At 64.2% G+C, this 57,671-nt stretch carries 48 protein-coding genes and 1 tRNA gene (1 of these 49 running past the window's edge); 24 read left to right on the top strand and 25 right to left on the bottom strand.

The window, feature by feature from the left end; translation table 11 throughout:
- The 4 genes from dnaX to EBQ26_RS05875 form a co-directional block, all read right to left on the bottom strand.
- Positions 1–1,104, bottom strand: partial view of a DNA polymerase III subunit gamma/tau gene (dnaX, locus tag EBQ26_RS05890; protein ID WP_122238093.1) — the 5' portion only. 969 nt of this gene lie to the left of the window's left edge; 1,104 of the gene's 2,073 nt are visible here — the first part of the coding sequence; the start codon lies at positions 1,102–1,104; its stop codon lies beyond the left edge, outside the window.
- A gap of 79 nt (positions 1,105–1,183) precedes the next feature.
- Entirely contained in the window at positions 1,184–5,425 is a 4,242-nt protein-coding gene (locus tag EBQ26_RS05885; RefSeq protein WP_122238092.1) for a non-ribosomal peptide synthetase, read from the bottom strand.
- 236 nt (positions 5,426–5,661) lie between these two features.
- Entirely contained in the window at positions 5,662–5,913 is a 252-nt protein-coding gene (locus EBQ26_RS05880) for a phosphopantetheine-binding protein (protein ID WP_122238200.1), read from the bottom strand.
- 101 nt (positions 5,914–6,014) lie between these two features.
- Positions 6,015–7,103, bottom strand: coding sequence for an alpha/beta hydrolase (locus EBQ26_RS05875; RefSeq protein WP_122238091.1), 1,089 nt, complete (start codon positions 7,101–7,103; stop codon positions 6,015–6,017).
- A gap of 283 nt (positions 7,104–7,386) precedes the next feature.
- Here EBQ26_RS05875 and EBQ26_RS05870 point away from each other — a divergent pair, with 283 nt between their 5' ends.
- From EBQ26_RS05870 to EBQ26_RS05835, 9 genes are all read left to right on the top strand, one after another.
- Complete coding sequence (locus EBQ26_RS05870) at positions 7,387–9,720, top strand: TonB-dependent siderophore receptor (protein ID WP_275265345.1); 2,334 nt, start codon at positions 7,387–7,389, stop codon at positions 9,718–9,720.
- Positions 9,721–9,939: 219 nt separating this feature from the next.
- Entirely contained in the window at positions 9,940–10,917 is a 978-nt protein-coding gene (locus EBQ26_RS05865; RefSeq protein WP_122238090.1) for a siderophore ABC transporter substrate-binding protein, read from the top strand.
- Positions 10,918–11,122: 205 nt separating this feature from the next.
- Positions 11,123–12,151: an ABC transporter permease gene (locus EBQ26_RS05860; RefSeq protein ID WP_238944171.1), complete on the top strand. Its 1,029-nt coding sequence runs from the start codon at positions 11,123–11,125 to the stop codon at positions 12,149–12,151.
- A 112-nt stretch (positions 12,152–12,263) separates the two neighbouring features.
- Positions 12,264–13,265, top strand: a complete 1,002-nt coding sequence (locus EBQ26_RS05855; RefSeq protein WP_122238197.1) for an iron chelate uptake ABC transporter family permease subunit — start codon at positions 12,264–12,266, stop codon at positions 13,263–13,265.
- 105 nt (positions 13,266–13,370) lie between these two features.
- Positions 13,371–14,063 (top strand): hypothetical protein, encoded by a 693-nt coding sequence (locus EBQ26_RS12610; RefSeq protein ID WP_147474006.1) that lies wholly within the window; start codon positions 13,371–13,373, stop codon positions 14,061–14,063.
- 84 nt (positions 14,064–14,147) lie between these two features.
- Positions 14,148–15,686, top strand: a complete 1,539-nt coding sequence (locus tag EBQ26_RS05850; RefSeq protein ID WP_122238089.1) for a hypothetical protein — start codon at positions 14,148–14,150, stop codon at positions 15,684–15,686.
- Positions 15,687–15,782: 96 nt separating this feature from the next.
- Positions 15,783–16,541: an iron ABC transporter ATP-binding protein gene (locus EBQ26_RS05845; protein WP_122238088.1), complete on the top strand. Its 759-nt coding sequence runs from the start codon at positions 15,783–15,785 to the stop codon at positions 16,539–16,541.
- A 499-nt stretch (positions 16,542–17,040) separates the two neighbouring features.
- Positions 17,041–19,323: a catecholate siderophore receptor Fiu gene (locus tag EBQ26_RS05840; protein ID WP_122238087.1), complete on the top strand. Its 2,283-nt coding sequence runs from the start codon at positions 17,041–17,043 to the stop codon at positions 19,321–19,323.
- Positions 19,324–19,449: 126 nt separating this feature from the next.
- Complete coding sequence (locus EBQ26_RS05835; RefSeq protein WP_122238086.1) at positions 19,450–20,127, top strand: Fe2+-dependent dioxygenase; 678 nt, start codon at positions 19,450–19,452, stop codon at positions 20,125–20,127.
- 18 nt (positions 20,128–20,145) lie between these two features.
- Here EBQ26_RS05835 and hemL read toward each other — a convergent pair whose 3' ends face one another.
- The gene (hemL, locus tag EBQ26_RS05830) at positions 20,146–21,441 is read right to left on the bottom strand and encodes a glutamate-1-semialdehyde 2,1-aminomutase (RefSeq protein ID WP_122238085.1); all 1,296 of its coding nucleotides are present in this window, start codon (positions 21,439–21,441) and stop codon (positions 20,146–20,148) included.
- A gap of 154 nt (positions 21,442–21,595) precedes the next feature.
- Between hemL and EBQ26_RS05825 the strand changes: the two genes are divergently transcribed.
- A complete protein-coding gene (locus EBQ26_RS05825) occupies positions 21,596–22,024 on the top strand; it encodes a DUF4395 family protein (RefSeq protein WP_122238084.1) in 429 nt (142 codons plus the stop codon).
- Between the two features lie 131 nt (positions 22,025–22,155).
- Entirely contained in the window at positions 22,156–22,491 is a 336-nt protein-coding gene (grxD, locus tag EBQ26_RS05820) for a Grx4 family monothiol glutaredoxin (RefSeq protein WP_122238083.1), read from the top strand.
- 232 nt (positions 22,492–22,723) lie between these two features.
- Here grxD and EBQ26_RS05815 read toward each other — a convergent pair whose 3' ends face one another.
- Positions 22,724–23,818: an NAD(P)-dependent alcohol dehydrogenase gene (locus EBQ26_RS05815; protein ID WP_122238082.1), complete on the bottom strand. Its 1,095-nt coding sequence runs from the start codon at positions 23,816–23,818 to the stop codon at positions 22,724–22,726.
- Positions 23,819–24,041: 223 nt separating this feature from the next.
- On the opposite strand from EBQ26_RS05815, the gene clpX reads away from it, so the two are divergent.
- Together clpX and EBQ26_RS05805 are read left to right on the top strand one after the other, a co-directional pair.
- The gene (gene clpX, locus EBQ26_RS05810; RefSeq protein WP_122238081.1) at positions 24,042–25,313 is read left to right on the top strand and encodes an ATP-dependent Clp protease ATP-binding subunit ClpX; all 1,272 of its coding nucleotides are present in this window, start codon (positions 24,042–24,044) and stop codon (positions 25,311–25,313) included.
- A 64-nt stretch (positions 25,314–25,377) separates the two neighbouring features.
- Positions 25,378–25,451 (top strand) — tRNA-Cys (locus tag EBQ26_RS05805).
- Positions 25,452–25,598: 147 nt separating this feature from the next.
- On the opposite strand, the gene EBQ26_RS05800 is transcribed toward EBQ26_RS05805, so the two are convergent.
- From EBQ26_RS05800 to EBQ26_RS05760, 10 genes are all read right to left on the bottom strand, one after another.
- Entirely contained in the window at positions 25,599–26,501 is a 903-nt protein-coding gene (locus tag EBQ26_RS05800) for a methyltransferase domain-containing protein (RefSeq protein WP_122238196.1), read from the bottom strand.
- A 143-nt stretch (positions 26,502–26,644) separates the two neighbouring features.
- Positions 26,645–27,490, bottom strand: coding sequence for an S-formylglutathione hydrolase (fghA, locus tag EBQ26_RS05795; protein ID WP_122238080.1), 846 nt, complete (start codon positions 27,488–27,490; stop codon positions 26,645–26,647).
- Positions 27,491–27,557: 67 nt separating this feature from the next.
- Positions 27,558–28,049: a hypothetical protein gene (locus tag EBQ26_RS05790; RefSeq protein WP_095551169.1), complete on the bottom strand. Its 492-nt coding sequence runs from the start codon at positions 28,047–28,049 to the stop codon at positions 27,558–27,560.
- A gap of 205 nt (positions 28,050–28,254) precedes the next feature.
- Positions 28,255–28,464 carry a type II toxin-antitoxin system VapB family antitoxin gene (locus EBQ26_RS05785; RefSeq protein WP_238944170.1) on the bottom strand — a complete coding sequence of 70 codons (210 nt, stop codon included), beginning with the start codon at positions 28,462–28,464 and terminating at the stop codon, positions 28,255–28,257.
- Positions 28,465–28,630: 166 nt separating this feature from the next.
- Positions 28,631–28,756: a hypothetical protein gene (locus EBQ26_RS13145; RefSeq protein ID WP_275265344.1), complete on the bottom strand. Its 126-nt coding sequence runs from the start codon at positions 28,754–28,756 to the stop codon at positions 28,631–28,633.
- A gap of 16 nt (positions 28,757–28,772) precedes the next feature.
- Positions 28,773–30,053, bottom strand: a complete 1,281-nt coding sequence (locus EBQ26_RS05780; protein ID WP_122238079.1) for a cysteine desulfurase-like protein — start codon at positions 30,051–30,053, stop codon at positions 28,773–28,775.
- A gap of 142 nt (positions 30,054–30,195) precedes the next feature.
- Positions 30,196–30,675, bottom strand: coding sequence for a GNAT family N-acetyltransferase (locus tag EBQ26_RS05775; RefSeq protein ID WP_122238078.1), 480 nt, complete (start codon positions 30,673–30,675; stop codon positions 30,196–30,198).
- Between the two features lie 72 nt (positions 30,676–30,747).
- Positions 30,748–31,893: an S-(hydroxymethyl)glutathione dehydrogenase/class III alcohol dehydrogenase gene (locus EBQ26_RS05770; protein ID WP_122238077.1), complete on the bottom strand. Its 1,146-nt coding sequence runs from the start codon at positions 31,891–31,893 to the stop codon at positions 30,748–30,750.
- Positions 31,894–31,954: 61 nt separating this feature from the next.
- Complete coding sequence (locus EBQ26_RS05765) at positions 31,955–32,506, bottom strand: methyltransferase family protein (RefSeq protein WP_238944169.1); 552 nt, start codon at positions 32,504–32,506, stop codon at positions 31,955–31,957.
- 108 nt (positions 32,507–32,614) lie between these two features.
- Positions 32,615–32,953 (bottom strand): DUF1840 domain-containing protein, encoded by a 339-nt coding sequence (locus EBQ26_RS05760; RefSeq protein ID WP_122238076.1) that lies wholly within the window; start codon positions 32,951–32,953, stop codon positions 32,615–32,617.
- Positions 32,954–33,122: 169 nt separating this feature from the next.
- Between EBQ26_RS05760 and EBQ26_RS05755 the strand changes: the two genes are divergently transcribed.
- Positions 33,123–35,303 (top strand): PhoX family phosphatase, encoded by a 2,181-nt coding sequence (locus tag EBQ26_RS05755; RefSeq protein WP_313790372.1) that lies wholly within the window; start codon positions 33,123–33,125, stop codon positions 35,301–35,303.
- A gap of 103 nt (positions 35,304–35,406) precedes the next feature.
- Here EBQ26_RS05755 and zapE read toward each other — a convergent pair whose 3' ends face one another.
- Both zapE and EBQ26_RS05745 read right to left on the bottom strand, forming a co-directional pair.
- Positions 35,407–36,504 (bottom strand): cell division protein ZapE, encoded by a 1,098-nt coding sequence (gene zapE, locus EBQ26_RS05750; RefSeq protein ID WP_122238074.1) that lies wholly within the window; start codon positions 36,502–36,504, stop codon positions 35,407–35,409.
- A 48-nt stretch (positions 36,505–36,552) separates the two neighbouring features.
- A complete protein-coding gene (locus tag EBQ26_RS05745; protein WP_122238073.1) occupies positions 36,553–38,010 on the bottom strand; it encodes a M16 family metallopeptidase in 1,458 nt (485 codons plus the stop codon).
- 1,069 nt (positions 38,011–39,079) lie between these two features.
- On the opposite strand from EBQ26_RS05745, the gene ftsY reads away from it, so the two are divergent.
- Together ftsY and pyrC are read left to right on the top strand one after the other, a co-directional pair.
- Complete coding sequence (gene ftsY, locus EBQ26_RS05735; RefSeq protein WP_122238071.1) at positions 39,080–40,270, top strand: signal recognition particle-docking protein FtsY; 1,191 nt, start codon at positions 39,080–39,082, stop codon at positions 40,268–40,270.
- 233 nt (positions 40,271–40,503) lie between these two features.
- Positions 40,504–41,556, top strand: a complete 1,053-nt coding sequence (pyrC, locus tag EBQ26_RS05730; RefSeq protein WP_122238070.1) for a dihydroorotase — start codon at positions 40,504–40,506, stop codon at positions 41,554–41,556.
- A gap of 302 nt (positions 41,557–41,858) precedes the next feature.
- On the opposite strand, the gene EBQ26_RS05725 is transcribed toward pyrC, so the two are convergent.
- Positions 41,859–42,737, bottom strand: coding sequence for a TlpA disulfide reductase family protein (locus EBQ26_RS05725; protein ID WP_122238193.1), 879 nt, complete (start codon positions 42,735–42,737; stop codon positions 41,859–41,861).
- Between the two features lie 192 nt (positions 42,738–42,929).
- Positions 42,930–43,253 carry a hypothetical protein gene (locus EBQ26_RS12880; protein ID WP_122238069.1) on the bottom strand — a complete coding sequence of 108 codons (324 nt, stop codon included), beginning with the start codon at positions 43,251–43,253 and terminating at the stop codon, positions 42,930–42,932.
- Positions 43,254–43,523: 270 nt separating this feature from the next.
- Here EBQ26_RS12880 and EBQ26_RS05715 point away from each other — a divergent pair, with 270 nt between their 5' ends.
- Entirely contained in the window at positions 43,524–44,813 is a 1,290-nt protein-coding gene (locus tag EBQ26_RS05715; RefSeq protein WP_122238068.1) for an MFS transporter, read from the top strand.
- Positions 44,814–44,851: 38 nt separating this feature from the next.
- Here EBQ26_RS05715 and EBQ26_RS05710 read toward each other — a convergent pair whose 3' ends face one another.
- Positions 44,852–46,552 carry an AMP-binding protein gene (locus tag EBQ26_RS05710; RefSeq protein ID WP_122238192.1) on the bottom strand — a complete coding sequence of 567 codons (1,701 nt, stop codon included), beginning with the start codon at positions 46,550–46,552 and terminating at the stop codon, positions 44,852–44,854.
- Positions 46,553–46,921: 369 nt separating this feature from the next.
- Here EBQ26_RS05710 and EBQ26_RS05705 point away from each other — a divergent pair, with 369 nt between their 5' ends.
- From EBQ26_RS05705 to EBQ26_RS05690, 5 genes are all read left to right on the top strand, one after another.
- Positions 46,922–47,548: a YqgE/AlgH family protein gene (locus tag EBQ26_RS05705; protein WP_313790371.1), complete on the top strand. Its 627-nt coding sequence runs from the start codon at positions 46,922–46,924 to the stop codon at positions 47,546–47,548.
- Positions 47,549–47,639: 91 nt separating this feature from the next.
- Positions 47,640–47,969 (top strand): hypothetical protein, encoded by a 330-nt coding sequence (locus tag EBQ26_RS12875; protein WP_238944167.1) that lies wholly within the window; start codon positions 47,640–47,642, stop codon positions 47,967–47,969.
- 26 nt (positions 47,970–47,995) lie between these two features.
- Positions 47,996–48,457, top strand: coding sequence for a Holliday junction resolvase RuvX (gene ruvX, locus EBQ26_RS05700; RefSeq protein WP_390614172.1), 462 nt, complete (start codon positions 47,996–47,998; stop codon positions 48,455–48,457).
- A gap of 19 nt (positions 48,458–48,476) precedes the next feature.
- Positions 48,477–49,040, top strand: a complete 564-nt coding sequence (gene pyrR, locus EBQ26_RS05695) for a bifunctional pyr operon transcriptional regulator/uracil phosphoribosyltransferase PyrR (RefSeq protein ID WP_122238065.1) — start codon at positions 48,477–48,479, stop codon at positions 49,038–49,040.
- A 71-nt stretch (positions 49,041–49,111) separates the two neighbouring features.
- Entirely contained in the window at positions 49,112–50,077 is a 966-nt protein-coding gene (locus EBQ26_RS05690) for an aspartate carbamoyltransferase catalytic subunit (protein ID WP_122238064.1), read from the top strand.
- Positions 50,078–50,188: 111 nt separating this feature from the next.
- Here EBQ26_RS05690 and EBQ26_RS05685 read toward each other — a convergent pair whose 3' ends face one another.
- Entirely contained in the window at positions 50,189–52,858 is a 2,670-nt protein-coding gene (locus tag EBQ26_RS05685) for a UvrD-helicase domain-containing protein (RefSeq protein WP_122238191.1), read from the bottom strand.
- 131 nt (positions 52,859–52,989) lie between these two features.
- Positions 52,990–53,715, bottom strand: a complete 726-nt coding sequence (locus EBQ26_RS05680) for a hypothetical protein (RefSeq protein ID WP_122238063.1) — start codon at positions 53,713–53,715, stop codon at positions 52,990–52,992.
- A gap of 101 nt (positions 53,716–53,816) precedes the next feature.
- Here EBQ26_RS05680 and EBQ26_RS05675 point away from each other — a divergent pair, with 101 nt between their 5' ends.
- Positions 53,817–54,074 carry a hypothetical protein gene (locus EBQ26_RS05675; protein WP_238944166.1) on the top strand — a complete coding sequence of 86 codons (258 nt, stop codon included), beginning with the start codon at positions 53,817–53,819 and terminating at the stop codon, positions 54,072–54,074.
- A 9-nt stretch (positions 54,075–54,083) separates the two neighbouring features.
- On the opposite strand, the gene EBQ26_RS05670 is transcribed toward EBQ26_RS05675, so the two are convergent.
- Both EBQ26_RS05670 and EBQ26_RS05665 read right to left on the bottom strand, forming a co-directional pair.
- A complete protein-coding gene (locus tag EBQ26_RS05670) occupies positions 54,084–56,483 on the bottom strand; it encodes a TonB-dependent hemoglobin/transferrin/lactoferrin family receptor (protein ID WP_147473462.1) in 2,400 nt (799 codons plus the stop codon).
- A gap of 220 nt (positions 56,484–56,703) precedes the next feature.
- Positions 56,704–57,198: an Lcl C-terminal domain-containing protein gene (locus tag EBQ26_RS05665; RefSeq protein ID WP_122238061.1), complete on the bottom strand. Its 495-nt coding sequence runs from the start codon at positions 57,196–57,198 to the stop codon at positions 56,704–56,706.
- A 77-nt stretch (positions 57,199–57,275) separates the two neighbouring features.
- On the opposite strand from EBQ26_RS05665, the gene EBQ26_RS12870 reads away from it, so the two are divergent.
- On the top strand, positions 57,276–57,671 hold a 396-nt coding region (locus tag EBQ26_RS12870), incomplete at its 3' end, for a hypothetical protein (protein ID WP_238944165.1).

Raw genomic sequence — 57,671 nt, 5'->3', positions numbered from 1 at the left:
CGGCAGCTTGAACGCCAGCAGGCGCAGCAACACCATCACCAAACCGGCGTACTCGTCGGGCGCCAGCCCCAGTTCTTCGCGGCCTTTGAGGCAAAAGGTGTAGAGCAACTGGGTTTCATCGGCGGGCATTTGCGCCGCCAGCGCCTGGATGCGGGCGGCGTCGGCTTCGTCCAGCGCCTCGCCGCTGTGCTGGGGCAGGCTTTGATAGAGGGCCATTTTCTGCAACGCCAACGCCATATCTTCCAGCAGCGAAGCGGCGGGGATGCCTTGCTGGCGCAGCATGTCCACCAGCGCCACCACGGCTTGCCCATCGCCTGCGGCCAGCGCGGCGATGGCATCGAACACGTAGCGCTTGTCGACCACGCCCAGCATTTGCCGCACGGTGGCTTCACTCAATGCGCCGTTGCCGTAGGCGATGGCTTGATCGGTCAGCGACAGCGCATCGCGCATGGAGCCGCGCGCCGCGCGCGCCAGCAGTTGCAGCGCGGGGCGGTCTTGCGCCACGCCTTCCTGGCCCAGCACGCGCTCGAGGTGTTCGACGATGGTTTGCGGCGCCATCGGACGCAGGTTGAACTGCAAGCAGCGCGAGAGCACCGTCACCGGCACTTTTTGCGGATCGGTGGTGGCGAGCACGAACTTGAGGTATTCGGGCGGCTCCTCCAGCGTCTTGAGCATGGCGTTGAACGCCGTGTTCGAGAGCATGTGCACTTCGTCGATCATGAAGACCTTGAAGCGCCCCTGCACGGGCTTGTAAACCGCCTGCTCCATCAGGCTTTGCACTTCCTCGACGCCACGGTTGGAGGCGGCATCGAGCTCGGTGTAATCGACGAAGCGGCCCGCATCAATATCCTGGCAGGCCTGGCACTGGCCGCAAGGGTGGGCGGTGATGTCGCCCTGCCCATCGGCGCCCTGGCAGTTGAGCGATTTGGCCAGGATGCGCGAGACGGTGGTTTTGCCCACGCCGCGCGTGCCTGTGAACAAATAGGCGTGATGCAGGCGCTTTTGCGCCAGCGCGTTGGACAGCGCCTTGACGACGTGCTCCTGCCCCACCATTTCATCGAAATTGTGCGGGCGGTATTTGCGGGCAAGCACCAGATAAGACATAGGGCGCGGATTCTAGAGCGTGTTGCACACCCCATGCGCCCGCCCGCTGGCCAGCCCAGCCCAAGCAAGGCAAGGCGGGTCAGTCAAACACCAACTGCGGCGCAATCGCCTGCGTCGCCTGCGCGCCGGTGAGCTGGGCGTGCAGAAACGGCACCTCCAGCGCCACCAGCTCGCCCGCGTACGGCGCCCACAGCGACGATTGCAAATGGGGCTTGGCAGCGTGATCCAGCCCGGCGCGCACGTGGGTGAGGCGGCCTGCATAGCGGCGGTGGTGGTGCTGGCGGATGAGGCGGTTGGTGTCGGTGACGACGCGCACCACGCCCTCCAGCGCCGCATCGGGCAGATGGCCCAACGCGGTGTCGCCCTGGCGCAAGAAGGCGATGAGTTTGGCCTGCGTATCCAGCTCGGGATGGGCATCGGGGTCGTAGCCCGCGATGGCCAACAGCGCGCGCAGGGCCTGAATGGGGGTGGGTTCGGGCTCGGCGCGCCAGACCTCAGCGGGGTAGGCGTCGAGCAAGGCCACCAGCCCCGGGGTCGGGCCGGATGAGGCGTCGGCGCTGGCCTGTTCCTGCATTTGCACCGCCATCGCCTGGGCGATGATGCCGCCCACCGACCAGCCCAGCAGATGCACGCGGCCGCCGGGCTGGATGTCGCGCACGCGCTGCACGTATTGGCGCGCCAGGGCGTCGATGCTTTCGGGCAGGGGCTGGGCAGGGTCAAGCGCGGGCGATTGCAGGCCATAGACGGCGCGCGCTCGCGTGCCTGGCGGCATGAAGGCGGCCGGCTGCGAGAGTGCGCGCGCCAAATGGCGGTAGCCCCAGCAGATGCCGCCTGCGGGGTGGATGACGAACAGCGGCGCGTCGTCCTGGTTCGCGTTGTCCTGGTGCACGCCGTCCTGCTGCTCGTCCTGCGCAGCCTGGCCGCCGGGCGCGGGCCGCGCCAGCGCAATCAGCGGGGCCAGGCCGCTGTCGAAGGCGACTTTTTCATCGTCGATGAGCGCGGCCAGCGCGCCCACGCTGGGGTGGGCGAACAGCGCGCCCAGGCCGGGGCTGCGCTGCCATTCTTCCTGCACGGCCAGCAGCAGTTGCACGGCGGAGAGCGAGTCGCCGCCCAGGCTGAAGAAATCGCTGTCGGCGTCGATGCCTTCGGCGGCCAGGCCCAGTTGCTGCGCGTAGAGCCGGGCCAGGCGGCGCTCGGTCGGGGTATGCAGGGCGCGCCCGGCGCTGGCTTCAAAGCGCGGCGCGGGCAAGGCTTTGCGGTCGAGCTTGCCGTTGGCGGTGGTGGGCCAGTCGTGCAGCGCGACGATGGCCGCGGGCACCATGTAATCGGGCACGTGCGCGGCGATGTGGCGCTTGAGGGCGGCGGCGTCAAAGGCTTCGCCCTCCCCCGCCTGCGCCTCTGCGGGCTGGACGTAGGCGACGAGTTTTTTCTCCCCCGCGCGGTCTTCGCGCACCAGCACGCTGCCGCGCGCAATCAGGCCGCTGGCGTGCATGGCCGCCTCGATTTCGCCCAGCTCGATGCGCAGGCCGCGCAATTTGATTTGGTGGTCGCTGCGGCCGATGTATTCCAGCGCGCCGTCGCTGCGCCAGCGCGCCAGGTCGCCGCTTTTGTAGATGCGCTGGCCCGGGCGGTGCGGGTCGGGCAGGAAGGCGGCGCGGGTGAGGTCCTCGCGGCCCAGGTAACCGCGCGCCAGTTGTACGCCGCCCAGGTACAAATCGCCCGCCACGCCGGGGGGCAAGGGGCGCATGTGGGCGTCGAGCACGTACAGGCTCGTGTTCCACACGGGATGGCCGATGGGCACGGGGCGGGAATGGTCGGCGGCGTGGGCGTCCCAATAACTCACATCCACCGCCGCTTCGGTGGGGCCGTAGAGGTTGTGCAGCGCGCTGTGCAAGGTGGCGTGCAGGCGCTCGCGCAGCTCGGCGGGCAGTTCTTCGCCGCTGGTGAAGATGCGCCGCATCTGGATGCCGCGCGCTTGCGGCTCGGCCAGAAACGCCGCCAGCATGGAGGGCACGAAGTGGCAGGTGCCGATGCGCTGCTGGCGGATGAGGCGCGCCAGCCAGGCCGGGTCGCGGTGCGCCTCGGGCGGGGCGATGACCAGCGTGCCGCCGCACAGCAGGGGCAGGAAAAACTCCCAGACGGAGACATCAAACGTCGCGGGCGTCTTTTGCAGAAAGCGGTCGCTGGCGTCGAAGCCGTAGTGCTGGCGCATCCATTGCAGCCGGTTGACGATGGCCTGGTGCTCGATCATCACGCCCTTGGGCTCGCCGGTGGAGCCGGAGGTGTAAATCACATAAGCCAGGTGCTGCGGCTGGGCGGCAGGCAAGCCATGCGCCCAATCGGGTTGGGCGGGCCAATCCTCGGCCAGCAGGCACGGCAGGCCATCGGACAAATGGGCAAGCAGGCGCGGGGCATCGGCTTGCCGCACCAGCGCGCAAACGGGGCGCGCCAGTTGCACGATGCGCGCCAGCCGTTCGCTCGGGTGTTGCAAATCCAGCGGCAGATACGCGCCGCCCGCACGCAGCACGGCCACCAGGGCGATGAGCAGTTCCAGCGAGCGCGGCAGCGCCACGGCCACCAGAGCATCGGCCCCCACGCCCTGGGCGACCAGCGCCTGGGCCAGGGCGCGGGTGCGTGCATCCAGCTCGGCGTAGCTCAGGCTTTGGCCTTCGTACTCCAGCGCCGTGGCCTGGGGGCTGCGCTGCATTTGCGCTTCGATCAAGGCCGCCAGCGTGGTGGCGGGCACGGGGTGGTCGGTGGCGTTGACTTCAAACAGGTAGCGCTGCGCCTCGGCCTCGGTCGCCAACGGGATGTGGGCGGGCTGGGCCTGGGCCGGGTCGAGCGCAAAGGCCGCGGCCAGAAAGGCGCGCAGGCGCTCCAGATGGGCGTGCACGGCGGCGGCATCGTAGAGCTGGGGGTTGGCCTCCAGCTCCAGCTCCAGCGCCTCGGTGGCGTTGCCGCGAAAGCCGATGGTGAGATCGTCGATGGGGCCGGTGCCCAGAATCTCCAGCCGCGCCTGCACGCCCGGCAGGCGCGGGGGTTGGTAAAAGGGCTGGACGTTGATCAGCGCGCCATACAGCCGCCGGTTGCCGCCCAGCAGGCCCAGATCGCGGCGCAATTGCTCGCTGCGGTAACGGCCGTGGCGGCGCGCACGGGTTTGCGCCTGCGCCATGCCGTGCAGCCAGTCGGCCAGGCTGCCTGCGCCTGTGTCCGCGCTTATCCCCCATGCCCCGCCTGCAGCGGCAGATTGGGGAGGGCATGCGGCGGGGGCGGACTTGTCGCCCCCTGCCCCGCCTGCGGGGGAGACTTGGGGTGGGACAGCATCCGCGCGCACGCGCAGCGGCAGCACGTTCATCACCATCGCGGGCACGCGCGCGCTGGCGCTGCCCAGGCGGCCCATGTAGGGGATGCCGACCACGGTTTGCTCGGCCGCGGCCATGCGCAGGCAGTACAGCGCTGTCAGGGCGGTGAGCACGTCAGGCCAGGGGATGTCGGCGCGGCGGGCAAAGTCCAGCAGCGCCTCGCGCCAGGCGGCGGGCAGAGGTTGGCGCAGGTGGATGCAGGTGGGCGCGGCATGGGCCTTGGCACTTTGGTTGGCCGCCAGGCCTGCCACTTCAGGCGCGTCGGCAAACTGCGCGCGCCAGTAGGCGGCGTCCTTCTCGCGCTTGTCGCCGCTGCGGTAGGCCTGGGCCTCGGCCATGACGGCGGCGTAATCGCCGAAAGGCTGGGGCTGGGGCGTGACGCTGGCGGCCGGCTCAGCCTGGTCGGCGCGCAACGCGGCATAGAGCGCGCTGACGCGCCCTTCCCACAAGGCCATGCCGTAGCCATCGCACAGCAGGTGGTGGGCGCGCTGGTACCAGGCGTGGCGCTGCGGCCCCAGCACAAACAGGCATTGGCGCGCCAGCCGCTCACGCGTGGGGTCAAGCGCGCGCGCCATATCGGCTTGCATGGCGGCGCGGGCGGCCTGCTCGGCTTGTGCGGAGCTGGCATGGTGGCGCAGGTCGATGACTTCCAGCAGTGGCGCGTGGGCCGCATCCAGCCATTGCTGCACGCCCTGGCCATCGCTGCGCTGGGCAAACCGCAGGCGCAGCGCCTGCGCTTCTTGCGCGGCTTGGTTGGCCGCCTGAGTGAAGGCGCGCACATCCAGCTCTCCATCGAGCCACAGCGCATGGCCGGTGTTGAAGCTGGGGTTGTCCGGCGCGAGCTGCTGCGCGTACCACAGGCCCGATTGAGCTTCGCTCAAGGGCCAGGACAAGGGCCGAGAAGAAAGGGCAGCGGCGTGGGGGGCAGCAGGCGCGGAAGGGGGCGTGGTGAAAGGCATGGGCAATATCGGCAAACACGCACCCTGCCGCAACGGCGCTTGCAGCAGGGCTGTATTTCAAATCAATAGTAAAATCTATTTGATACTAAACTTGCCTAAACAAGGCAGTTTTTTTATTTATTGATTTGCAATTTAGGGACGAAAGGGCTGTATCAAAGGCTTCAGGGCCGCTTCAAAGTCCCCGGCGCAAGCGGAGCAACTCCTAGAGCGGGGGTGCGCAAAGTGCATCACACGCTCTAGCCCTGCATCTGGGCCAGGCGGCGCTGCACCACATCCCACCAGCCGCCTAGTGTGGTGTGCTCGGCGATTTCGGAGAAATCCAGGCCGATGCCGGTTTCGTTCCAGGCCAGCAGCAGGTTGAGCACGCGCATGGAGTCCAGCCCCAAATCCATGAGGTTGTCGTCCAGGGCGATGTCTTCGGGTTGTTCATGCACCATGCGGGCGATGTCGGCGCGCATGCGCTCCAGGGTGAGGCGTTCTTGGGTCATGGCAGTGGCAAAGCGGTTGAATAAAAAGAAGAAAACGGCGCTGCGCATCGGGGTGCCGTGCCAGTGCAGATGCGTGCGAACAGCATCCAAAAGGGGGGCGCTCAGCCGCCGCGCTGCACGCCGCCTCGGGCGGCGGGCGAGTGCGTCTCGCGCAGGCCGTAATCGGCATCCTTCCACGCCTTGGGCCGGGCGGTGTTGGCCACGGCTTGCATGAGGGCGGGCATCATGGTGTCGCCGTGCGTGAGGTCGGGCCAGAGCGCGAATTGCGCCTGCAACTGGGGCCATTGCAAAGCGGCCAGTTGCTGGGCCATCTCTCGCGCGCGGGTGATTTGCAGGCGCACGGTGTGGCGCTGACCCGTGGGCGGCGCAGAGCTGGGGCGGGCCTGGCCGGTTGGCTCCTCCAGCGAGCCAGCGGACAGATGCACGCGCGCGTGCAGTGGGCCGCCTGCACGGTAATCGGCAGCGCGCGCTTGCACAAAGGCCGCCTGCTCTTGCAAAAGGTAGGCATCGTTCCACCAGATCGAGGGGCTGGCGGCGTAGTAATCGTTAAACAGATGCGGCCGTGTGTACAACGCATGCAGCGCCAGCAAGCCGCTGAGCGAGTGGCCAAACAGGCCCAGGCGCTGGGGGTTCAGGCGCAGGCGCGGCCCCCAATCGGCCAGCAGGGTGTGCTCCAGAAAATCCAGCAAAACCTCGGCGCCGCCTTCAGCGGGCTGCGCCCCGGGGGCGCCGGGGGTGTAGTCGCGCTTGCGCTGCTCGGGGTTGAACAGGGCCTCGCTGGCGTGGCCGATGCCGATGATGATGCACGGATCGCCGCGCACATAAACGGGGCGGGTTTGCTGCAAGCGCGCCCATTGCGCAGCGAGCGGAAAAATGGCGTTGGCATCCAGCACCAGCAGGGCCGGGTAGCCTGACTCCACCGGCGCTTGCTCGGGCGTGGACTCGGGCATTTGCAGCCAAATGCGCCAAACGCGCCCAGAGCGCGGATCGCGCCAATCCAGCCAGCCCGAATGCGGCAGTGCCGCAGGATGCAGGCGCAGGCCGGCCAGCTCCAGCGAAGGGGAAGATGCGGTGGTGGTGGACATGGTGGAGCAACCCGTCAGGCCCCAGGCCAGGCCGGTCGCCCAAGCGGCGCGCAACCAGGTGCGGCGCGCCAGCACGGGCCAGGCGGGGGAGGCGGAAGATGGCATGAGAGAGATCAACAATCAAATCGGCAAAGCGCACGCAATCGCGGCGCGGGGCACAGGCGGCGGGTTGAAGCGGCGGATTTCCAGGGCGCATGCACGGCCTGGATGCACACCGCTGCGTCCACCGCCGCTTGCGCGGACAGCAGCGATTATTCATCGAAAATTATTCTTATTCATATAATTGATTTTTCTGAAAACCTCTGCCCAGCGCGGCACCCGCTCGCTGGGCAGAGGTTTTGTTTGCTCGCTCTCCAAGGGGAAAAAAATGGCGCATAGGAATTTCAACATGGCATGTGCAGGGCATTTTGTCGGGCCTTGGCACGCGGTGGCCGTCGCGGCGGCGGCCCTGATGGCTGGCCCGGCGGCCTGGGCGCAAACAGCGCAAACGACGCAAACCGCGCCCACAACGGCAGCGGCCGCCACGCCACCCGCCGATGCACCAGAGCTGGCGCAAGTGCAGGTGCTGGGCACGGCCGAGCAGGCCTGGAAGCAGTCCCCCGGCGTCTCCCTGATTACCGCGCAGGACTTGAGCGCGCCGCCCAGCAACGATTTGGCCGATGTGCTGCGCAAGCAGCCGGGCGTGAACCTCACCGGCAACTCCACCAGCGGCCAGCGCGGCAACAACCGCCAGATCGATTTGCGCGGCATGGGGCCGGAGAACACGCTGATCCTGATCGATGGCAAGCCCGTCAACAGCCGCCAGGCCGTGCGCTACGGCTGGCGCGGTGAGCGCGACACGCGCGGCGACATGAACTGGGTGCCGCCCGAAGCCATTGAGCGCATCGAAGTGCTGCGCGGCCCGGCCGCAGCGCGCTACGGCAGCGGCGCGGCGGGCGGGGTGGTCAACATCATCACCAAGGGCGTGCCCGAGCGCCTGGGCGGCAGCGCCAGCGCGTACTACAGCCTGCCGCAAGACTCGGTCGATGGCGCTGCGCGCCGCGCCAGCTTCAGCCTGGCCGGGCCGATTTCCGACAAACTGGGCTGGCGCCTGACCGCCAGCGCCGCCAAAACGGGCGCTGACGCCTGGGACATCAACAAAGGCCATGCCTCCACCCGCACCGGCCCGTTTGCGGGCACCTTCCCCGCCGGGCGCGAAGGCGTGCGCAACCGCGACGTGGCCGCGCGCCTGACGCTCACGCCCGCCGCCGGGCACAGCCTTGATCTGGATGCGGCCTTCAGCCGTCAGGGCAACATCTACACGGGCGACACGCAAAACACCAACAACTTCACCGTCGATCGCAACGGCAAGCTGGTGGCGACCTCGCAGCGCGTATTCGACGCGCTGGGCCACGAAACCAACCGCATGTACCGCCAAAGCCTGGCGCTGACGCACAAGGGCCGCTACGACTTCGGCAGCTCCAACGCCTGGGTGCAGTACGAAAACACCCGCAACAGCCGCCTGGACGAAGGCCTGGCCGGCGGCACCGAAGGGCTGTTTGCCAACAGCGACTTCCGCACCGCCGAGCTCAAAACCCTCACCGTGCATGGCGAGGCCCACATCGCCGGGCAATGGGGCAGCCTGGAGCATGTGCTCACCGTCGGCGCCGAGTGGCAAGGCCAGAAGTTCGATGATCCCAACTCCGTCTCCCAGGCTGCGCGCGAAGGCGGGCGCGTGCCCGGCGTGGCCGCCACGGGGCGCAGCAGCGATATCTCCGCGCGCATCGCCTCGGTGTTCGTGGAAGACCACATCGAGCTGGCCCGCGCCACCACCCTCACACCCGGCCTGCGCATCGACCACCACAGCAAGGCGGGCGCCAACATCAGCCCCTCGCTCAACCTCTCGCACCTGCTGGGCGAAGGCTTGACGCTCAAGGCTGGCGTGGCGCGCGCCTACAAAGCGCCCAACCTCTACCAGCTCAACCCCAACTACCTGCTCTACAGCCGTGGCATCGGCTGCTGGGGCGCGGGCGGCTCCTGCTACCTGCAAGGCAACCCCGATTTGCAGGCTGAAACCAGCATCAACAAGGAATTGGGCCTGGAATGGGCCAGCGACCGCCTGCTGGCCGGGCTGACGGTCTTTCACAACGATTACCGCGACAAGATCGAAGCGGGCCAGACCATCACCGGCCAGGCCACGGGCGGCACGGGCAACCACGCCAATGCCGACATCTTCCGCTGGAGCAATGTGCCCAAGGCCGTCGTCTCCGGGCTGGAGGGCACGCTGAACGTGAAGTTCACCCCCGCGCTGCGCTGGAGCAACAACCTCACCACCATGTTCCAGAGCAAGAACAAGCTCAGCGGCGAGCCGCTCTCCGTCATTCCCAAATACACCCTCAACACCCGGCTGGACTGGCAAGCCACGCAGGCGCTGGATGTCTTTGGCGCCGTCACCTTCTACGGCCGCCAAAAGCCCAAGCGCTACGACTACCAGGGCAAGCCGCTGACGGGGGAGGAAACGCAAACCCTCGCCCCCTACGCGCTGGTGAACGTCGGCGCGCACTACGCCCTCACGCGCGACGTGCGCATCGGCTTTGGCATCAACAACCTGCTGGACAAGCGCCTCTACCGCAAAGGCAACGCCGTGGGCGTGAACAACCCGCGCACCATCTACGGCGCAGGCGCAGCCACCTACAACGAGCCAGGGCGCGCGTACTACCTGTCGCTGTCGGCGCAGTTCTGATCCCCAAAGCCTGCCCTCCCCCCCTCTCCTGCATGCGGGAGAGGGCCGGGGTGAGGGTGAAGATGCGCCAGCCGCACGCCAAACACCAGCGCCCAACCATCCACCAATCAAAGTAAAAACACAACAAATACCATCAAGCCGAAACAAGGCAGTTTTATTTCCTGATTGGTATAGAAAATCTACCTTTTCCCTCCTCCCCCTTTTCGCCCCATCCACCCCATGCCCTCCACCCCCTTGCGCCTGCTGGCCGCGCTGACATGCAGCCTGGCCCTTACCCTGCCCGCCTGGGCCGCCAACCCTGCCCAGCCTGAAGCCGCCCAAGCCGCCGCCCCAAGCAGCGACACCATCACCTTCCGCCACGCCAAAGGCGAAGCCACCCTGCCGCGCCAGCCCCAGCGCGCCGTCGTGTTCGACCTGGCCACGCTGGACATGCTCGCCGCCCTCGGCGTCGATGCCGTGGCGGGCGTGCCCGCCTTCAAAATGCCCGGCCATTTGCAAAGCTACGGCCAGGCCCCATACGCCAAAGTCGGCAGCCTGTTCGAGCCCGATTACGAAGCCATCCGCGCCCTCGATCCGCAAGTCATCTTCGTGGGCCGCCGCACCGAAGCGCGCATCCCAGAGCTGAGCAAGCTCGCCCCCACGGTGGACATGGCCATTGACGAAAGCCAGCCCGTGCCCAGCATTTACGCCAACCTGCGCCAGTTGGGCGCGCTGTTTGGCAAACAAGCCCAGGCCGAGCAGCTCATCGCCCAGGCCGAAGCCGAAATCGCCGCCCTGCGCCAAGTCGCGCCCGGCGCAGGCAAGGCCATGCTGCTGCTGATCAGCGGCGGGCGCATCAACAGCTACGGCCCCGGCTCGCGCATGGGCATGGTGTTCGACACCTTCGGCCTGCAAAGCGCCCAGGCCAGCGGCGGGCAAGAGCGCCACGGCCAATCCATCTCGTTCGAATACATCCTGCAAGCCAACCCCGACTGGCTGCTGGTGCTCGACCGCGACGCTGCCATCGGCCGCGAAGGCGCCGCCGCCCAGCGCCTGCTGGACAACGCCCTCATCAAAGCCACCAACGCGGGCAAAAAAGGCCAAATCGCCTATCTGGACGCCACCAACTGGTACGTGCTCGACGGCGCCGGCATCACCGCCCTGCGCCAGAACGTCAAGCAACTGCACGATTTGTTCACCCAGGCCAAGGCAAAGTAAGCCCCCCAGGCCCCGCCGCGCGCCCCCATCCCCTGCCGCACGCATGCCGCGCCCTCCCCGCTTGCGGGGGGCAGAGCGCTGCATGGGCCGGGGCGCTTATCTCGCTTTAACCCATCAATACAAACCAAAAGAAATAAGATCCATGGATAGAAATGCCGAAACAAGGCCATTTCATCTCCCTTGATTCATAAAAATCTCCCCCGTCGTGACCGCCCCCGCCCCCCTTGCCCCCACCGCCACAGCGCCACAGCGCCCGCGCTGGCTGCCCTACGCCGCCGCCGCGCTGCTCTTGCTCGCCCTGGCCTTGTGCAGCACGCTCATCGGCGCCGTGCCCATCTCGCTGCGCGACCTGCTCGGCCTGGGCGCGGGCACGGCCGATAACGCCCACATCGCCCAAGTCCTGTTCATCAGCCGCGTGCCGCGCACCCTGGCGCTGGTGCTGGCCGGCGCCAGCATTGCCGTGGCCGGCATGCTGATGCAGATGATTGCGCGCAACCGCTTTGTGGAGCCAGCCACCGTCGGCACCGTCGGCGCGGCCAGCCTGGGCATGCTGATCGTCGCCCTGCTCGCCCCCAGCCTCGCGCCCGTGGGCAAGATGCTGGTGGCCGCCACCTTCGCGCTGGCGGCCACCGGCCTGTTCATGCTCATGCTGCGCCGCCTGCCGCTGCGCAACGCCCTCATCGTGCCGCTGGTGGGGCTGGTGTTTGCGGGCGTGGTCGAGGCCGTCACCTCCTTTCTGGCCTACCGCTTCGACATGCTGCAAGCCATCCGCGCCTGGACGGTGGGCGATTTCTCCACCGTGCTGCAAGGCCGCTACGAGCTGCTGTGGATCTCGCTGGCGCTCACCGTGGCCGCCTTCTTCGCCGCCGAACGCTTCACCGTCATCGGCATGGGCGAGGCCGTCGCCACCAGCCTGGGCGTGCACTACGGGCGCTGGATGGCGCTGGGCCTGCTGATCGTGGCCACCGTCACCGCCGCCGTCGTCGTCACCGTCGGCGTCATCCCCTTTCTGGGGCTGATCGTGCCCAACCTCGTCAGCCTGTGGATGGGCGACCGCATGCGCCGCTCCGTGCTCTGGGTCGCCCTGTGCGGCAGCGCCCTCATGCTCGCCTGCGACATCGTCGGGCGGCTGCTGATCCGCCCCTTTGAAATCCCCATCGGCACCATCATGGGCGTGCTGGGCAGCCTGCTGTTTCTGGCCCTGCTGTGGCGCAAACGCGCCGAGCTGGGGTGAGGGGCACTCACCCCCAAAAATTCCAATCAAGAAAATTCAAACCAATACCACCATGCCGAAACAAGGCAATTTTATTTCCTTTTGATTGATAAAAAACAGCGAAAAGCAGCCCATGACAGCCCCGCCCGCCGCCATCCAGCCCGCCCCCGCCCAGCCTGCGCCCCGGCGCTTGGGGCCTGCCGCACGCCTGGCCGCGCTGGCCCTGTGCGCGCTGCTGTGCGCCGCGCTGTTTCTCACCCTCAACACCCGCACCGACTGGGCCTTCACCCTGCAACTGCGCGGCGCCAAACTCGCCGCCATGGCCCTGGTGGCCTACGCCGTGGGCATCTCCACCGTGCTGTTTCACAGCATCACGCACAACCGCATCCTCACCCCCGCCATCATGGGCTTTGATGCGCTGTACCTGCTCATCCAGACCGCGCTGGCCTGGGCCTTTGGCATGCAAGCCCTCTCGGCCATCCACCCCACGCTCAAATTCGCCGCCGAAACCGCCGTCATGCTCGCCCTGGCCCTGCTGCTGTTTCGCAGCCTGTTCACCGGCGGCGTGCGCAGCCTGCACCTCATGCTGCTGGTGGGCGTCGTGCTCGGCGTGCTCTTTCGCGCCGCCACCGCCTTGCTGCTGCGCCTGATCGACCCCAACCAATTCGGCAGCCTGCAAGACCGCTTCTTCGCCAGCTTCAACCAACCGGCCACCGCCCTGCTGGCCACCGCCAGCGCCCTGCTGCTGGCCGCCAGCGCCCTGCTCTGGCGCATGCGCCACCAGTTCGACGTCATCGCCCTGGGCCGCGACATGGCCATCAACCTGGGCATCGATTACCAGCGCCGCGTGCTGCACATCCTGGTGTGCATTGCGCTGCTGGTTTCCGTCTCCACCGCGCTGGTCGGCCCCGTCACCTTCCTGGGCCTGCTGGCCGCCAACCTGGCCTACACCCTCATCGGCGACATGCGCCACCGCTACAGCCTGCCCGCCGCCGCCCTGCTGGGCTTTATCGCCCTGGCCGGCGGCCAAATGGTGCTGGAACACGCGCTGGGCTACAACTCCGCCCTCAGCATGGTGATTGAATTTATTGGCGGGATTGCTTTTATTACTTTATTACTGCGGCAGGGAAAGTGAATCAACAAGAAAGAAGCGAAACCATTTGCATGAAAACGCCCAGATGAATCATGCGTCTCTTACATTGGGGTTGCCGATTCCGGCATTTCCTGAAAGGAGACAGTCATGCTGCACAAGAAAGTCCACACGCCAAGGGATGTGGATTACCACTTCGCACACGAAATTGGCTTCAATCCGGCAGAGGGGTATCGACCATCCAAGTATGGCACTCCAAACCTACAGGCCGCCGCTTACAACGCGGGAGATCGACCTTCTGGCATTCCCGCAAACCACAACCGCTTGACTATTGCAATGGACGTGGGTTTTTGGGGCGACTATCTAAATCTTTATCATTTAGTTATGACGGCCAGGTTGAAAACCGACAACTACCAAGGAGCAGGAGATGCTCGTTGTGGTGCAGCCGCTGTCGGTTCGTGGGGCGCACAACACGGCTTTCCCGCTGTCACGCGCGGCGCTGCTATTGAGGAACCTGAAATAAACAACCAATACCTCAACCAGTTCCACTACCCGATGTCACACTGCGTCACGGAAAACAAACGCTATCGCCTCATACTCGACAGCATTTTGTATAACGACCAAATGGCTCATGAAATACGCCTCAAAGACCACACAACCGGGCTAATCGTATATTCAAGCTCTGGAACTGCGTTCTCATCCTTCACAAACCATTACAACACCCAATCCGACCTGATCGTAATTTGCACCATTGCCCCCGAAACCCCAATCAATGGAGGAGGTTCTTACTCCAATCTCGTCAGTTACTGGACCTTGGCAAATGAATGGGTACCTGATCCATAAAGCATGCTTACCCCGTTATTTTTGTTTTCAGGGGTCGGTTCTCCAAACCGCTCCCTTTTTACACATCATCCATAAAGGTTTTCCATGCGCCATACCACCCTTTTCGGCAGCTTGCTGCTTGCCACCCTGCTGACCGCCTGCGGCGGCAGCGATGACACGCCGCCGCCGCCGAACAACGGCGGCCCCATTCAGCCGCCGCCGGAGCCTCCACCAGAGCCGCAGCCCCCAACGCCGCCCACCGCGAAATGCGACGTCTGGCACCCCACCATTCCGGCTGGGCAAACCTATGCCGCAGTGCAAACACTTGATCGCCTTGATGTCTCTGGCACGGCGCGTTTTTCCCATTTCATTGCGTCGGGCGTCGGCATTCCCACCGACAAGGGCTACGGCCAACTATATCTGCCCCCCAACGACACCCGCAGCCCAGTCCGGCAACTACGCGCCCAGCTGATTGAGTTTGGTGACTGCCCCAGAATTTTCATCAGCAATGACTATAGCTACCAGAATTTCTTGTCTGCCGACCACACCATTAGAAAATTCGCACCCAACGCTCTTCAGATGCCCCACGCAGAAAATCCGATTCCCGGCATCCAGGATTTTTACATACTCGATGTCTTTGACTACGGAGCATCAGGCAAGACTCGGGTCGAATTTCACATCGATCCATCCAAATACCCTGGCAACCAGATATTCGATGAAAACAAATTACAAATTTGCACCATCCATTTTGGTTACGGCATTTTCCCTCTTTACTGCCCCAAAACCAGCATCCGCCGCGAAGGGGGAGAAATCATCGCATCCGCCACGATATCTGGCGGTCGCCCTCACTTCAATGATCTGGTGCTCGCCTCCACCCAGCCGCGCGGCTTTGAGAGCGTAAAGCCCAAGGCTCCGCCAAAAATTTTCGAGCTATCCAGCGAATATTTGAACACCTCCCAACCAGCGGGCTATCCAGAGGTGTGCGGCCCAAGGTATGAAGCGACACCAGACCACGTTCAAGACCGTCCTGGTAACGTTTGGGGGATATCAAACCAATTCAACCAGCACGGCGTCGGCGTATTCTCGGAATTCACGTTTTACGGCAAAAAAGCTCCTGATGATGATATTGATGCAGAACTTCAATTTGTTTCTTATCTGGACGCACAAGAAAAAAGAACGGAATCTGCAAAAATCATGATGAGCGCCTGGACAGACTGCACCCATGGCCGCATCACCAACCTGCAGCGCAATATCCACGCCAACGAAACCATTACCTCTTTTGCGCGCAACAAGAATTTCGGCGGCGAGATGCAATATCAGAATCTTCACGTGCTGGAAGGTTTTGCCTACTCAGGCTTTGATCCCCATATCGGCAAGCGTGTGCAGTTCACCATCGACAGCCTGCGTTATCCCGAAGCCATCCAGAAAGCACCCAAGGATATTTTCCGCATTTGCAAGTTGAGCTACCAATCCACCGGAACCAACCTGACTTGCGCAAAAACCCAGGTACGCGCCTTGAGCGATTACTGGACGTTCTATGCCGAGTTCGATGATCCCCATATCGGCCAGTGGATCGAGCATGATGAGGAATACCTGCTCACCGCCACCACGCCGCGCGGCAGGGATACGCTGGTCACGCCATAAGCTGCGGCAAAATCCCGCAACGCCACAGGGCCTGCGCATGTTCATCCCCATGCGCAGGCCCTGTGGTTTGTGCGCCCGCCCCCTTTCTGCACCCACATGATCGAAATCGAACACCTCAGCAAGCACTACGGCGCCACGCCGGTGGTGCAAGACGTCAGCCTCACCATCCCCAAAGGGGGGGTGACTTCCATCATTGGCCCCAATGGGGCGGGCAAATCCACTTTGCTGGGCATGGTCAGCCGCCTGCTGCCGATGGATGCGGGGCGGGTGCGCGTCGATGGGCTGGATGTGGCGACGACGCCCAGCGATGTGCTGGCGCGCAAGCTGGCGATCTTGCGACAGGACAACCCGCTGTCGCTGCGGCTGACGGTGCGCGATCTGGTGGCGTTCGGGCGTTTTCCGCACTCCAGGGGGCGGCTGCGGGCCGAGGATGTGGCGCATATCGATCGCGCGCTGGCCCATTTGCATCTGGAGCCGCTGGCGGGGCGTTATCTGGATGAAATCTCCGGCGGCCAGCGCCAGCGAGCGTTTGTGGCGATGGTGATGTGCCAGGACACGGATTACATCCTGCTGGACGAGCCGCTGAACAACCTGGACATGCACCACGGCGTGGCGATGATGCGGCTGCTGCGCGAGCTGGCCGATGCACATGGCAAGACGGTGGTGATCGTGATCCACGACATCAATTTCGCCTCGACTTATTCCGACCACATCGTGGCGATGAAGGGCGGGCGGCTGTATGCCACAGGCAGCCCGGCCGAGCTGGTGCGCCCGCAGGTGCTGCAACCGCTGTACGAGATGGAGATCGCCGTGCACGAGCTGGGCGGCCAGCGTATTTGCGTGTATTACCGCTAAAGCGCCCCAACAGGCACACCAAGAATTTACAATTCAAAAAGAAATTTTTATTGCCATTTTAGGCAATTTCATATTCAAATTAAATTTACTTTTGAATTGCAATATGTGAACAGACCAACACGCCAGGCCAGCTTGGCTGACTGGCCTGGTCTGGCGCACACATCCGCACTGTTGCAAGGCGCTCACACTGGCGCTGAATTCTGCTTTTTTCGAGGTATTTCTGCGGATAAAAATCACTCTTATTCACATAAATTCATACAATCCGCGCACTTTTGCTATTGGCTTGGCTGACTTGGAGATGGCGCTTGTTTGAGGTGAGCGCCATGCATTGCAAGTCACCGCAACGGCAAAAGGCACGTCCTGCTTGCGCAAGGCACGGCCCACACAAAGACGGGCGCGTCCACCGCCTTGCCGGCATCTTCTCCCCTGCCAGCCAAAGTCAGCGCAGCCTTTGCGCGCGCGATGTAGCCACGCATGCTTTTTTACAAGTTTGGACTCTATGAGCTACATCAAAAGCAAAAAACACGGCGCACTGCATGCAACGTCAGCCGCCAAAACACTCGGCACGTCAACAGCGATGGCTATTGGCATGCTGGCCTGCGGCAGCAGCCTGGCCCAGCAGCAACCATCCCCCGGCAGCGACAAGGCTTTGCCTGAAGTGCAGGTGACGGGCCATACAGCCCCGTACAAGAGCGAATCAAGCAACGCCAAGATGACGGCGCCGCTGGCCGATACCCCGCAGACGGTGAGCGTAATCCGCCGCGAAGTGATCCAGGAGCAAGGCGCGCGCACCTTGCAAGAGGCGCTGCGCAACACCCCGGGCGTGACGCTGCTGCTGGGCGAGGGCGGGCACTCCAACACCAAGGACAACATCTTCATGCGCGGCTTTGACACCAGCGGCAACCTGTTTGTCGATGGTGTGCGCAGCAGCGGCAGCGATGTGCGCGACACCTTCAACATGGAGCAAATCGAGGTCATCAAGGGCGCTTCAGGCTCCGAATTCGGGCGCGGTGCACCTTCGGGCAGCGTCAACATCGCCACCAAAGCGCCTTTTGCGCAGGATTACTCGGAGGTGCGCGCCTCGGCTGGCACGGCACACGCCAAGCGCGGCACGGTGGACATCAACCGCACCCTCTCGCCAAGCACCGCCGTGCGCCTGAACGCCATGCTGCAAAACAGCGGCACGCCTGGGCGCGATCACGTCAAGAACAAGGGCTTTGGTCTGGCGCCCTCCATCGCCTTTGGCCTGGGCACGCCCACGCGCGCCTACGCCGATGTGCAATTGGTGCGCCAGAACAATCGCCCCGATGGCGGCGTGCCCACGGTGGGCCTGCCGGGTTTTTACAACGCTGCGCTGGCGGCTGCCAATATCACCCATATCCAGCCCGTCAACCCGCGCAACTATTACGGCAGCCTGAGCGACTTCAGCAAGAGCCAGAGTGCGCAGGCCACGCTGCGCCTGGAGCACGATTTCTCCGCCAGCAGCACGTTGCGCAACATCACGCGCCTGGGCCGCACGGAGTTTGACCAGCTTCTCACCAGCACCTCCGGCATCGTCAGTGACGGGCGCGGCGCCGCTGCCGTGCCCCGTACCGATCCGGCCACCTGGCGCGCCTCGCGCTCGCGCCAGGTGCGCTGGCAGGAAAACGCCATCTTCACAAACCAAACCAGCCTCAACACCCAGTTGCACACGGGCGCCATCAAGCACTCCATCAGCACGGGCCTGGAGCTGATTTACGAAAAACAAACCTCCAAGGGCCGCACGGGCGCGGGAACCGTCGCCCAGGCCCATTTGTACGCCCCCAATGTGCACGATCCCATCACGGGCTACAACCTGCGCTGGAATGGCCAGATCAGCAAAGGCGACACGCGCACCATCGCCCTGTACGCCTTTGACACGATGGAGCTTGGGCCCCAGTGGCAAATCAATGCGGGCCTGCGCGCCGAACGCTACAGCACCAAAACCCACAGCGTCAGCGCGCCCAACCAGCAGGGCGTGCAAACAACGACCGACCTCAAAGGCAGCGACACCCTGGTCAGCGGCAAGCTCGGTCTGGTTTACAAACCTGTGGAAAACGGCACGCTGTACGCCAGCGCCTCCACCTCGCAACAGCCTCCGGGTGGCGCCAACTTCACCCTCAGCGCCAACGCCGCCAGCGTCAACAACCCCAACATGGATCCCTCGCGCGCCGTCAACCTCGAAGTGGGCGCCAAGTGGGAATTGCTCGACCGTCGCCTGCTTGTCACTGGCGCGCTGTTTCGCACCACGGTGCGTAATGACCTGGCACGCACCGTTGAGGGCGAAGTGGAGCAATACGGCAAAAAGCAGGTCTCCGGCGTTGAGCTGGGGCTGGTGGGCCAAATCACCCCGCAGTGGAACGTCTCCGCTGGCCTGGCGCGCATGAACACCAAAGTCGTGCAAGGCACGGCCAGTCAAACTGGCGCCAGCCTCAACTGGTCGCCCAGGCTGAGTTTTACCGGCTGGACTACCTACCAACTGGGCAACGGCCTGAGCATCGGCGGCGGCGCGCGCTACATGGATTCAGTCACCCGATCCGTCAGGAACAACCTCAACGCTGCCACCACCAACATGCTGCACACGCCCAGCTATTGGGTTTACGACGCCTTCCTGGCCTATGAAGTCAATAAAAACCTCAGCGTCCAGCTCAACGTCTACAACCTGGCCAACAAGCGTTACGTCGCCAACCTCAACAACAACGGCGGCCGCTACACCCCAGGCGCGGCCCGCTCCGCCCTGCTGAGCGCGACCTTCAAGTTCTGATCGGATCATCCAAAGTCAAATTACAAATCATGGGAAATTTAAAAATATAACCATGTTGCCGAAACATGTTATTTTTATTTCCTATTGATTTGTAATTTTTACACCGCCTTCCAAGGAATCCGCACCATGATGCTGCACATCCCTGGCGTACTCAGCCCAGAGCGGCTACAAGCCATCCAGACCCACTTGCAGCAAGCCGACTGGGAAGATGGCCTGGCCACCGTCGGCGCGCTGGGCGCCACCGTCAAGCACAACCGCCAGCTGCCCCAGCAATCGCCGCTGGCCCAGGCCCTGGCGCGCGAAATCGCCCAAACCGTGCGCAGCAACCCGCAATTTGTCTCCTTCGCGCTGCCGCTGCACATTCTGCCGCCCCTGTTCAACCGCTACGAAGGCGGCGAAAACTACGGCCTGCACGTCGATGGCTCCATCCGCCAGCTACCCGACGGTCGCGCCATGCGCACGGACGTTTCATCCACCTTGTTTTTGAGCGACCCCGACAGCTACGAAGGCGGCGAGCTGGTCGTCGTGGACACCTACGGCACGCACGAAGTCAAGCTGCCCGCTGGCGACATGATTGTTTACCCCGCCACCAGCTTGCACCAGGTGCTGCCCGTCACCCGTGGCGCCCGTCTGGCCTCGTTCTTCTGGACGCAAAGCCTCATCCGCGACGACATGCGCCGCGGCATGCTCTACGAACTCGACCAAACCATCCAGCGCCTGCTCACCCAACTGGGCAGCACAGAAGACACCGTTGCCCTGACCAACCACTACCACAACCTGCTGCGCCAGTGGGCGCAGACGTAAGAGCGCACCAGAAGCCTGTCACGCCATCTGCGCAAACACCTCGCGCGCGGCGGCCAAGGTGGCTTGCACGTCCTCAGCCGTGTGGGCGGCGCTGACAAAGCCCGCTTCATACAAGGCGGGGGCGAAGTACACGCCGCGCCCCAGCATGCCGTGGAAAAACTGGTTGAAGCGCGCGGCCTCGCTTTGCATCACCTGGGCGTAGTTCTGCGGCAGCTCGGGCAGGAGGAAAAAGCCGAACATGCCGCCTTCGCTATCGGCCGCGAAGGGCACGCCCGCCTCGTCCGCCGCGGCTTGCAGGCCGCGAGCCAGCGCGCGGGTGCGCTCGGCCAGGCGCTCGTAAAAGCCCGGCTGCTGGATGAGCTTGAGCGTACTCAGCCCGCATGCGGTGGCCACCGGGTTGCCCGAGAGCGTGCCCGCCTGGTACACGCCGCCCAGCGGGGCCAGGTGCTCCATGATGGCGCGCGCTCCGCCAAAAGCGGCCAGGGGCATGCCGCCGCCGATGACTTTGCCCAGCACCGTCAAATCCGGCGCAAAGCCGGGGATGTGCTGCGCATACAGGCTTTGCGCCCCGCCCAGCGCAACGCGAAAGCCCGTCATCACCTCGTCGATGATGAGCAGCGCCCCGGCCTCGCGCGTGAGGCGGCGCGCCGCAGCCATGAAGGGCACGCTGGCGCGCACGAAGTTCATGTTGCCTGCAATAGGCTCCATGATGAGGCAGGCGATTTGCGGGCCGAAGCGGGCAAAGGCTTCTTCCAGTTGCGCCACGTTGTTGTATTCGAGCACCAGCGTGTCCTGCACCACTTCGGGCGGCACGCCGGCACTGGTGGCGTGGCCAAAAGTCGCCAGACCGGAGCCAGCTTTAACCAGCAGTGCATCGGCATGGCCGTGGTAGCAGCCCTCGAACTTGATGATCTTGCTGCGCCCCGTGGCCCCGCGCGCCAGGCGGATGGCGCTCATGCCTGCCTCGGTGCCGGAGTTGACCAGCCGCAGCATCTCCATCGATGGCATCAGGCGCAGGATTTCCTCGGCCAGCTCGATTTCGCGCTCGGTCGGCGCGCCAAAGGACAGCCCCTCGCACGCGGCCTGCGCCACGGCGTCCAGCACCTGCGGGTGACCGTGGCCCAGAATCATCGGCCCCCAGGAGCCGATGTAATCGATATAGCGCTGCCCGTCGGCATCCCACATGTAAGCGCCTTGGGCGCGGCGGATGAAGGCCGGCGTGCCGCCCACGGCCTTGAAGGCGCGCACGGGGGAGTTGACGCCGCCGGGGATGCTGCGCTGGGCGCGCTGGAAAAGTTGCTGGTTGTGATTCATGCCGGTTTTTTCTATCTTGCTGAAACGTTGCGCGGGATTGTCCCTCACCCTGAAGCGTGTTGCAGCGCAACATACCGCTCCATACGCTCGTACAATTTGCCCGAGCAGCGCCTGCTGGCTCTCCCCTTGTCTCTCCTAGGAAAGGATGTGAAGTATGTTGCGTTTTGATCTGCCCCCTGTCTGGTCCCACGTGGTGCGCTGGGAAGCCTTTTTGACCTCTGTTTTCAGCGCCTGCGCCCTGCTGATTTCACCCTGGTTCATGGTCATCCCGGCCGTGCAGGGGCTGGTGCGCGGCTTTATCGGCCACTACAAATGCCCTTCGCACCGGGTATGGGCCAAGCTGTTTGAAGCGCGCGGCTGGGCGGGCAAGAAGGAAAACGCGGGCGCCAAAATGTTTGCCAACAAGATTTTGATGATTGCCAGCCTGGTCTCCCTCACGGCCTATGCGCTGGGCAGCGACATCTGGCGCATTCCGTGCATGGTGCTGCTGGTGTTCAGCACGATGGAGTGGGCCTTCTCCTTCTGCGCGGCCTGCTGGGCGTATGGCGCCTGGTACCGCGCGTTTCCGCCCAAGATGCCGTGATTGGCGCGGCTTTCCAAATAGCCTTGGCGGCCATGCGGCCTGTCGAAGTTTGCAAAAATCACGCCCGTGACAGCGCTGCTGCGGCAGCGCTGTTTTCCGTTTTTTCTCCCCCATTAGCGACAGGAATTCCCATGAGCGACGTTCAACAACGCATCGACCAAATGGTCAAAAGCCACCCCATTGTGCTGTTCATGAAAGGGCACGCCAACTTCCCCATGTGCGGCTTTTCCGGCCGCGCCACGCAAATCCTCAAAGCCTGCGGCGTGGATCTGAAAACCCTGTTCACCGTCAACGTGCTGGAGGATCAGGAAATCCGCCAGGGCATCAAGGATTACAGCCAATGGCCCACCATCCCGCAGCTCTACATCAACGGCGAGTTCATCGGCGGCTCGGACATCATGATGGAAATGTACGAATCGGGCGAGTTGCAGCAATTGCTGGGCGCTACGCCCGCGCAAGCGCAGTAAACGCTGCATATCCTACTTTTATTACAAATCAATAGGAAATAAAAACCATTGTTTTCGGCGTGATGGCAATTAAATGGTTTTTACTTTGATTTGAATGAAAGCAAGGTGTGGCCGCGCTGCCGTCACACCCCAAAAAAGTGGGCCGTTGGTGAACGGCCCCCTTTGTTTTTGCGCGCCAGCCCGCCCTCAACAGGCCGCTGGCGTACGCAATACGTCACACCGTGATGCGCGATCAAGGCTTGACGGCGATCTTGAGCACCCCGTCGCGCTGGTTGGCGAACAAATCGTAGGCGGCCACGATGTCGTCGAGCTTGTAATGGTGCGTCACCAGCGCGCCGAAATCGGCCCGACCTGCGGCGATAACATTCATCAGGCGGCGCATGCGTTCCTTGCCGCCGGGGCACAGGGCGGTGTTGATCTTGTGGTCGCCCAGCCCGGCGGCAAAGGCCGAGAGGGGGATCTTCACATCGTCCGAATACACCCCCAGGCTGGAGAGCGTGCCGCCGGGCTTGAGCACCTTCATGGACTGCTCAAACGTCAGCGGCAAGCCCAGGCACTCGATGGAGGAATCGGCCCCTTTGCCGCCGGTGAGTTTGAATACCTCATCGACCACATCGCAGCGGTTGAAGTTGAGCGTGGCATCCGCGCCGAATTTGCGCGCCATCTCCAGGCGGTGGTCGTTGCCATCGACCGCAATGATGGTGCTGGCGCCCAGCAAGCGCGCGCCCGCCGTGGCGCACAGGCCGATCGGCCCTTGCGCAAACACCACCACCGTATCGCCAATGCGGATGTTGGCGTTCTCCGCACCCTTGAAGCCGGTGGACATGATGTCCGGGCACATCAGCACCTGCTCGTCGGTCAGCCCGTCGGGGATAGGCGCCAGGTTGCCCTCGGCGTCGGGCACCAGCACATATTCGGCCTGCGTGCCATCGATCAGGTTGCCAAAGCGCCAGCCCGCCGTGGCCTTGTAGCCGTGGCAGCCGCACAGCCCGCGCGCCACCAGATAGCTGCCGTCTTGCGAGGGCACGCCATCTTGCGCGGCGTAGGAGTTGAAGTTGGGGCAAATCGCGCCTGCAATCACGCGCTGGCCTTCCTTGTAGCCTTTGACGGCGCTGCCAAGCTTTTCAATCACGCCCACCGGCTCATGGCCCACCGTCAAGCCCTTGGCCACGGGGTATTCGCCCTTGAGGATGTGCACATCCGTGCCGCAAATCGTCGTCGTCGTGATGCGCACCAGCGCATCGGTGGGGCCGACCTCGGGGATGGGCTTGTCGGTCAGCTCGATGCGACCAGGCTCCACGAATACCGCTGCTTTCATCATTGCCATAAGAGTCTCCTGCAATAAGGGGTAGGGGTGAAAAAACCGGAACCGGCCCAATCTACCCCAGCCACCGGGCCGCGGCCTTGATACGCATCAAGCCCGGCACAATAGCGCCCCTGGCGCGGCCCGCCTGGGGCAGCGCCGTTTTGCGCTATAAGCGGCGCTCGCAACGCGCGCAGGCATCGGGCCCGTGCGCGTGCAAAACATCATTTGTGAAAGTATGGCAAGCATGGCTGAGAAGACTTCTGGCGACAAAACCCTTTATTGCTCGTTTTGCGGGAAAAGCCAGCACGAGGTCAAAAAACTCATTGCCGGGCCGGACGTGTTCATTTGCAATGAATGCTTGGACCTGTGCAACCAAATCGTGCGCGATGAAACCGGCGGGGACGTCGGCTCCGCATCCGCCTCCGAGCGCCCCGCGCTGCCCACTCCGGCAGAAATCAAGGCCAATCTGGACCACTACGTGATCGGCCAGGATAAAGCCAAGCAGGCCCTGGCCGTAGCCGTTTACAACCACTACAAGCGCCTGTGGCACAAAGACCAAGGCCGCAGCGGCAGCGATGACGTGGAGCTGACCAAAAGCAACATCCTGCTCATCGGCCCCACCGGCTCGGGCAAAACGCTGCTGGCGCAAACGCTGGCGCGCATGCTCAACGTGCCCTTCGTCATGGCCGATGCCACCACCCTCACCGAGGCTGGTTATGTGGGCGAGGACGTGGAAAACATCGTGCAAAAGCTGCTGCAAAGCTGCGATTACAAGGTCGAGGCCGCGCAGCGCGGCATCGTCTATATCGACGAGATCGACAAAATCTCCCGCAAAGCCGACAACCCCTCCATCACCCGCGATGTCTCGGGCGAAGGCGTGCAGCAGGCGCTGCTCAAGCTCATTGAGGGCACCATGGCCAGCGTGCCCCCGCAAGGCGGGCGCAAGCATCCCAACCAGGACTTTCTGCAAGTGGACACCACCAACATCCTGTTCATTTGCGGCGGCGCTTTTGCCGGGCTGGAGAAAGTCATCGAAAACCGCACCGAAGCCTCCGGCATCGGCTTTGGCGCGGCCGTGCGCTCCAAGGACAAGCGCAGCGTCAGCGAGTTGTTCGCCGAGATCGAGCCGGAAGACCTCATCAAATACGGCCTCATCCCCGAGCTGATCGGCCGTCTGCCCGTCGTCACCGCCTTGGCCGAACTGGACGAAGCCGCGCTGGTGCAAATCCTCACCGAGCCGCGCAACGCCTTGGTCAAGCAATACGCCAAGCTGTTTGCGATGGAAGACGTGGAGCTGGAAATCCGCCCCGAAGCGCTCACGGCCATCGCCCGCAAAGCCATCGCCCGCAAAACCGGCGCGCGCGGCCTGCGCTCCATCATCGAACAAGCCCTGCTGGGCACCATGTACGAGCTGCCCTCCATGCACAACGTGGCCAAGGTCGTGGTGGAAGAAGCCACCATCACCGAAGGCAAATCCCCTTTGCTGGTGTACCGCGAGGAAGTCAAACAGGCTTGATCTGCGCCTTCCCGGCGGCGGCGCGCAATTGGTGTAGAATCCGCCGCTTGCCATTGAGGCACACGGCGCGGTAGCAAAGTGGCTATGCACCGGATTGCAAATCCGTTTACCCCGGTTCGATTCCGGGCCGCGCCTCCAGACACCAAAGCCCCCAGGTCAAACGCCTGGGGGCTTTTTCATTTCAACCAAAAGAAAACACGCGCACCGCCCAATATGCCGAAACAGGGCAGGTTTATTTACCATTGAATTGGAAACAAAACCCGCGAAAGCTGCAAAGGCCCCACCTCACCCCTTGCGCTTGAGCGCCTGGCGCATATCGCCCAGGCTGATGTGCGTCTGCCCCGCCACCTTCATGCGCGGCGGCGCTTTGACGGCGTGGCCGTAGATGATTTCAAACGTCACCGTGATGTTCCCCTGGGCATCGGCCAGGCCGCGCAGGCCATCGAGCAAACGCTGACGCCAGCCCTTGCCGCGCAAGGCTGCAAAACGCGCCGGATGCAGATTGCGTCCCCACGCGCGCAAATCCTGCAACAGCCGCTCGGCGCTGGCGTATTGCAAGCGCACATGCTCCATGTCCATGATTGGCTCGGTAAAACCCTGGGCCAGCAGCATGTCGCCCCAATCGTGCATATCCACAAAATCCTGCGCGCACGGCGGCCAGCCTTGCTGGGCATACAGCGCGCGCAGCTCCTTCAAGGTATCAGGGCCAAGCGCCGAGAACATCACAAACCCGTCGGGCCGCAGCCACTGCGCCCACTGGCGCATGCACGCCTGCGGATCGGCCACCTGGTGCAAGCCCATGTTGGCCCACACCATGTCCACCGAAGCATCGGGCGGCGCCCCCCAATGCACTTGCGGCTTACCACCCCACAGCCGCGACCAGCGCGAGCCTTGCCAACGCTGGCGCGCCACTTGCTGATGGGCGGGCTGCTCGTGCACCACCCACACCGCGCTTTGGGGATAGCGTGCGGCCAGCGCATCATGCGCCTGCATGCCACCGCGCACCGGCTCCCAATCGCACCAGGCATCGGGGCGGCGCACGATCCAGTCGAGCTTTTCCTGCATGCGACGCCCCACTTCCTCATGCAGCCAGGGGCTGGCGGACGCGGCCGCCACACGCTGCCAGCGCTGCAAGGCGGCCACATCCAAAGGGGCCAGAAACGGGGGGGAGCTGTTTTCGGTAGCCATGTGCATCTCGGGGGAAAGGCGGCATTGTCCCCGCATGGCGCATCCTCTTGCACGAGGGTTCTATTTTTCAATCAAAAGAAACAAAATACCCCGCTTTAGGCATGATAGATATGAAATCATTTTTCCATTGATTGAAAAACAATTCAAGCCTCAGCCGCCTTCAGCGCCTGGGCGTGGTGCGCGAAGTGATCGCCGATGAAGCTGGCGATGAAGTAATAGCTGTGGTCGTAGCCCGGCTGCATGCGCAGCGTCAGCGGGTGGCCGGCTTGCTCGCAGGCCGCTTGCAACAGCTCGGGCCGCAGCTGCCCGGCCAGAAACTCGTCGGCATCGCCTTGATCGACCAGCAGCGGCAGGCGCTCTTGCAAAGCCGTGCCCACCAGCGCCACCGCATCGTGCTGCCGCCATGCGGCCTGGTCATCGCCCAGGTAGGCGCGCAAGGCCTTCTGCCCCCAGGGCACCTGGCTGGGCGCGACGATGGGGCTGAAGGCGCTCACGCTTTGGTAGCGGCCCGGATGGCGCAGCGCCAGCGTCAGCGCGCCATGCCCGCCCATGCTGTGGCCGCTGATGCCGCGCGCGCCGCTGGCGGGAAAGTGCTGCTCCACCAGCGCGGGCAGCTCCTGCACCACATAGTCTTCCATGCGGAAATGCGCCGCCCAGGGCGCTTGCGTGGCGTTGACGTAAAAGCCCGCGCCCTGGCCCAGGTCGTAGGCGTCGTCATTGGCCACGCCTTCGCCGCGCGGCGAGGTATCGGGCGCCACCACGATCAGCCCATGCCGCGCCGCAAACGGCTGCGCCCCGGCTTTGGTGATGAAGTTCTGCTCCGTGCAGGTCAGGCCCGAGAGCCAGTACAGCACCGGGCACTTCTGCCCCGCCAGCGCCTGCGGCGGCAGGTAGATGCCGAATTTCATGGGCGTGCCGGTGCTGGCGGAGTTGTGCTGCCAGACCTCCTGGCGGCCGCCAAAGCTGGCGTGGTGTTCGGTGCGTTGCATGGTTTTTCCTTTTTAAAACAAGTCTGGGATATGAAAACGGCCCCAAGTCCATTGAGCGCCCAGGGGCTCAATCAAACCGTTGTCCAGGCCTGCGCACTGGGAGCAACGACAGCAGCTCAATCAAAAACAAGGCCAGTGGCAACAAGTACGGCAGTGGCATAAAAAGTAGCCCCGCCGGTACCCCCGAAGTGTTGAGAAACAGCGCCACACCCAGGGCCACAAGGCCGAGCACACCGCACGCCACGAGCAACACCAGCAACCAGCCCAGCCACCCCAGCATAGCCTTCGGCATCAACAGCGCACCTGCGCGCGCCGACAATGCAATACGCCGCCAAAGCAGCAGCAAAAACACCAGCGACAAGGCTGTACTCAACATCCAGGGCAAAGATAGGGCCAATAGCAAAGGCAGTGGCAAGGGCATGGCAAACGCCTGAAAGAAGCCATACCAGCCCACACTCAAAAATCCCGCACCAACCAAACTGGCTACTCTGTGCAGCCAGCACAAACTGGTGCCCACAGTGCACAGCACCAAGGCGACGATGTAAGCAAAACGGCGCATTCCTCACTCCCTGTTCAAGACTTCTACCGTGTGCAGCAACTGCCACAACAGACCTCAAACCCATCGCCCCGCCTGCCACCAACCCAGAACCGCCACGACCACCAGCGGCAGCTCAAGCAATGCGGTCAGTGGCACGCACGCTTTCCGACAGATCACGCAAACACTTCGGCTCAAATTCGATGCTGGGCGGACAAAACCAGCAGGTTCATTCTTCACTCCGGTTTCGCCCTGCCTTGTAGCTGTAACCATCGTCCCATTGCAGCTGGCCGAAAAGCTCGGTGATTTTCTGTTGCTCCCTGCGGGCAATGAACTCCTTCAGCGCAAGCGTCACCGCCGCCTTCTTCGTGGTTTCGCCACTGAGCAAAAGCGCACGCTCAATCAGGGATGGGTCAAGAGCCAGATTGGTCGCCATCATGCCTCCACACATCGTTCTGCACACTGGCAGGTAGGTTTGCAAATTTGCCGGCTGGGTTGAGGATCGCTGCCCAGCGCTTCGCAATGAATGTGCTGCGCCAGCCCACCCTGCAAGCAACGGCGACGAAGCACCTTCCATGGGCAAAGTCGCATGAATGGTAAGCCATTCAAGGCAAGCATGGCGGGGCCGGTTTGACGACCACGGCACGAGAAGCGAATTCGTCGCGCTGGCCCAGACGCTGGGCTGCCCGCTGCTCACCCAGCGCAGGCAGGCACTGCGGGCGTTTTTGCATACGGCGCGCGTGGCACTCACGCCCCATGCGTTGCCAGCCATTCGTCCAGCAGCGCAAAGAAGCGTTCGATTTCCGCATGGCTGGTGTAGTGCAGGCAGCCGATGCGCAGCAGGCCGGTGTCTGCAATCCCCAGATGGCGCAGGATGTCCAGCGCGTAGAAGTTGCCACTGCCCACGGCCACGTTGCGCTGGCCGAACCATTGGCTGATGGCGTAGGGGTCGCAGATGGCGCCGCTGCCATCGACGATGTTGAAGGCAAAGGTCGGGCTGCGCCCATGCGCGCTGTCGTGGCCGTACAGGCGCACGCCGGGGCGCTGGCGCAGCCCCTGCAGCACGGCGCGGCTGATGCCCTGCTCGTACTCGTGCACGCGCGCATAGCTGGCCTGAAGGCGCGCGCGGCGCGCGGCGGCGCTGCCGCCCGCCGCTGGCCCTGGCTGCCCCAGGGCTGCCAGCTGCGCCCAGTAGTCGATCATGGCGATGAAGCCGGCCTGCGCCTCGAACGATTGCGTGCCCTGCTCCCAGCGGCCGGGCACGGCCTCGGCGGCGGGTTCGACCTTGTACGGGCGCAGGCTTTGCAGGTGCTCGCGCTTGCCATAGCACATGCCCAGGTGCGGGCCGCCGAGCTTGTAGGCCGAGGCGAAGAGGAAATCGCAATCGAGCGCACGCACATCGACCAATTGGTGCACCGCGCCATGCACGGCATCGATGCTCACCCAGGCGCCCACCTGGCGCGCAGCCCGCACCAGCGTGGCCGCATCGGCAAAGCTGCCCGTAACGTTGGAGGCCAGCGCAAAGGCCAGCAGCCGCGTCCTGCCATCGACCAGGCCCGGCAGCGCGGCATAGTCCAGATCGCTGCCATCGGCGTTGAGCGGCACGAAGCGCACGGCCACGCCCTGCTCCTCGGCCGCGCGCTGCCACGACGAGACGTGGGAGAAATGGTCCATGCGGCTGAGCACGATATTGTCGCCCGCCTGCCAGGTGCGCGCCACGGCGCGGCTGAGGTTGAACATCAGGCTGGTGGAGTTCAGGCCGAAGAACACCTCATCGGCCGCGCAGCCCAGCCAATCGGCTGCGGCGGCGCGGGCATCGCCCACCAGGGCGCTGGTGCGCAGGCCGGCATCGGCATAGCCGCCGAAATTGCTGTTGTAGCGCCCCAGGTAGCCCACCATGGCGTCGAGCACCGCCTGCGGCACCTGGCTGCCGCCCGGGCCATCCAGAAACAGCGGCAACTGGCCGCCCGCATCGGCATGGTGCAGCGCCGGGAAATGGCTGCGGATGGTGTCGATGGGGTAAGTCATGGGCAACTCCGTTGGTCAAATGGGATGATTTCAGGGGGTGCGACAGGCATGGCTTGCAATGAATGTTTATAAGCGTAGCGCTTACAGGCCGTTGGAGATGGCATGGTATCGCCACACCCGTGCCCCAAGACCACGGCCCGGGCTAAGCGCCGCCCCCATCGGGGTTTTCATTCGGCTTGACCATAAACACCAGCGTCACATTTGGCGACAGCGCCTGATGGTGCGTGATGCGATAGCCATGCCGCCCATACAACCGCACATTCGCTTCGCTACGACTGCCGGTAAACAACTCGAACTGCTGCGCCGCCGGGAAAGCCGCCTCGATTGCGCTGAGCAAAGCCGAACCAATGCCCCTGCCTTGCGCGCCCGGCTCCACCATGAGCCGCCCGATCTGCACCACGCCATTGACCCCCTGCGCCCGTACGGAACCCACGAGGGCACCATCCACCGTCGCCTTGAGCACCACACTGACCTGCATCTCCGCCTGCAATTGCTCCAGCGATTGCGTCAGCGGCGGAATATTCCAATCGTCGTACAGTCGAGCTTCCGACGCATAGGCCACACGTTGCAGCGCCAGGATGGCGGGAGCATCTTCGAGGGATGCGGGGCAAATAGTCAGCATGGTTAGGTTTTTCCTTCCGAAGAATGAGAGCATGTTTCCGGCCTTGCGCCTGGCCGTCGCGCAGTGCGATCGTCACCCATACCGCGCCACACTCCGGATCGACTTGCCCTCGTGCATCAAATCAAACGCACGGTTGATCTCATCCAGCCCCATGGTGTGGGTGACGAACGGGGCCAGTTGAATCTCGCCCTTCATGGCCTGCTGCACCATGCCGGGCAGTTCGCTGCGGCCCTTGACGCCGCCAAACGCCGTGCCCAGCCAGCGGCGCCCAGTGACGAGCTGGAAGGGGCGGGTGGAGATTTCCTGCCCCGCGCCAGCCACGCCGATGATGACGCTCTGGCCCCAGCCGCGGTGCGCGCATTCCAGCGCGGCGCGCATCACATTGACGTTGCCAATGCACTCGAAGCTGTGGTCCACGCCCCAGCCGGTCATGTCGATGATGACTTGCTGGATGGGCTTGTCGTGCTCCTTGGGGTTGACGCAGTCGGTGGCGCCGAAGGTGCGCGCCAGCTCGAACTTGGCCGGGTTGGTGTCGATGGCGATGATGCGCCCGGCCTTGGCCAGCTTGGCGCCCTGGATCACGGCCAGGCCGATGCCGCCCAGGCCGAACACGGCTACGCTGTCGCCGGGCTGGACCTTGGCAGTGTTCTTCACCGCGCCCAGGCCAGTGGTCACGCCGCAGCCCAGCAGGCAGACCTGCTCGGGGTTGGCGGCCGGGTCGATCTTGGCCAGGCTGACCTCGGCCACCACGGTGTATTCGCTGAAGGTGCTGCAACCCATGTAGTGATAAATCGGCTGGCCGTTGTAGCTAAAGCGCGTGCTGCCATCGGGCATGACGCCCTTGCCCTGCGTGGCGCGCACGGCCACGCAGAGGTTGGTCTTGCCGCTTTGGCAAAACAGGCATTCGCCGCATTCGGCGGTGTACAGCGGAATAACGTGGTCGCCCGGCTTGACGCTGGTCACACCCTCGCCCACATCGACGACGATGCCCGCGCCTTCATGCCCGAGCACGGCGGGGAAGATGCCTTCCGGGTCTTCGCCGCTCAGGGTGAAGGCGTCGGTGTGGCACACGCCGGTGTGGGTGATGCGGATGCGCACTTCGCCAGCCTGGGGCGGGGCCACGTCGATTTCAACGATTTCCAGCGGAGCGCCTGCCTTGAAGGCCACGGCGGCACGGGATTTGAGGGTTTTGCCAGCGGTGTCGGCGGTGGTGGTCATGGCAGGTCTCTTTCGTGGGGTGGATGGCAAACGCGGGGCTGCGCCCAAGCGGCCGCACACTCTACAGCCAACGCCGCACGCGGGCCAAATAGGCGTTGTAGGGCGCGCCGAAACGGCTTTGCAGAATGCTCTCTTCGGGCCGAATCTGGAAAAAATGCATCCACGCCACGAAAGCGGGCACGCCCAGCAGGGCCAGAGGATGGGCCAGCCAAACCGCCCAGGCAGCCAAACACAAGGCCATGCCGAGGTACATGGGGTTGCGGCTGAAGCGGTAAACGCCGGTTTGCACAATGCAAGCGCTCGCTTGTGGGCACAAGGGGTTGGCGGTGGTGCCGTAGCGGTAAAACGCCCAGCGCGCCGCGCCTGCGACCAGCAGCCCAGTCAAAGCCAGCAATGCGGCGACGCCCCATTGCAGCCCCCGCGCCGACCAGAGCGAAGGCGGCGGTGGCCATGCGGGCGACGGCGCAAACGGCAGCGGCGCCCAGCGGGCCAATGCATACATAGCGGCCGCGATGGCCAGGCACACCAGTGGCGGCGGGATTTTCAGCGCCAGCCATCCGCCGCCTGGCGTTGCAGGTGGGGCAGGTGGCGGCGGGTTGTGGGGAGCGGGCATCGCACAGACTTTTCAGTGACTGCAAACGCCAGCGGCCAAGCGGGCGCAGCGGCTCGGGATGGGATATGCCACAGCGCAGCGCACGGCCCCGGGTTTTCGACAAGTGTTTCAGGCTTGCCAGACGACGGCATCGCCCGCCTCCTGGGCAGCTTGCAGCATGCGCGTCAGGGGCATGGCGCGGCTGCGCAGGGCGATGGGGGCCGGTGGTTCGCCTTCACCTTCGGCGCTGCCTTCGCGCTCTGGCGCGGCTGGCGGCGCAGCGTCGGCCTGGGCGGCTTCTTCACGGGCGATGGCTTGCTCGATCGCGGCCAGCGCGGCGGGCAGTTGCTCGGCGGTGATGATGCCTTGGGCGGCGCTTTCATCCTTGCCAATGATTTTCAGCAAACGCTTGGCGTCCGTTTGCAAATAGGACACGGGGGCGCTGGAGCGGGTGGTGAAGGTGATCATGAGGCGAATTTCCTGCAAAAAGAGCCATGCCAACAGCCGCCGCTGTGGTGGCGACGGCGGCCACGAGGCCGCATTGTGCCCGCGCCAAGGCGCTGCGCGGGCCGCGCTGTCATGATCTTGCCATCTTGGGTTTCTAGCATGCGGCGCTTTCAACTGACCATGCACAGCCATGATGAATGCCCACGACACCATTCCCTCCTCCGTGTCCGAATACGACGATGACGCCATCGTCAACTTTTCCCACAACCCGCATATGGACAGCGTGCTGGCCTTGCGCCTCTCGCGGCGCGGCGCGCTCAAAGGCAGCGTGGCCGTTGCCGCCGCTTCGCTGCTGGGCGGCGCGGGCCTGAGCGGCTGCGGCGGCGACAGCGACAGCGGCAACAACCCGACCGATGCCACCACGCCCACACCCGCCAAAGAGCTGAACTTCCAATCCATCGCCAAAACCCAGGCCGATCAAATCACCATTGCCGAGGGCTACCAGATCAGCATCCTGCACGCGCTAGGCGACCCGATGCACTGGGGCGATGCAAGCTGGCAGGACGATGGCAGCGAAACGCCCGAGTCCTACCAGCGCCGCATTGGCTGCGGGCACGACGGCATGTATTACTTTGGCCTGTCCGACGATGGCCGCTTCGATGCCAACCGTTCCGATCGCGGCCTGCTGTGCGTCAACCACGAGTACGTCGTCGCCCCTTACGGTCTGCACCCCACGGGCCGCACCGTCACCGACGGCAAGCGCCCGGCCAGCGAGGTGGACAAGGAAATCTTCGCCCACGGCGCCAGCGTGGTCGAGATCAAGCGCAAGCGCGGCAGCAACGATATGGAGATGGTGCGCGGCTCACCGTACAACCGCCGCGTGCATTCGGCCACCGAGATGGCCTTTGGCGGCCCCGCCGCTGGCCACGCCAAGCTGGTCAACAAGCTCTCACCCGATGGCACGCGCGCCTTTGGCATGAACAACAACTGCGCCTGCGGCTACACGCCCTGGGGCACCTACCTGACCTGTGAGGAGAATTACCTCAACGTCATCGGCCGCGCAGCGGGCGACGATGCCCGGCGCAGCGCCGCCGAAATCACTGCCCTCAAGCGCTACGGCCTGCCCGCCGGGCGCAAAAACCCTTACGGCTGGGACAGCCCCGAGGGCGAGCAGTACCAGCGCTGGAACAGTCGCGTCAGCGCCGCCAGCGCTGAGCTGGACCACCGCAACAGCTTCAACACCTTTGGCTGGGTGGTGGAGATCGACCCCTTTCGCCCCGACAGCATGCCCGTCAAGCGCACGGCGCTGGGGCGCTTCAACCACGAAGGCGCCTGGCCCGCCCCGGCCGTGGCGGGCCAGCCCATCGTGCTGTACTCGGGCGACGATGCGCGCGGCGAGTACATCTTCAAATACGTCTCGGATGCGCTGTGGGACCCGGCCGACATCAACGGCGGCACCGCCGCAGGCGCGAAATACCTGGATAAAGGCCGGCTGTTTGTCGCCCAGTTCCGGGCCGATGGCAGCGGCCAATGGCTGGAGCTGACGCACGGCCAAAACGGGCTGGATGCGAGCTGCCCGCTCTACCCTTTTGCCGACCAGGGCGACGTGGTCATGCACTGCCGCCTGGCGGCGGATTTCGTCGGCGCGACCAAGATGGATCGGCCCGAGTGGGGCGGCGTCAACCCGCTCAACGGCGAGGTCTATATGACGCTGACCAACAACTCCAAGCGCACCGCCCAAACGCTGGATGCGGCCAACCCGCGCGTGGGCAACGCCAACGGCCACATCATCCGCTGGCGCGAGCTGGGCGGCCAGGCGGGCACGCAGTTTGTGTGGGACGTCTTCCTCTTTGGCGCGCGCGCCGATGGCAAGCAAAGCGAAAACCTCTCGGGCCTGAGCGACGCTAACGACTTCTCCAGCCCCGACGGCCTGTACTTCGACCAGCGTACGCAAGGCGCGGGCGGGCTGCTGTGGATCCAGACCGACGACAGCGCCTACACCGATGTGACCAACTGCATGATGCTGGCGGCCATCCCCGGCCACGTGGGCGATGGCGGCGCGGTGCGTACCCAAGAGGGCCAGGCCACGCACATGGGCGCCCAGCCCAGTCAGGCCAATGTGCGGCGCTTTCTCGTCGGGCCGGTCGATTGCGAGATCACCGGCGTCGTCGTCACGCCCGATGGCAAGACGCTGTTTTTCAACGTGCAACACCCCGGCGAGGACAAGGGCGATTTCGCCACCAACACTTTCACCAGCCACTGGCCCGGCAACCAGGCGCCCGCCAGCGACAGCGCCCACCACGGCCACAAGCGCCCGCGCTCGGCCACCGTGGTCGTCACCCGCAAAGATGGCGGCACGATTGGCGTCTAAGCCGCTGGAATGCCCATAAATTACAAATCAATAAGAAACAAAAACACCATGTTTTGGCATGGTATTTATGAAATTCAATTCATATTGATTTGTAAAAATTGCATCAGGTCAGGCTGGTATCCACGATGCGCTTTTGCAGCGAGAGGTATTCCTGCGACTGCATCTCCGTCAAGCGCGAGACGGTGCGCGGGAATTCGTGGGCCAGCGGGCCTTGCAGGTAGAGCTGCTCGGGCGGCACCTGGGCGGAGGCAATGAGCTTGACGCTGCGGTCGTAGAGCACGTCCACCAACCAGGTAAAGCGCCGCGCCTCGGAGGCGAGGTTGACCGACATTTGCGGGATGTCCGACACCAGCACGGTGTGGAACTGGTTGGCGATTTCCAGATAGTCGTTTTGCGAGCGCGGGCCGCCGCACAACTGCTTGAAGTCGAACCAGATCACCCCGCCAGCGCGGCGGCGCGCGGCGATGGTGCGCGATTCGATGTGCAGCGCAGGCTCCTCATCGGCGCTGCTGGCCAGGCTCTCGAAGGCTTGCTGCATCTGCGCATCGGCCTCGGGGCCGTTGGGGGTGATGTAGGTTTGCACGTGCTGCAAGGTGCGGCGGCGGTAGTCGGTGCCGTTGTCCACGTTGACGACTTCCATGCGCTCATTGAGCAAAGCAATGGCGGGCAGGATGCGGTTGCGGTGCAGGCCGTTGGGGTACAGCTCGTCGGGCCGGAAGTTGGAGGTGGTGATAAAGCCCACGCCGTTGTCGAACAAAGCCACCAGCAGGCGGTGCAAGATCATGGCGTCGGTGATGTCGGCGACGTGGAACTCGTCAAAGCAAATGAGCTTGTAGCGCTTGGCGATTTTGGCGCCCAGCGCGTCCAGCGGGTCGCGCGTGCCTTGCAGGGCGTGCATTTCGCGGTGCACTTCGCGCATGAATTCGTGAAAGTGCAGCCGCACTTTGCGCTCGATGACGACTTCGTTGAAAAAACACTCCATCAACAGGCTTTTGCCGCGCCCGACGCCGCCATACATATAGACGCCCTTGGGCACATCGGGGCGGTTGAGAAATTTTTTCAGGCGGCTGGAGCGCTTGTCCTTGTACGCCGCCCAGTCATCTGCGCAGCGCTGCAAAGCGGCCACGGCGCGCAATTGCGCCGGATCGGCCTGGTAGCCTTTTTCTGCCAATACTGCCTGGTAGGCCGATTCGACACTCATGGTTGGGGGTACTTTCGGTTGCGGTGGTTGCGGTTGCAGTTATCAAAATCATCGGCGCGCGCCTTGGGCGGAGGCAGGCGCAGCGGCCTGCGGCACCAGCTCGGCCACGGTCAAGGCCGCATCAGAGAAATAGCGCCTGGCCACGGCCTGCACCTGCGCCGAGGTGACTTGGCGCAGCAGCGCCAGCAGGCGCTCGTTGGCATGCAGCGGCCAGCCTTCAATCCAATCGGCGCCCAAATCCATCGCCTGGGCAAACATCGAATCCTGCGCGTAAATGGTGGAGGCCGCCCACTGTGTGACCACGCGCGCCAGCTCGGCCTCGCTCACGCCCTGCTCGGCCACGCTGCGGATGCTGCGGCGCAGCGCTTCTTCCAGCTTGCTCATGGGCACGCCTTGGGCAGGGATGGCGCTGAGCAGAAACAGGCCGTTGCCGCTGCGGCCGCTGAGCTGGGCGCTGGCATCGACTTGATCGGCCACGCGCCGGGGGCCGCGTGTGAGGGCGCGATCCAGCCGCGCGCCGTCGTAACCGCTGAGCACGCCAGCCAGCGCCATCAGGGCCAGGGCGTCCCAATCGGCAGCGGTGGGCTGGGCCAGGTTTTTCAGTGGCGGCGCTTTGTAGGCCATCAGCAGCACGGGCTGCTCGGCGCGCTCGTGCAGTTGAATGCGGCGCAGGCCCTGCTGGGGCGGCTCGGCCGTGATCTTGCGCACAGGCAAGGCGCCGGGGGCGATGCGGCCGTAATAGCGCTCGGCCAAGCGCAGCACTTGCTGCGGCTGCACCTGGCCCACCACCACCACGGCAGCGTTGCCGGGCTGGTACCACTGGCGGTAGAAGGCGCGCACGTCCTCTGCGGTGTATTGCTCGATATCGCCCATCCAGCCAATGACGGGGCGGCGCTCGGGCGATGCCAGGTAGGTCGCGGCCATCAACTGCTCGTAAAGCTTGGCGCGGGGCTGATCGTCGATGCGCAGGCGGCGTTCTTCCTTCACCACCTCCACTTCGTGCGTGAATTCCTCATCGGGCCATTGGTTGTGCGCAAAGCGCTCGGCCTCCAGCGCCATCACCGCCTCCAGCTCACTGGCGGGCACTTGCTGGTAATAGGCGGTGTAGTCGTGGTTGGTAAAGGCGTTGTCCTGCCCGCCCAGTTCGGCCACGCGGCGCGAGAATTCGCCCGGCGCCAGCGCGGCGCTGCCTTTGAACATCATGTGCTCGAGCATGTGCGCGATGCCGGATGTGCCGTCCTCCTCGTCGATGGAGCCCACGCGCACCCACAGCATATGCACGGCCGTGGGCGCTCTGCGGTCAGGCTTGACGATTACCTCCAGCCCGTTGGCCAGGCGGTAATGAGCCAGTTGCGCGCTCTCCTGCAACACCGTGCTGGCCTGGGCCGGTAAAAGTGCTGGCTGAGGTGCTGGCGTTGGCTGCGACGCTTGCGCCGCTGGCACGGTTGCAGCCGAAGCTCCCTGCCCGCCTTGCCCTGGCGCGGTCGCGCAGCCTGCAACCACCATCGCGGCGCAAGCCGCCCACGCATGCGCCGCTACCCAGCGCGCGCTTCGGCCCGACGGGCCTTTCCATGTCCAACGTTTCATACAATCCGAATCGGTTTTGCTGTTGCAGCCTGCTGCGGCAGTGCAGCAGTGGCGCAAACCACGCCTTTTCTCTCAGCGCACGGCCCCATCCCGAAGCGGCCTGTGCATCTACCCGCATCAGCCCTTTGCACTTTGGCGCACTCTGGCGTCGCGCTGTTGAGCCCTCGCCTGCCTGGCGCCCTTTTGGCGTTCATCGCCGCGCATTATGTTCAGTTTTTTCAAGAAAAAAGCCCCACCGCCCGCCCCCGCACCAGAGGCCCCACCAGCCACAACGCCTGCGCCCACCGCCGATTCCCCCGCCCCTCAGCCTGTTGCTGCACCTGCTGACGGCCCTGCGTCCCTGCCCAGCGAGCGCCTCCCATCGCCACCCGCAGCCCCTGCGCCAGCCCAGGCTGAGCCGCAACGCGGTGTGATGGGCTGGTTGCGCCGCTCCTTTGGCGGCAAAAGCGATACGCCCGCCCCGGAAGCCCCCAGCCCCGCCCAGGCCTCGCCCGATGCAACGCCGCCCGCGCTTGACGCCCCACCCCCGGCAGACCTCCCGACAGTCCCCACCGCCCCCATCAGTGAAGCTCTAGCGGCGGGTGCAACCGCCGTCGAGGCGGCTCCTGTCCTGCCCCCTGCGCCGATCGAACGCGCGCCTGAAACGAGCGTGCCTGAAACGACTGCGCCTGTGCCGCCCGCGGCCCCTGTTTTCATTCCTGAAGCAGCCAAGGCAGAGCCACCACCTGCTGCGCCCACACCCACGCCAGCAGTGCCGGAGCGCCCTGCCCCTACGCCTGCGCCGACGCCAGTGGCAGAACAAGAGCCGGATGCGCCACGCCTCTCTCCAGACGATGCTGCGCTGGGTCTGCCCCCCGCCATCGACCAGGCTGCATCTGCCCCTGTGCCTACGCCCACCATCGAACCGGCAGCAGCGCCCGTCGCAGCCCCAGCAGAGGAAAGCGCCCCACCTGCCCCTACGCCAGAAGCGGCAGAACCAACGCCCTTGATGCCTGCGGCAGAGCCGACGGTTGCCCCACCGCCCGCTTCAGTCGTGCCACATGCAGCGCCAGCCAACACGCCACCGCCGCCTGCATCGCATCCCTTGCCAGCGGTTACGGATACCCTACCCGAAACTGCACCCGCCACTATCCCTGCTGCACCAGCGCCTGCCGCACCTCTTGTGAGCGCCAGCGCGCCCCAAGCGCCTGCATCGGCGTCTCCCCCTGCCTCCCAACCCGCCGCCGAAGCGCCTGCCGCTGAAGCCGCCCCCGAGACAGCCCCCGAATCCGCCCCCGCGCCCCGCAAAAGCTGGCTGGAGCGCCTCAAGGCCGGGCTGCGCAAGACCGGCAGCAGCATCTCCACCGTCTTTACCGGCACGAAAATCGACGAAGAGCTGTACGAGGAGCTGGAAACCGCCCTGCTCATGGCCGATGCGGGCGTCAAGGCCACCACCTTCTTGCTCGATGACCTGCGCCGCCGCGTCAAGGCCGCCAAGGCCACCGATCCGGCCCAGGTCAAAGGCCTGCTGGCCGATGCCATTGCCCAGCTGCTGCAACCGCTGGAAAAAACCCTGGTGATCGGCGAGCACGAACCCACCGTCATCATGGTCGCGGGCGTCAACGGCGCGGGCAAGACCACCTCCATCGGCAAGCTCACGCGCCACCTGGCCGATGCCGAAGCCAGCGTGCTGCTGGCTGCGGCCGACACCTTCCGCGCCGCCGCGCGCGAGCAATTGGGCGTCTGGGCCACGCGCAACACCGTGGAAATCATCGGCCAGCAAGGCGGCGACCCGGCCGCCGTCAGCTTCGACGCCGTCACCGCCGGCAAAGCGCGCGGCAAAGACGTGGTGCTGGTGGACACCGCCGGGCGCCTGCCCACGCAGCTGCACCTGATGGAAGAGCTCAAGAAAATCAAGCGCGTCATCACCAAGGCCGAAGCCAGCGCCCCGCACGAGGTGCTGCTGGTGATCGACGGCAACACCGGCCAGAACGCGCTGGCCCAGGTCAAGGCCTTTGACGACGCGCTGCAACTGACGGGCCTGATCGTCACCAAGCTCGACGGCACCGCCAAGGGCGGCGTGCTGGCCGCCATCGCCCAGGAGCGCCCTGTGCCCGTGTACTTCATCGGCGTGGGCGAAAAGCTCGAAGACCTGCAAACCTTCAACGCCCGCGAATTCGCCCAGGCCCTGCTGGATTGAGCACCCGCCAAAATTTCAATCAAAGGAAAATATGTGTCAGCAATAACAAGCCGAAAAATCATTGTTTTCTTTCCCTTTGATCGATAAAAACAAACCTTCAACGCCCCGGGAACAGCCCAGTAAAAGGCTTGGGCACCCCCCTTGAGCGCACGCTTTTCAGGCATCATCGGGCCGGGTTTTTTCATCAGGGAAAACCCGGCTTTTTTCTCCCCCTCACTCCAGCCCACCCGCCCATGACCGAACTCACCCTCACCTGCCCCGATGATTGGCATTTGCACTTGCGCGATGGCGATGCCCTCTTGACCACCGTCGCCCATGCCGCCGCACAATTTGGCCGCGCCATCGTCATGCCCAATCTGCGCCCGCCCGTCACCGATGCCGCCCAGGCCTTGGCCTACCGCCAGCGCATTCTGGATGCGCTGCAACAAGTGGCCCCCGATGCCGCGTTCGAGCCGCTGATGACGCTGTATCTGACCGACCGCACCACGCCCGAAACCATCCGCACGGCCAAAGCCGCTGGCGTGGTGGCCTGCAAGCTCTACCCTGCAGGCGCCACCACCAACAGCGATGCGGGCGTGACTGCGCTGCGCAACATCTACCACGCGCTGGAGGCCATGCAGCAAGTGGACATGCCGCTGCTCGTGCATGGCGAAGTGACCGATCCCGAAGTGGATTTGTTCGACCGCGAAGCCGTATTCATCGAGCAGCAGCTCATCCCCCTGCGTCGCGACTTCCCCGAGCTGAAGATCGTCATGGAGCACATCACCACGCTGGAAGCCGCGCAATTCGTGGTGGAAGCCGACGACCGCCTGGCCGCCAGCATCACCGCCCACCACCTGCTCTACAACCGCAACGCCATCTTTCTGGGCGGCGTGCGCCCGCACTACTACTGCCTGCCCGTGCTCAAGCGTGAAATCCACCGCCAGGCGCTGCTGCAAGCGGCCACCTCCGGCCACCCGAGCTTCTTCCTGGGCACCGACAGCGCCCCCCATGCCGCGCCATTGAAAGAAGCCGCCGTGGGCTGCGCAGGCTGCTACACCGCCCCTGCCGCAATTGAGCTGTATGCCGAAGCCTTTGAGCAAGTGGGCGCACTGGATCAGCTCGAAGGCTTTGCCGCTTTCCACGGCGCAGACTTCTACGGCCTGCCGCGCAACACCCGCACCATCACCTTGCACAAACAGGCCTGGCAAATGCCCGAGTCCTACCCCTACGGGCAAACGCAGCTCAAACCCCTGCGCGCAGGCGAGACCATGGCTTGGCGCGTGGCCTCCACGGCCAAAGACTAGAGCGTGTTATGCACTTTGCGCTCCCCCGCGCTGGCCCCAAAACCGTGTGATCGCAAGGCGTCACGCGCGGCCAAGGCTGGCTGCCTTGGCAAGCGTGGCAACGCAGCGAGTGCATGGTTTTGGGGCCAGCCCGAAGGGAGAAGCGCCCCGGCATGTGCATTGCGGCGTTGCCGTCCCCTTGCAGCGCAGCCAGGCTGCGGCGGGGACTGCGCCTTGCACTGCACCCGCCGGGGCGCTCTCGCGGGGGGCGGAAAGTGCATAACACGCTCTAAACCCTGTCCGCAGAGCTTGTTCAAAGTCTCTCAGCAGCCAATCCCCGGATCTTTCGGCGCAGGCGCAGCCCCAAAGCGGGCCAACTCTGCCGACTGCGCCGCCTCAATGCGCTGCTGCAAACTCGCCTGCGACATCACCCCCACGCGGCTGCTCACCAAGCGGCCCTGGGCATCGAAAAACAAAGTCAGCGGCAAGCCCGTCTGGCCATAGTGGCGCGCCAGCTCGCCCTTGCCATCGAGCACCACAGGGTCAAGCGCCAGGCGTTGGCTTTGCAAAAACTGGGCAATGGTTTGCGGCGCTTCGCCTTGGTTGACGAAGACGAATTGCACCTCTGGATACTGGCCCTGCGCCTGGGCCAGCGCGTGCAGCTCGCTGCGGCAATACGGGCACCACGTCGCCCAAAGATTCACCACCGCTGGCCTGCCGCGCAGGCACTGCAACTGCACCGGCGCGCCCCGCATGGAAAGCGATGCGAACGCGGGCAACGATTGCCCCCTAGGCGCATGCCACAGCAGCGCCGCCTGCCCGCCCAGCCACAGCACGCTGGCAGCAGCCATCGCCCCCAGCACCAGGCGCTGGCGCGTGCGAGCGGTGCGCGTTGCCCAGGCAGCGTAAAACCACGCCGCCATCAACCCCGGCCAGGGCGCCCAGCCGCCATCGCGGATATCCAGCACGCTCCACGGGTGGGCCAGATACGCCTGGTGGTAATGCAGCACAAAGCCCAGCCGCGCAGCCAGCGCCCCCACCAGCACTGCGCCTTGCACCACCTGCGCAAGCGCCTGGCGCTCGCCGGGGGCCTGTTGGCGTGTGCGCCAATGCACCCAGCCCAGCCCCACGGCCACACAGAGCAGCAACAGCACAAACGGGGCTGGCAACAGCAGCGGGCCGATGGAGATGGTCAAAGGCATAAGCAAGCAGGCGTAGGGCGAGGTGGGCGGCGATCCTGCCATGAAAAAAGGCGGCTTGCGCCTTCCACGCAAACCGCCCTGATCGCAAACTGGCGCTATAGCCACCCTTTTATTACAAACCAATAATAAAATTCAATCTATATATAACATGCCGAAAAAATGCGGTTTTGTTCCCTTTTGATTTATAAAAAATCAATTTTTCTGATGCCGGGAAAACGCCTGAAGCTGCGCGCACGTCTTGGCCTTTTCCTCCTCGCTAAGGCCTGCGAAATCCTCTCGCGACTGCGCATAGCCGCGCTGGAACTCCGCCTGGTACTCGGCTGGGGACATCCCGCTGTGCTGCATCGCCCGCTCTTGCTTTTGCTGGAGCTTGGCCAAGGCCGCTTTATCGCCGCACAACTCCGCCATCGCCTGCCTGCTGCCGCTAAAGCGCGCAATATCCTTGGGCTGCGCGCCAGCAGAAGCCAGGGCGCTGAAACAGCAAAGGCCACATAACATCCGAGCAAGGCGCAACATAAAAGGATTTCCTCAACAGCAAAGCAGCGCAATCCGCGCCAGAGTCCGACCAAAGCCGGCGAGTCTGCCCAGCCTTGGTGTGCGCATTGTGGCTGGCCGTGCATTTTTTTGTAAAGACAGGGCTTTGCCCGGCATCCAGGCGCTGGCAAGCGCCTTTCATTGCTGCACGCATAGCCCCACAGCGCATAGCCCGCAAGCGCCAGAAATGGCCCGCTCTGCCGCGAAAATACCCGCCCCTTGCCACCCCAGCCGCTTTGCGCTTTTTTGCCCATGCTCTCTGCCCCTCCTCGCCCCTTTCGCCTCGCCCCCCTGTTGCTGGCCGCCCTGGTGGGGACCATGGCCATGATGGCCTACGTCGCCATCATCGGCCCCGTCGTGCGCCAGTTGGGTATTTCCGAGATGGTGGCTGGCATTTCCATGTCCATCGGCGGCGTGTTTTGGATGCTGCTGGCACGCACCTGGGGCCGCACCAGCGACAGGCTGGGGCGCAAACCCGTGCTGCTGATGGGGCTGGGCGTGTTCACCCTCACCTACGCCTTGCTGGCCGTGTTCGTGGATGTGGCCTTGCACCACACCCTGCCTGCCTTGCTGATTGCCGCCGTGCTGATTGGCGCGCGCAGCGTCATCGGCGCGTTTTATGCCGCCGTGCCGCCCACCGCTGCGGCCACGATTGCCGACCACGTCGCGCCCCAGGCGCGCCAGCAAGCCATGGCCAAGCTCGGCTCGGCCAACGCGCTGGGCATGGTGGCCGGGCCTGCCATCGTCAGCCTGGTCAGCGGCTGGGGGCTGCACTGGGGCTTTTACGCCACTGCGGCCCTGCCTTTGCTGGGGCTGCTCAGCATCGCGCTGGGACTGCCCGCCGGCCTGCCGCCGCAAGCGCCCAACCCCAACGCCCCCACCAGCCCGGCGCAGCCCAGCGCCCCCAACGCGATGCCAAGCCGCGCGCCCTCGTCCGCTTCATCGTCCGCCCCTTCATCCACCCCGGCGGCGCGGCCGCATCTGCCGTTGTGGGACCCGCGCTTGCGCCTGGCGATGGCGACCGCCTTCGTGGCCATGATGTGCGTGGCGGTGGCGCAGGTTTCGGTGGGATTTTTCGCCATGGACCACTTCAGCCTGAGCGAAGAAAAAGGCGCGCGCCTGGCCGGCCATGCGCTGACTTGCGTGGGGCTGGCGCTCATCCTCTCGCAGCAATGCGTGATTCACCTCAAGCACATCGCCCTGCGCCATTGGGTGATTGCCGGGGCAGGCATTTCCGCGCTGGGCTTTGCCAGCGTGCTGCTGGCCCACCAGCCCTGGCATTTGCTGCTGGCCTATGCCGTGGGCGCTTTCGGCATGGGGTTTATCTTCCCATCCTTCCAGGCCATGGCCGCCAACGCGGTGCAAGCCCACGAGCAAGGCGCCGCTGCGGGCAACGCCTCCGCCGCCCAGGGGCTGGGCATGGTGCTTGGCCCCATGCTGGGCACAGGCCTGTACACCCTGGCCCCCGCCGCGCCTTACGCCTGGATTGCTGCAAGCCTGTTGCTGCTGGCCACGGCGCTGGCCTGGCGCAGCGCACGCTGAAGGGCTTGGTAAAAGGCTTGGCGAAAGACGGGCCGCCGTTACTCGTCCTTGTCGCGCAGCTCGCGGCGCAGGATTTTGCCGACGCCGTTTTTGGGCAACTCGGTGCGAAATTCCACGTATTTGGGGCGTTTGTAGCCGGTGAGATGACTGCGCGCGTACTCGTGCACCTGGGCTTCGCTGAGGGCCTGGTCTTTCTTGACGATTACCAGCTTGATGGCTTCGCCCGTTTTTTCGTCGGGCACGCCCACCACGGCGCATTCGCGCACGCCGGGCATCAGGCCGATCGCATCTTCGATTTCGTTGGGATAGACGTTGAAGCCGCTGACCAGCACCATGTCTTTCTTGCGATCGACGATTTTGATAAAGCCCTTGTCGTCCATCACGCCGATATCGCCCGTGCGGAAGTAGCCATCGGCGGTCATGACCAGTGCCGTTTCTTCCGGCTGCTGCCAATAGCCAGCCATCAATTGCGGGCCTTTGATGGCGATTTCGCCCGGCTCGCCGGTGGGCACGGGCCGCCCGGCCTCATCCACACAGCGCAGGTAGGTGCTGGGCAAGGGCATGCCAATCGTGCCGCTGAAGGTTTTGGTCACGACCGAGTTGCACGCCACCGAAGGGCTGGCTTCCGAGAGGCCATAGCCCTCGCAAATCGGGCAGCCCGTGCGCTCCAGCCACCGCTGGGCCACCGCCTGCTGCACGGCCGCGCCGCCGCCGCAGGTGATGCGCAAATGGCTCCAATCCACTCGGTCGAAGTCCGGGTGGTTGAGCAAGGCGCCAAACAGCGTATTGACCGCAGGGAACAAGTGGATGGTGTAGCCGCGCAACTGCGCCAGCGTGGCATCCAAATCGCGCGGGTTGGCAATGAGCACGGCCTGGCCGCCATTGCGCATGGACATCATCATGCCCACCGTAAAACCGAAGATGTGGTAGAGCGGCAGCACGCACACGCTCACGCAGGGCCGACCGCCCAGGGTATCGATGGCTGGCTTGTTCCACGCCTGCGATTGCAGCGTATTGGCGATGACGTTGCCGTGCGTGAGCATGGCGCCCTTGCTCACCCCGGTCGTGCCGCCGGTGTATTGCAGCAGCGCCAAATCGTCCCGCCCCATGCTGGGCGAGCGCCAGGGCTGGCGGCTGCCCCGGCGCAGCGCCTCGTTAAAGCGCACCACGCGCACCGTATCGGGCAGCGTGAAGCCAGGCACCACCTTCCGGCCGCTGGCATCTTTGCGGCGGCGCAGCACCCAATTGATGAAGCGGCCGCGAATGGGCCCGAGCTGATCGCCCACGCCCGCCAGCACCACATGCTCGATCCGGGTATGCGCCACGCACTGCGCCAGGGTGTGGGCAAAGTTCTCCAGCGCCAGAATCAGCCGCGCGCCCGAGTCTTGCAACTGGTGTTGCAGCTCGCGCGCCGTGTACAGCGGATTGACATTGACCAGCACCAGCCCCGCCCGCATGATCGCCGCCGCCGCAATCGGGTACTGGATGATGTTGGGCAACATCACCGCCACCCGGTCGCCCTTTTGCAAGCCCAGCGATTGCAGATAGGCCGCCAATTGGGCGCTGAGCCGCTCCACCTGCGCATAGCTGAAATCGCGCCCCATGAAGCTGAACGCCACCCGCTGGGGGTAACGGCTGAAAGCCGCATCCAGCAGCTCTGCCAGCGAGCCGTATTCGCCTGCCCCCACATCGGCGGGCACCCCTTCGGGGTAAGACGCCAGCCAGGGGCGTTCAGCCAATTGTTCGGGCGTAAACCGCGCACGCGCCAGAGCCAAGCCATCGGGGCTGTTCATTGTTCACTCTCCTGCCAAGGCATGCCGGGCGCATGCCACTCGTTAAAACGGGCTAAATCGTAGCGCGAGACGATCCGCAGGTGTATTGCAAACAGTCATAGTATCTTTTTAAGATACTTTTTTAGGCATCCCAATGTCCAAAGAAGCCTCCGGCCCGCATCAGCGCCGGTCAGGCCCTTTGGGCACACCCCTTAATTACAAATCAATAGATTATTTATGAAATGAAATTTTTAATACCATCATACCAAAATCAATTTTTAAATTTTCTTCATGAAATGGAAATATAGACCAGTTCAGCAGCCTAAAATGCCCGCCATGTCACAGCCCCTTGCCCTCAACCTCACCGGCCACCTGCTCATTGCCATGCCCGGCCTGGAAGACAGCCTCTTTGGCGGCAGCGTGGTGTACGTCTGCGAGCACAACCACCAGGGCGCCCTGGGACTGATCATCAACAAAACCACCGACCTCCAGGCCCGGCACCTCTTTGCGCGTCTGGACTTGAACCTGCCACGCGAGGACCTGGCGAACATGCCCGTACTGATGGGCGGCCCGCTCCACCAGGACCGTGGCTTTGTGCTGCACGACACCACAGCCGCCGCGCCCAGCCAGTGCGGCACTGGCAGCGACGGCGAGCCAGCCGCCAGCGGCACGGCTTACGCCTCCTCCCTGCCCATCACCGATGGGCTGGCGCTGACCTCCTCGCGCGATGTGATGGAAGCCATCAGCCAAGGCGGCGGCCCGCGCCACGCCCTGATGGCGCTGGGCTGCTCCTCGTGGGATGGCGGCCAGCTTGAAAGCGAACTGGCCGCCAACGCCTGGCTGACCGTGCAGGCTTCGCACGCGCTGCTGTTTCAACTGGGGCCAGAGCAGCGCTACGGCAAAGCCCTGGAGCTGCTGGGCATCCACGCGCACCAGCTCGCCAGCGTGGCCGGGCATGCCTGAGCCTGCCGCGCCCCCAGGCCCCATGCGCCGCCGCCCAATACACCACCGCATACGCTGCCCGGCCTGCCAAACCCTTTTGCCACATGCCTTTGTGGCACGGCATGCCGCCCAGGCTGGCCCGTGGCATTGCCCCAACTGCGGCGTGGAGCTGGACGTTGCCATACGGGCCTGGCTGGCTGTCGTACTCTGCGTTGCAGCCCCCTTCTGCGCCTTGCTGCTGCTGCCCTGGCCCTGGCAGCTCGGCCTGGGCCTGCCGCTGTTCGCACTCTTTTTCCACGCTAGCGATCCCTTGCTGGTCTGGTTCTCCCAATGGTTTTCGCCCGTCGTCAGACGGCCCATCCGGCCCGTGCGCATTGCCGTGCTGCTGGCTTGCATGGTGGTGGGGCTGATGATGCTCGCCCTCTTTCAAGCCCATATTTAGCCCTTCTCTCTTATCCACCCACTGCCGTGAACCCCGCTTTTGCCGAATCCCTGGGCCTGCCCCACGCCTTTGACCCCGCCAGCGATGCACACACCTTTCTGGCTTTCGACTACGGCCTTTTGCGCACCGGCGTAGCCGTGGGCTCGCAGCGCACGGGCGCGGCCCAGCCCCTGGGGCTGCTCAAGGCGCAGGGCAAAGCGCAATTTGCGCTGGCGCAAGACTATGTACGCGAATGGCAACCCACAGCACTGGTGGTGGGCCTGCCCTTTCACCCCGATGGCGCGGCGCACGAGAACACCGAGCGCGCGCGCTGGTTCATGCGCGGGCTGCACGGGCGCTTTGGCCTGCCCGTGTTCGGTGTGGACGAGCGCTACAGCACCACCGAAGCGCTGGCCCAGGGCGTCAGCGCCCGCCATGTGGACGCGGTTTCTGCCGCTATCATCCTCGACCAATTTTTGCGCGCGCTCGCCCGCCCACCCCAACCATGAGCCAGGAGTTCCGCCGACCATGAGTGACACCGCCCCCCACACCGCCGCCGGGTTTATCGCCCTCAATGCCGAAAGCCTGTACCTGGATTTGCGTGATGGCGTGCAGCGCCTGATGCAGCAAGGCCTGCCCGATGCCCAGGGGCGGGCGGGCACGGTGCATCTGGCGGGCATCACCTCCGGCGGCGTTTGGCTGCTGGAGCGGCTGGTGGCCGATTTGCAACTATCCCAAGGCGTCAACACCTTGTCATCGGCCATGCACCGCGACGATTTTGCCCAGCGCGGCCTCTCCAGCGGGGCGCAAACGGCGCTGGATTTCGATGTCAACGGCGCCGACATCCTGATTCTGGACGACGTGCTGCACACGGGCCGCACCATCCGCGCCGTACTCAACGAACTGTTCGACTACGGCCGCCCCGCGCGCGTGCGCCTGGCCGTGCTGGTCGATCGCGGCGGGCGGCAATTGCCGGTGGAGGCAACCTATGCCGCCGCGCGCCTGTCGCTGCCCGCCAGCGACAAGCTGGCGCTGGCGCGAGGCGAAGATGGCCGCCTGCGCTTTGCGCTGGAGGCCTTCAAGGGCGCGTGAGCGCCCAAAGCGTTTGCAAGCGCTTGTCCCCTTCTTTCCCTTTTTTCCTCTTTGCAAGAAAGCCGTTTTCCATGCTGGCGCGCCACAACCCCCAATTGAACAAGCACGGCGAGCTGATCCACCTGCTCTCCACCGAGGGCCTGCCGCGCGAGATCCTCACGCACATCCTCGACACCGCCGCCAACTTCGTCTCCGTGAGCGACCGCGAAGTCAAAAAAGTCCCGCTGCTGCGCGGCAAAAGCGTTTTCAACCTCTTTTTCGAGAACAGCACGCGCACGCGCACCACCTTCGACATCGCCGCCAAGCGCCTCTCGGCCGATGTCTTCACGCTGGACATTGGCCGCTCCTCCACCGCCAAGGGCGAGACGCTGCTGGACACGGTGGCCAACCTCTCGGCGATGGCGGCCGATATCTTCGTCGTGCGCCACAGCGCCTCGGGCGCGCCCTACCTCATCGCCCAGCACGTCGCGCCGCATGTGCATGTGGTCAACGCCGGCGACGGCCGCCACGCCCACCCCACGCAGGGCTTGCTGGACATGTACACCATCCGCCACTACAAAAAGGATTTCACCAACCTGACGGTGGCCGTGGTGGGCGATGTGCTGCACTCGCGCGTGGCGCGCTCGGACATCCACGCCCTGACCACGCTGGGCTGCCCCGAAGTGCGCGTGGTCGGCCCGCAAACCCTGGCGCCCGAGAACTTCTCCGCCCTGGGCGCGCGCGTGTTTCACCGGCTTGAGGACGGCATCAAGGATGCCGACGTCATCATCATGCTGCGCCTGCAAAACGAGCGCATGAGCGGCGCGCTGCTGCCCAGCAGCCAGGAATATTTCAAGAACTTCGGCCTCACGCCCGACAAGCTGCGCCTGGCCAAGCCCGACGCCATCGTCATGCACCCCGGCCCCATCAACCGCGGTGTGGAGATCGACTCCGAAGTGGCCGACGGCCAGCAAAGCGTGATCCTGCCGCAGGTGACTTTCGGCATCGCCGTGCGCATGGCGGTGATGTCCATCGTGGCAGGCAACGAGGCGCGCTGAATTTCCATCAAAAGAAAATCCACTATAGGCCAGTGTTGCCGAAACAAGTGGATTTTGTTTCCTTTTGATCGATATTTTGATCGATAAAATCAGCGCCTCGCAAGCACAGACTCACGGCACCACCGTGAGCTTGGCCACCGAGAGCAGCAACAGCTTGCTGCCGTGGCGGCCAAAATCGACCCGCGCCTTGGCCTCTGCCCCCTGCCCCTCCACGGCCAGCACCTGGCCTTGGCCGAATTTGGCGTGAAACACGGTTTGTCCGCTGCGGATGCCCCAGGGGTTGCTCGGGGCCGCGCTGGACGATGCCGCACGCGCGATGGCGTTGCTGCTGGCGTAGCGCGCAGGGGGCGCGGCGCTGGGCGCCGTGGCCGGCTTGGCTGACGCCGCTGCCTGACGCCCTTGCCAGGGCGCACGCGCGCCTGCGCCATAACGCCCGGCACCGCCATAACCCGCACCGCTGCCCGCCCCCGCCTTGGGGCGGCGCGGGGTGAGCCAGCGCACGGATTCGGGCGGCAGCTCATCCAGAAAACGGCTGGGCGGGTTGTATTGCGCCTGGCCGTTGAGCATGCGCTCCATCGCCAGGCTGAGGTAGAGGCGCTTGCGCGCGCGGGTGATGGCCACGTACATCAGGCGGCGCTCCTCCTCCAGCCCTTCCTGGTCGGCCAGGCTGTTGTAGTGGGGGAACAGCCCCTCCTCCAGCCCGACGATGAAGACGGCATCAAACTCCAGCCCCTTGCTGGCGTGCACGGTCATGAGCTGCACGGCGTCCTGCCCGGCCTGGGCCTGGTTGTCGCCCGCCTCCAGCGCGGCGTGGGTGAGGAAAGCGCCCAGGGGCGAGAGGGTTTCGCCCGTGTCGGGGTCGTAAAAGGTGGAGGCGCTGGCATCCAGCGCATCCATTTGCTCCCATCGCGGGGCCGCACCGCCTTCGCTGGGCAGTGGTGCGTGCAGCGGCGCATCCGGCAGCGCATCCCCATCCACCGCCAGGCCCTGGCTGGCCGGGCTTTGCGTCAAAGGCTGGGGCAGCCATGACTCTGGCAGAGGCTGGCCGTGCTCGTCCAGCGGCAAGGCGGTGGCGTCGCGCGCAAAGCCTTCTTGCAGGATGAAGGCATCGGCGGCGTTGAGCAATTCGTCCAGGTTTTCCAGCCGCTCCTGACCGTCTTTCTCCAGCCGGTAATGCTCCAGCAGGCCGCTGTGCTCCAGCACCTGGGCGATCACGCCGCGCAGAGGCTGGCCCTGGCAGGCGCTGCGCAGTTGCTCGATCAGGCGCACAAAGGCTTGCAGCTTGGCTGCCGTTTTGCCCTCCAGGTGCGCCACGGCTTGCGCCAGCGGCAGTTGCCGGGCTTGGGCGACTTCTTGCAGGGCCTCCAGCGTGCGCGCGCCAATGCCGCGCGTGGGGAAGTTGACGACGCGCAAAAAGCTGGTGTCGTCGCCCAGGTTTTCCAGCAGGCGCAAATAGGCCAGTGCGTGCTTGATTTCGGCACGCTCGAAAAACCGCAGGCCGCCATAAATGCGGTAAGGCACTTTGGCCGCCAGCAGGGCCGATTCCAGCGCGCGGCTTTGCGCGTTGCTGCGGTAGAGCATGGCGATTTCACGCTGGGCAAAGCCCTCGATTTGCATGAGCTGGCGCACTTCATCGACTACCCACTGCGCCTCGCTGCCGTCGTTGACGGCCTCGTGCACGCGCAGCGGCTCGCCCGCGCCCTGTTCGGTGCGCAGGTTTTTGCCCAGGCGCTGGCGGTTGTGGGCGATCAAGGCGTTGGCCGAATCCAGAATGTGGCTGTAGGAGCGGTAGTTTTGCTCCAGCTTGATGGGCTGGGCGACGCGAAATTCGCGCACGAAGTCGGCCATATTGCCCACGCGCGCGCCGCGAAAGGCGTAAATGCTTTGGTCGTCATCGCCCACCGCCACCACGCTGGATGCCCCGGCATCGGCGGCATCGGCCGCAAACGGCGCGCGCGCCGCGCCGGAGATGAGCTTGAGCCACTGGTATTGCAGGCGGTTGGTGTCCTGAAACTCGTCGATGAGGATGTGGGCAAAGCGCTGCTGGTAGTGCTGGCGGATGGCGGCGTTGTCACGCAGCAGCTCGTAGCTGCGCAGCATCAGCTCGCCAAAATCCACCACGCCTTCGCGCTGGCATTGCTGCTCATAGAGGTGGTAGAGCTGCACCTTCTGGCGCGCATCGGCATCGCGCGCGGGCGCTTCGCTGGCGCGCAGGCCGTCCTCCTTGCAGGCGTTGATGAAGATTTGCAGCTTTTTGGGCGGCAGCAGCTCGGCATCGATGTGGTTGGCCTTGAGCAAGCGCTTGATGGCGGCGAGCTGGTCTTGCATGTCCAGAATCTGAAACTGGCGCGGCAGGCCCACCGTCTGGGCGTGGGCGCGCAGCATGCGGTTGCACAGGCCGTGGAAGGTGCCAATCCACATGCCGCGCACGGAAATGGGCACCAGCGCGCTCAGGCGCGCGACCATTTCGCGCGCGGCTTTGTTGGTGAACGTCACCGCCAGAATGCCGCCGGGCGATGCCTGGCCGGTTTGCAGCAGCCAGGCGATGCGGGTGGTGAGCACGCGGGTTTTGCCCGAGCCCGCGCCCGCGAGGATGAGGGCGTTGCCGCCCCGGAAAGTCACCGCCGCGCGCTGCTCGGGGTTCAAGCCCGCCAGCAAAGGTGTGTCGGCGAACGTGTCGGCAGGCGGGTGGGCAAGCGGTTGGGCGGGCGCGAGGGGAGAAAAGGCAGGGGCGGCAGAGGAGCAAGAAGGCGCCGCCTGGGCAGGGCGTGGGTCAATCATGCGCGCGATTGTAGGCGCGCCCCACGCCCCTGGGCGCGATTGCAAAGCCCCATAAAATACCAATCAAGGGAAACAAAACACCCTTATTTCGGCAAATCAGCAAACAAATCAATTTTATTATTGATTTGTAATTATTCTGCAATGGCGGCCAGCGTGCGCTTGCGCTGGCGCGCCTGCATCAGGCGGTTGAAGGGCCAATTGCCCGTGAACACCAGCCAGTAGGCAAAGCCTATGCCCAGCCGCCGCCAGCCATCGCGGCACTGCATGGAGAACATGCCTTTTTTGCACCAGCCGTACAGCTCGGCGTTGAGCGTATCGAGCATGGCGCGCGTGCCCGCCTCGCCGCGCGCGAGCTGCGGCTCGGCCTGAATCGGCAGGCGTTGCTGCAATTGCACAAACACGCTCTCCATACGGGCCACATTGCGCTCGCCGGGCAACACGTACAGGCGCACCCGGCGGGAGAGGGGCCAGGGCGCATCGCGGCCGTTGTGCAGGTTCAGCCACGTCCCGTCGCTGTAGCGCTGCTGGAACTCCACGAGGGTTTGCAGCGTTTGCGTGTTGAATTGCAAGGCCACGCGGTGCGTGCGCTCGGGGTGCTCCCAGACCAGGCCCATGAGATGAACGCCTTTGACGATTTCCATCATGCCGCCCATGCTGCGCTGGTAGCCCAGGCGTTGCAGCGCTTGGGACGCCTGCTGAAAGCCCTCGTCAGCCACCGCTTTTTGCAACGCATCGCTGGGCGCTTCCTGGTAGCGGAACTTGCACGGCAAGCGCACCGTCAGCACCAAAAACCACGGCAGCGCCAGCAGCACCACCGGGTAAATCAAGAACATCAGCCACAGCTTGTCCCACCACATACATTGCTCCTATCTTGATAGCCACCATAAGACTACGAACTACGGCGAACCGGAGCTTACCGAATAGATGCGTAGTCTGCCGCCGCATTCAGGGTGGGCCTATGGCAACCGTCACCCATAACCACCCACGGCGAGCCGTCAAAATTTTCGCACTGCGCTCATCTCTAGGGGTTGTCGAGATTGGGTTGGCGAAACGGTTTTTCGAGGCAAAAGCCGCAGATGCAAGGCAAAAACGCTCGCAAGGCCCGAACACCTTGCAAGCGTTTCAACACGGCAGATGCGAAGTTTTTGCCGAAAACACCGCCGTAATACTGAATCTCAACAACTCCTGGAGTCGGGCGGTCTGCTCGGCAATTTGATGACACGCCTTAAAAAGCTGCTGTCAGATACAAACTGTAGCTGCGCCCAGGCTGGCTGGAGAGCTGCCATTGACGCTGATCCAGCGCCGAGTCGGCACGCAAGTGGCGCACATTGCTGTAATTCCAGTAACGCTTGCCGCCCAGGTTCTGAATGCCCGCCTCCAGGCGCATGTGGCGGTTGAGCTGCCAGTACGCTCCCAGGTCGAAGCGAGCAAAGCCTGGTACGCGCAACAATTCGGTCTTGGCATCCTCCAACGCTGCCCCCTTGTTGCGGTAGTTGTCGCGATTGGTGGCCACAGCGCGCTTGCCGCGCACGAAAGTGCCTGTCAGGTTCAGGCCCCAGCGCTTGTTGGGCGCGTCGTACCCTAGGGCCGCAATGGCCTTGGCTGGCTGGATAGTGTCCAGTGCCACATATTTGTCGCCTGCGTAGGAGGATTTGGCTTTGCCCTGGCTGTAGCCTAACGCCAAGTGGCTGTATAGCCCCTTGGCCGCAGGCACCCAGGTACCCCAATCCAGCCTCGTGCTCAACTCCAAGCCGTAAATGTGCGCCCGGTCGCGATTTTCGCTGCGGAAAATGGCGTTGAGCCTATCAGGCGTGCCGATGAACATCTGCGGATGGGTGGCGCGCTCATAGCGCGTAAAGCCAATGAAATTTTTGTACTGCGTATAAAACAGCGCACCGTGCAGGTTCACACCCTCGGTCGGCTCACCTTTGAGGCCCAAATCCAGCGCCTGGCTGGTTTCCGCCTTGAGCTTGGGATCGCCAACCATGATGCAGCGACACAAATCGATGCCGCTGCGCCACATGCCATAGCGCTCGCTGCTAGTGGGCGCACGACCGCTGCGCTTGAGCTGCGCATAGGCCACCAATTGCGGTTGCAGGTAATACGCCAGGCTCAGGCCTGGGCTGACGATGGTATTGCCCGGGGTACTGCCGTAAATGCCCTCAATCTCGGCCTGCCGCAACGATGGGCTGACCATGTTGTGCAGGTTATGGATTTGGCTTTTCACGCCGTCCACCCGCAGGCTGGGCGTGATAACCAGCCTGCGCTCGCCCAGGTGCAGGCCAATGGCATCCTCGACATACGCACTCCAGCGGGTCGTGGTGTTATCGGGATAAGGCCGTTGCATGGCCGAAGGATTGCGATTGCTGAAAGGCTGCGAGCTGACCATGGCGTGCTCATTGGCGTTGCGCGAGGCGCTCACGCCCAAGCTCCAGCGGTGCCGACCCAGCTCTTTTTCCATCTTGCTGGCAAAGCCGATGAGGCGATTGCTGTTGCGCGAAGTCTCCCATACCCCCAGGCCCGCGGGCGCCACGGTGTGCGTCGCGTCATCCATCAGCGTGCGTTGGTGGTACAGGCGGGTTTGCACGTAATCGGCCCAACCGCCTGCGGCCGGCGTCCAGTGGTGCGTGAGTTGCAGCGTATCACGCTCGGTTTCGGCTTGCTGCGTGGAATGACCGGTGATTTTTGTCGCGTCGTTGTTCCATTGGGTCGATTGCGCCTGGTTGCTGCGGCGGTAAAAATCGCCCGAAAGCACCAGCTTATGCTGCGGCCCGCCCTGCCACTGCCCCTTGAGCAGCAAAGCATTGGAGCGGTAGGACTGAGGTTCGGATCGCAGCGCCTGGCTGTCATGGTTTTTATCCGGATGGCCGTGGCGGCGCGAATAGGCCAGCAACCCCGAAAAATCCCCCATGCGGACTGCCCCCGTGGCGCTACCAGTCCAGGTATCACTGCTGCCAGCGTAACCCGTTTTGACATCGGCATAGCGTTTTTGCCCATGTCGCAGGTAGTCCTCCGGCGATTTCGCCTGAAAGCTCACAGCTCCGCCAATGCCACCACGTTGCCCGCCCGCGGCACCAGCCTGAATGCTGACACTGGAATAAAGCTCCGGGTCCATGAAGTCACGCCCCATGCTGAAGGTGCCTTTGGCACGACTGCCGGACCAGCCGCTGTGCTCCACCGCTTCGGGCATCTCAACACCATCCACATCCAAGCCAACTCGGTTGCCTTCCAGCCCCCGGATGTTGTAGCCTGCGCTACCGCCGCGGTCGTAGCGGCTGTGGCCACGGCCTGCCCCCGCAAGCGCATTGGGCAACTCTGCCAGCGGCTGGTAGCGCACCACGTCGGCCAGCGTACCCCCCTGACCGGAGCCATCACGGTGCAACTGCACGACCGAGCCGGTCTCCAACTGCGGCCATGCCGTAACCTGCACTTGCGGCAGGCTGAGCAAACGCTCCTGTTGTGGCGCCTGACCTACCTGCGCAACACCCCGCGCCTGCATCACCGATTGTTGCGCCCAGGCCGGATGCGACCCCAGCACTGCCACCCACACCAATACCTTACCCACTGCCCAGCCCGATGGGGCCAACGCTTTCTGCATATACACCTCGCCAAGGGAAGTCTCCACGACAAACGCTGGCTTTCGCTATGGCATGGCATGCCCACACGGAATGCAATGGCGATGGCTGACGTTACCTTTCTGCCCCCAGCCCACCATGAGCAGAACGGCAGAAATAAACCGGAATGTTACCCGAACAGGCGCAATAAATAAGGCTTTTAAGACTCATTCTCAAAAACTACCCCGCTGATTAACCCATCGAAGGCAGGTAAGTGATCGACCGCCTGCTTCAGCGCCCCGCGCGCACCAAGCGCACCGCGCCGTCGTTGTTGCGGTGGTTAACGCCGAGGTTGCCGTAGTTGAAGTTCACATTCCAGGCGTAAACGGGGTCGTCCGCATAAAAATCCGACGTCCAATATCCGCGCCATGCCAAGGTGCTGAGATCGACCCAGGTGTGGGGGAACCAGTGCACATCAATGGTCGGGCCGGGAAAGGGCCTGCGGTAATCCACCAGCGTTTGCAGCTCGTCGGCCGTGGGCAGGCGCCAGTCGTCAAATCCGCACAAGCCCATGGCATTGACCTGTGCCACATAGGCGCTGGCATCGCCCACCCGGCCATCGCCCCAGTTGGTGTAAAGGCGGTCGCCATCGCGCAAGCCGCCATCGCAGGTTTTACCCTCCCAGAGCAAGCCCGTTCTTTTGTCGCGCACGCATTCCGTGCAAGCAAAAAAACCACCGCCGGGTTTGCCCAGCAGTTCATACGGAATCAGCTTGGGGTTGCCCATGCTCGCAACTCCCTGCCGCACGCAGCCTCGCGCCCGGCGTTGTGAAACGCAAAGCTCCCTCTGCACGAGGCAACAGCATGCGAGGACAAGATGGGCGGCGGCATGATCAGAAGCTCCTTCAATCGAATTGGGTGCACGGCAAAAACCCCCAGAGCGCCAGGCAACGCTTGCTGGGAGTGAGACGGCAAAGTGGAAAAGGGCAAGCGACGCATCAACGCCCGAAAACGTCCGCCAACAGAAAACCCGACGGCGCCTTGGGCGCCGCCGGGATCAAATGCAAAGGGGATAAAAAGAAGAACAGGCAAGCAGATCGCGCCAAGAGGGAAAAGTTCAAACCGCAAGCAGCCTGCGTGCTGCGTGCTGCGTGCTGCGTGCTGCGTGCTGCGTGCTGCGTGCTGCGTGCTGCGTGCTGCGTGCTGCGTGCTGCGTGCTGCGTGCTGCGTGCTGCGTGCTGCGTGCTGCGTGCTGCGTGC

The organism is Allofranklinella schreckenbergeri (assembly GCF_003703475.1).
GTDB classification, from domain to species: Bacteria; Pseudomonadota; Gammaproteobacteria; order Burkholderiales; family Burkholderiaceae_C; genus Lampropedia; species Lampropedia schreckenbergeri.
This window is presented reverse-complemented; position numbering and strand designations above follow the sequence as displayed.

Bases quoted from the DNA above. Each gene is read 5' to 3' on its own strand.
- EBQ26_RS05675 (WP_238944166.1), top strand. From the start codon at position 53,817: ATGGCAACCGTCACCCATAACCACCCACGGCGAGCCGTCAAAATTTTC.
- EBQ26_RS05715 (WP_122238068.1), top strand. From the start codon at position 43,524: ATGCTCTCTGCCCCTCCTCGCCCCTTTCGCCTCGCCCCCCTGTTGCTG.
- EBQ26_RS05770 (WP_122238077.1), bottom strand. From the start codon at position 31,893: ATGACCACCACCGCCGACACCGCTGGCAAAACCCTCAAATCCCGTGCC.
- EBQ26_RS05800 (WP_122238196.1), bottom strand. From the start codon at position 26,501: ATGGCTACCGAAAACAGCTCCCCCCCGTTTCTGGCCCCTTTGGATGTG.
- EBQ26_RS05875 (WP_122238091.1), bottom strand. From the start codon at position 7,103: ATGCCATCTTCCGCCTCCCCCGCCTGGCCCGTGCTGGCGCGCCGCACC.
- EBQ26_RS05790 (WP_095551169.1), bottom strand. From the start codon at position 28,049: ATGCGCCGTTTTGCTTACATCGTCGCCTTGGTGCTGTGCACTGTGGGC.
- zapE (WP_122238074.1), bottom strand. From the start codon at position 36,504: ATGAGTGTCGAATCGGCCTACCAGGCAGTATTGGCAGAAAAAGGCTAC.
- EBQ26_RS05825 (WP_122238084.1), top strand. From the start codon at position 21,596: ATGTTGCGTTTTGATCTGCCCCCTGTCTGGTCCCACGTGGTGCGCTGG.
- ftsY (WP_122238071.1), top strand. From the start codon at position 39,080: ATGCCTGCGGCAGAGCCGACGGTTGCCCCACCGCCCGCTTCAGTCGTG.
- EBQ26_RS05755 (WP_313790372.1), top strand. From the start codon at position 33,123: ATGATGAATGCCCACGACACCATTCCCTCCTCCGTGTCCGAATACGAC.
- EBQ26_RS05765 (WP_238944169.1), bottom strand. From the start codon at position 32,506: ATGCCCGCTCCCCACAACCCGCCGCCACCTGCCCCACCTGCAACGCCA.
- pyrC (WP_122238070.1), top strand. From the start codon at position 40,504: ATGACCGAACTCACCCTCACCTGCCCCGATGATTGGCATTTGCACTTG.
- EBQ26_RS05880 (WP_122238200.1), bottom strand. From the start codon at position 5,913: ATGACCCAAGAACGCCTCACCCTGGAGCGCATGCGCGCCGACATCGCC.
- EBQ26_RS12610 (WP_147474006.1), top strand. From the start codon at position 13,371: ATGCTGCACAAGAAAGTCCACACGCCAAGGGATGTGGATTACCACTTC.
- EBQ26_RS05835 (WP_122238086.1), top strand. From the start codon at position 19,450: ATGATGCTGCACATCCCTGGCGTACTCAGCCCAGAGCGGCTACAAGCC.
- EBQ26_RS05845 (WP_122238088.1), top strand. From the start codon at position 15,783: ATGATCGAAATCGAACACCTCAGCAAGCACTACGGCGCCACGCCGGTG.
- hemL (WP_122238085.1), bottom strand. From the start codon at position 21,441: ATGAATCACAACCAGCAACTTTTCCAGCGCGCCCAGCGCAGCATCCCC.
- EBQ26_RS05685 (WP_122238191.1), bottom strand. From the start codon at position 52,858: ATGATTGACCCACGCCCTGCCCAGGCGGCGCCTTCTTGCTCCTCTGCC.
- EBQ26_RS05840 (WP_122238087.1), top strand. From the start codon at position 17,041: ATGAGCTACATCAAAAGCAAAAAACACGGCGCACTGCATGCAACGTCA.
- EBQ26_RS05785 (WP_238944170.1), bottom strand. From the start codon at position 28,464: ATGATGGCGACCAATCTGGCTCTTGACCCATCCCTGATTGAGCGTGCG.
- clpX (WP_122238081.1), top strand. From the start codon at position 24,042: ATGGCTGAGAAGACTTCTGGCGACAAAACCCTTTATTGCTCGTTTTGC.
- EBQ26_RS05780 (WP_122238079.1), bottom strand. From the start codon at position 30,053: ATGACTTACCCCATCGACACCATCCGCAGCCATTTCCCGGCGCTGCAC.
- EBQ26_RS13145 (WP_275265344.1), bottom strand. From the start codon at position 28,756: ATGCAAAAACGCCCGCAGTGCCTGCCTGCGCTGGGTGAGCAGCGGGCA.
- EBQ26_RS05745 (WP_122238073.1), bottom strand. From the start codon at position 38,010: ATGGTGGTTGCAGGCTGCGCGACCGCGCCAGGGCAAGGCGGGCAGGGA.
- EBQ26_RS05855 (WP_122238197.1), top strand. From the start codon at position 12,264: ATGACAGCCCCGCCCGCCGCCATCCAGCCCGCCCCCGCCCAGCCTGCG.
- EBQ26_RS05870 (WP_275265345.1), top strand. From the start codon at position 7,387: ATGGCATGTGCAGGGCATTTTGTCGGGCCTTGGCACGCGGTGGCCGTC.
- EBQ26_RS05680 (WP_122238063.1), bottom strand. From the start codon at position 53,715: ATGTGGTGGGACAAGCTGTGGCTGATGTTCTTGATTTACCCGGTGGTG.
- EBQ26_RS05885 (WP_122238092.1), bottom strand. From the start codon at position 5,425: ATGCCTTTCACCACGCCCCCTTCCGCGCCTGCTGCCCCCCACGCCGCT.
- grxD (WP_122238083.1), top strand. From the start codon at position 22,156: ATGAGCGACGTTCAACAACGCATCGACCAAATGGTCAAAAGCCACCCC.
- EBQ26_RS05665 (WP_122238061.1), bottom strand. From the start codon at position 57,198: ATGGGCAACCCCAAGCTGATTCCGTATGAACTGCTGGGCAAACCCGGC.
- EBQ26_RS12880 (WP_122238069.1), bottom strand. From the start codon at position 43,253: ATGTTGCGCCTTGCTCGGATGTTATGTGGCCTTTGCTGTTTCAGCGCC.
- fghA (WP_122238080.1), bottom strand. From the start codon at position 27,490: ATGCAACGCACCGAACACCACGCCAGCTTTGGCGGCCGCCAGGAGGTC.
- EBQ26_RS05865 (WP_122238090.1), top strand. From the start codon at position 9,940: ATGCCCTCCACCCCCTTGCGCCTGCTGGCCGCGCTGACATGCAGCCTG.
- EBQ26_RS05815 (WP_122238082.1), bottom strand. From the start codon at position 23,818: ATGGCAATGATGAAAGCAGCGGTATTCGTGGAGCCTGGTCGCATCGAG.
- EBQ26_RS05775 (WP_122238078.1), bottom strand. From the start codon at position 30,675: ATGCTGACTATTTGCCCCGCATCCCTCGAAGATGCTCCCGCCATCCTG.
- EBQ26_RS05850 (WP_122238089.1), top strand. From the start codon at position 14,148: ATGCGCCATACCACCCTTTTCGGCAGCTTGCTGCTTGCCACCCTGCTG.
- EBQ26_RS05690 (WP_122238064.1), top strand. From the start codon at position 49,112: ATGCTGGCGCGCCACAACCCCCAATTGAACAAGCACGGCGAGCTGATC.
- pyrR (WP_122238065.1), top strand. From the start codon at position 48,477: ATGAGTGACACCGCCCCCCACACCGCCGCCGGGTTTATCGCCCTCAAT.
- EBQ26_RS05705 (WP_313790371.1), top strand. From the start codon at position 46,922: ATGTCACAGCCCCTTGCCCTCAACCTCACCGGCCACCTGCTCATTGCC.
- EBQ26_RS05760 (WP_122238076.1), bottom strand. From the start codon at position 32,953: ATGATCACCTTCACCACCCGCTCCAGCGCCCCCGTGTCCTATTTGCAA.
- EBQ26_RS05725 (WP_122238193.1), bottom strand. From the start codon at position 42,737: ATGCCTTTGACCATCTCCATCGGCCCGCTGCTGTTGCCAGCCCCGTTT.